This is a genomic window from Calidifontimicrobium sp. SYSU G02091, from assembly GCF_022631395.1.
GTDB lineage: Bacteria > Pseudomonadota > Gammaproteobacteria > Burkholderiales > Burkholderiaceae_C > Calidifontimicrobium > Calidifontimicrobium sediminis.
Map to the genome: position 1 here is coordinate 1 of NZ_JALBGB010000022.1, position 56,435 is coordinate 56,435.

Below are 56,435 nucleotides of genomic sequence, written 5' to 3' on the forward strand. Positions count from 1 at the left end.
AGCGCTCGCAGCGTCCGCGAATCGACTCGCTACTCTTGCACGTCCGGCGCTTCTCGTCGGCGCCGCGAGATGAATTTTGCAGGGCCGACTATATAAGACAACAGACAGCGTCATTGGCCGCGCGCGGCGCTCGGCTGTAAGCCGCCGTGTAAGGCGGATGGGCCTACACTGCGCGCCTCGGCGACGGTCTCGCCCGGCGCCCCTGCGTCCACCCTCTTCCGGAGCCTCCACCATGAGCAAGAAGCCCGTTCGAGTCGCCGTCACCGGCGCCGCTGGCCAAATCGGTTACGCCCTGCTGTTTCGCATCGCCGCGGGCGAGATGCTCGGCAAGGACCAGCCGGTGATCCTGCAGCTGCTCGAGATCCCCGACGAGAAGGCGCAAAAGGCGCTCAAGGGGGTGATGATGGAGCTCGAGGACTGCGCGTTCCCGCTGCTCGCCGGCATGGAAGCGCACAGCGACGCGACCAAGGCATTCAAGGACACCGACTACGCGCTGCTCGTCGGCGCGCGCCCGCGCGGACCGGGCATGGAGCGCGCCGACCTGCTCGCGGCCAACGCACAGATCTTCACCGCGCAGGGCAAGGCGCTCAACGCCAGCGCGAGCCGCCACGTCAAGGTGCTCGTCGTGGGCAACCCGGCCAACACCAATGCGTACATCGCGATGAAGTCGGCACCCGACCTCGACCGCCGCAACTTCACTGCGATGCTGCGCCTCGACCACAACCGCGCGCTCTCGCAGATCGCCGCCAAGACCGGCAAGCCGGTGTCCAGCATCCGCAAGCTGTGCGTGTGGGGCAACCACAGCCCGACGATGTATGCCGACTACCGCTTCGCGACGATCGACGGCGCCTCCGTCAAGGAGATGATCAACGACCCCGTCTGGAACAAGGACGTGTTCCTGCCCACCGTCGGCAAGCGCGGCGCCGCGATCATCGAGGCGCGCGGGCTGTCGTCGGCCGCGTCGGCCGCCAACGCCGCGATCGACCACATGCGCGACTGGGCGCTGGGCACGAACGGCGAGTGGGTCACGATGGGCGTGCCGAGCAACGGCGAGTACGGCATCCCGAAGGACGTGGTGTTCGGCTATCCCGTGACCTGCGCCGGCGGCGACTACCGCATCGTCGAGGGCCTGCCGATCGACGAGTTCAGCCAGGGCTGCATCGACAAGACGCTGGCCGAGCTGCTGTCGGAACAGGACGGCGTCAGGCACCTGCTCTGACCGCGGCATCCCCGCTCCCGGCCCGCGGCCGGCAGGTGCGCAGCCTGCCGGCCGCATTGCTTGGCCCCCCACCCCGCGCCACAGGACACGCCCGCCGATGACCGCCTCGTCCCCTGTCCACCCGCGTGAGGTGCTGTTCGGTGCCCATGAACGGCCGGCGTCGCTGCCGGTGTGCGACCACTACGCCGGCGTGCCCGAGCGCATGCGCAAGAGCCTCGAGCTGCAGGCCGAGCTCGGGCCGGTGTTCGACGTCACGCTCGACGGTGAGGACGGCGCGCCGGTGGGTGGCGAGATCGAGCAGGCGCATCGCATCGCCGAGCTCGTCACTTCGCCGCTGAACGCGCACGGCCGCGTCGGTGCGCGCGTCGTGCCGGTATCGCATCCGGCCTTTCTCGGCATGGTCGAGGTCATCGTGCGGCGCGCCGGCGCGAGGCTCGCGTACCTGATGATCCCCAAGGTCGATGGCCTGGCCGACCTGCAGGCCGCCGCACAGGCGATCGACCACGTCGCGCGCGGCGCCGGCATCGAGCGTCCGATCCCGCTGCACGCACTCGTCGAGACGCACGGCGCGCTGCGCGACGTGCACGCGCTGGCGGCGCACCCGCGCATCGAGTCGCTGTCGTTCGGGCTGATGGACTTCGTCTCGGCACACCGCGGCGCGATCCCGCAGTCGGCGATGAGCGCGCGCGGCCAGTTCGAGCACCCGCTCGTCGTGCGCGCCAAGCTCGAGATCTCCGCCGCCTGCCACGCGGCCGGCAAGACGCCGTCGCACTGCGTCGTCACCGAGTTCAAGCACCCGGCCAAGCTGCAGGAAGCCGCCACCCGCGCCGCGCGCGAGCTGGGCTACACGCGCATGTGGAGCATCCACCCGGCTCAGGTGCGGCCGATCATCGACGCGTTCACACCGAGCGCGGCCGAGGTCGACCAGGCGATCGAGATCATCGCCAAGGCGCAGGCGGCGCACTGGGCGCCGATCAGCCACATGGACACGCTGCACGACCGCGCCAGCTACCGCTACTTCTGGCAGGTGCTCGAGCGCGCGTGGCGCACGTCGTACGCCGGCGGCCCGCAGCTGCCCGCCGAGGTGCGGCGCGCCTACTTCGAGCCCGACGCCTGACGCCTACGCCGCACGCCGCGCCGGTTCCGCCACCGGGCGACCAAAACGAGAAATGTGCCCGCCGCGCAACATCCGGATTCACCTGATCCGGCGCACACGATCACAATGCGCCCATCGCGCCACCGGGAGCCCATCGATGAAGCGTCTCGCCCTGATCGCCGCCGCCGCCCTCGCCCTGCCGGGGCTGGCCTGCGCCCAAAGCGCGGGCAACACCGCGAAGGCGGCTGCGCCGCAGGCCAAGGCCAACCGCATCGCCGTCCAGCCCGCACGCAGCGCCGCGCCGGCGCCCGCCGTGGCGCCGGTGGACCTGCCGCCTGCCGGCGGCGAGCAGATGGCTGCCGCGTCGATGGCGTACTACGGCGAGTACCAGTGCGAATTCAACCAGACGCTCAACGTCGCGATGAACCCGCGCCACGACGGCTACCTCGACGTGTCGTTCCGCAACCGCACCTACACGATGAAGCCGGTGCTGTCGCACACCGGTGCCGTGCGTCTGGAGGACGTGCGCGGGCAGATGCTGATCGTCCAGATCGCGACCAAGTCGATGATGATCGACACCAAGCTCGGGCAGCGCGTCGTCGACGGCTGCATGCACGAAGCGCAGCGCGTCGCAGCCGCCAAGCCGCGCAGCGGCGGCGGCATCGGCATCGAGCAGGCGCCGGATGCCCCGGCGACGACGGCCGCGCGCTGAGCGCCACCGCGCGCCCGAGCCGAAGCCCGCCGCCGGCGGGCTTCGTCGTTTCGAGGACCGCCTCAGAACGTGCCCGGGTACGCGCCGCCGTCGATCAGCAGGTTCTGGCCGGTCAGATAACCGGCGTGCACGCTGCAGACGAAGGCGCACAGCGCGCCGAACTCGTCGGGCGTGCCGAAGCGCCGCGTCGGGTTCAGCGCGCGGCGCTCGTCCATCACGGCCTCGATGCTGCGTCCGCTCTTGGCCGCCGCGCCCTGCATCGTCGCGCGCAGGCGGTCGGTGTCGAACGGGCCGGGCAGCAGGTTGTTGATCGTCACGTTGCGCGACGCGAGCCGCGGCTGGCGCGCGAGGCCGGCGACGAAGCCCGTCAGGCCGCTCCTCGCGCCGTTGGACAGGCCCAGGATGTCGATCGGCGCCTTGACCGCGCCCGAGGTGATGTTGACGACGCGCCCGAAGCCGCGCTCGGCCATCGCATCGACGGTGGCCTTGATCAGCTCGATCGGCGTGAGCATGTTGGCGTCGAGCGCGGCGATCCACGCGTCGCGGTCCCAGTCGCGGAAGTCGCCCGGCGGCGGGCCGCCGGCGTTGTTGACGAGGATGTCGACCTGCGGGCACGCCGCCAGCGCCGCCGCGCGCCCGGCCGGCGTCGTGATGTCGCCGGCCACCGTGCGCACGTCGACGGCCGGGTTCAGCGCGCGCAGCTCGGCCGCCGTGGCCTCGAGCGCCTCGACGCCGCGCGCCGTGATCACCACGTGCACGCCCTCGCGCACCAGCGCCTTCGCGCAGCCCTTGCCCAGCCCCTTGCTCGCGGCGCACACCAGCGCCCACTTGCCCTGCAGTCCCAGATCCATCGTCGTTCTCCGTCGTCTTCGTTGACCGTTCCGTGTCGCCGTCAGCGTGATCGCGTCAGCATCCACATGCCCAGCAACACGAGCGCGGTGCCGGCAGCGACCCAGCCGTTGAACGGCTCGCCGAGGATCAGCACGCCCATCGCGACGGTGCTCATCGGCCCGATCATGCCGGTCTGCGACGCCAGCGTCGCGCCGACGCGCTCGATCGCCATCATCACCATGATCACCGGTGCGAAGGTGCACGCCACCGCGTTGAGCACCGACAGCCACAGCACCTGCGGCGCCACCGTCCACGCCACTTCGAGCGGGCGCAGCAGCGCGAACTGGCCGATGCACAGCAGGCACGCGACCGTCGTCGCCAGCCCCGTCAGCCGCAGCGAACCGAGCCGGCGCACCTCCTCGCCGCTGTAGACGAGGTACACGGCATAGCTCACCGCACTGCCGAACACGAGCGCCGCGCCGAGCGCGACGTTCGGCCCCTCGAGCTTGGCCTCGTGGCCGAACACGAGCGCGACGCCGGCGTAGCTGACGGCCAGCGCCACCAGCTCGCGCGCGCCGACGCGCCGCTTGAACAGCAGCGCACCCAGCAGCAGCACCAGCGTCGGGTTCAGGTACAGGATCAGCCGCTCGAAGCTCGCGCTGATGTACTGCAGGCCGAGGAAGTCGAGGAAGCTCGCGAGGTAGTAGCCGCTGAAGCCCAGCGCGGCGACGACGCGCCAGTCCCGCGCGGTCAGTGCCGGCCTGCCGCGCCCGGCCCACCACGCGAGCAGCACGAACAGCGGCAGCGCGAACAGCATGCGCAGCATGATCAGCGTCACCGCGTCGACGCCGTGGCGGTACGCGAGCTTGACGATGATCGCCTTGCCCGAGAACGCGATCGCGCCGCCGGCGGCCAGCAGCAGCCCCGGCCACAGCGGCGAGGCGACGCCCGGCGTCGGGGCGGCAGCGGCGGGCGGCGTCGGCATGATGGGCGGCGATGGTAGCCGCGCGGCGCCCGCGCCGCCGGCGGGCCCGATCGGCGATCATCGCGCCGCCCGCCTGCCACGAATGCCCGACGAGGAGCTCCCGATGACCGCCTGGCACAGCCGCTACTGGGCCGACCACACCAGCGAGCAGCTCGCGCAGCTGCCGCGCGAGCGGCTGATCGCCGTGCTGCCGATCGCCGCCACCGAGCAGCACGGCCCGCACCTGCCGCTGTCGACCGACTTCGCGATCGCCGACGGCCTCGTCGCGGCGACGATCGCCAAGCTGCCCGAGGCGCTGCCGGTGCTGTTCCTGCCGACGCTGCCGTTCGGCAAGAGCAACGAGCACGCGCGCTACCCCGGCACGCTGACGCTGTCGGCGCACACGCTGATCGAGCTGTGGATGGAGGTGGCCGCCGGCGTCGTGCGCAGCGGCGTGCGCAAGTTCGTGTTCTTCAACACGCATGGCGGATAGATGAACCTGATGGACGTCGTCACGCGCGACCTGCGCGAGAAGCACGGCGTCGTCGTGGTGGCCACCAACTGGACGGCGCTCGGCCTGCCGCCGAGAATGTTCGACGCGCACGAGCTGCGCCACGGCATCCACGGCGGTGACCTCGAGACGTCGGTGATGCTCGCGCTGGCGCCGCAGCACGTGCGCATGGACCGCGCGCAGCACTTCCGCTCGCTGACCGAGCAGCTCGCCGACGACCACCGCTTCCTGTCGATCACGAACACCGGCAAGCTCGGCTGGCAGACGCAGGACCTGAACCCGCTGGGCGCCTGCGGCGACGCGACGCGCGCCAGCGCCGACAAGGGACGCGCCGTGATCGACCACGTCAGCGACCGCTTCGTCGAGCTGCTGCACGAAGTCGACCGCTTCGACCCCGCGCGGCTCGCGCACGACCCGGCCTGGCGCTGAGGCGGGCGCATCAGAACGCAGCGCGAGGTCGACGGCCGCGCTGGCACACGCCGTGCCACCACCGACGGCGGCACGAAGCGCGTCAGCGACGCCCACACGTGCCGCTCGCCGAACCGGTGCTGCGCCGTGACATGGAATCGCTGCGACCCCGAGCAGGGCCAGGTGGCGCTTCGCACGCGTCATCGCGACGTACAGCCGCCGCTGCTCTTCCTCGAGCTCGGCGGCACTGCCGGTCGCGATGTCCGACGGGACGCTGCCGTCGACGGTGTGGGGCACGACCACCGCGCCCCCTCTCCTGGCCCTTGGCAGCACACATCGTCGACAGCACCAGCCCGTCGTCGTCGCGGTGCGGCACGCCCACCTCGTCGCTGGTGGACTGCGGCGGATCGAGGGTCAGTTCGGCGAGGAAGCGCTCGCGGCTCGGGTTGCCCACCGCGAGCCGCGCGAGCTGCCCCAGGTCCGTGCGCTGCACCGCAGCGTCGTCGTGCAGCCGCTCGAGGTGCGCGCGGTACCCTGCAGCGCGCGCAGGGTGTCGGCCAGCGCCAGCTCGTGCGTGTTGACGGCGCGTGAACGAATCGCCAGAGACCTGCCCTTGAGCGGGAACTGCCGCGCGCTGGCCACCAGACCACTGCCCGTGGCGCACGAGGCCATCAGGTCTTCGGCGTCGTCGTCTTGCGATGCCGGGGTACCGCATAGACTGCGTGCCGCATGGACGGCGCCGCCACGATCGACGACGACCGCGCCGCGGTGCTGACGGCATTGCAGGCGCTGGCCCCCGAGGCAAACCTGGCGGCGGTCGATGCCACGCGCGCGCTGCGCGCGCAGGTCGACCTCGACTCGCTGGACTGGCTCAACCTCCTCGACGCGGTCGGCGAGCGGCTCGGCGTGCCGCTGGACGGCGCGCGCATCGCACCCGACGCATCGCTCGACGACCTCGCCGCCGCGGTACGTCGCCAGCGCGCGGCGATTGCACGCCGGCGGCAGCGCGCCTCGCCGGGCAATGCGATACCGAGGCATACGACGCTGGCGGACACCACCGCAGCGAAGCCCCCCCGGCCGGCGGCCCTGCCGATCCCGCGGCGCCCGCTGCGGCTGGGCCAGGGGCGCCGCGTGACGCTGCGGCCGATCACCGCTGCCGACGCGCCGCGCGAGGCGGCCTTCGTGCGCGGCCTGTCGACGGCGTCGCGCTACAAGCGCTTCATGAGCAGCCTGCGCGAACTGACGCCGGCCAAGCTGAAGTACTTCACCGACGTCGACCAGCAGCGCCACCTCGCGCTGGCCGCCACCGCCACCGGCGACCGCAAGCGCGCGTGGGTCGGCGTCGCGCGCTGCGTCGCCGACCCGCAGGGCGACGGCTGCGAATTCGCCGTGACGGTGGCCGACGACTGGCAGGGCAGCGGGCTGGCGGGGCTGCTGATGCGCGTGCTGATGCACGCCGCGAAGCGCCGGGGCTTCAAGACGATGCACGGCGTCGTGCTGGCGAGCAACCGGCGCATGCTGACACTGGCACGCCAGCTCGGCTTCGTCGTGCAGCGCGACCACGACGAGCCCGGCACGGTGAAGGTGCAGCGCGCGCTGTGACCCGCTGCGCTGGCACGCTGCTCACGGGCAAGGCGCGCGCCACCCGCTGCTACCATCCCCGGCCCCGATCGGAGGACGCGACGATGTTCGACCACAACGAGACGCTGGACGAGGCGATCGAGCGCAACGTGCGCGACGCACTCGCCGAGGACATCGGCACCGGCGACTGGACCGCGATGCTGGTGCCGGCCGGACGCCGTGTCACGGGCCGCGTGCACGCGAAAGAGCCGCTCGTGCTGTGCGGCCGCCCGTGGTTCGACCGCTGCGTGCTCACGCTCGACCCGACGGCGACGCTGAGCTGGCGCGCCGACGAGGGCGACGTGCTCGCCGCCGGCAGCGAGGTCGTCGCGATCGAGGCCGACGCGCGCGCGCTGCTCAGCGCCGAGCGTTCGGCGCTGAACTTCCTGCAGATGCTGTCGGCAGTGGCGACGACGACGCGCGAATACGTCGACGCGATCGCCGGCCTGTCGCCGAACCCCAGGGGCTGCAAGGTGCTCGACACGCGCAAGACGCTGCCCGGGCTGCGCCAGGCGCAGAAGTACGCCGTGCGCGTGGGCGGCGGCACGAACCACCGCATGGCGCTGTGGGACGGCATCCTGATCAAGGAGAACCACATCGCCGCGGCCGGCGGCATCGCCGCGGCGCTCGAGCGCGCGCGCGCGCTCGACGCCGGCGTGCCGATCCAGATCGAGGTCGAGAACCTGGCCGAGCTCGAGCAGGCGCTGGCCGCCGGCGCGACTTACGTGCTGCTCGACGACTTCTCGCTCGACGACATGCACCGCGCGTACCGGCTCACCGCCGGCCGCGCCGTGCTCGAGGTCTCGGGCGGCGTGACGCTGGCGTCGATCCGCGAGATCGCCAAGACCGGCGTCGACCGCATCTCCAGCGGCAAGCTGACCAAGGACGTGCGCGCGGTGGACCTGTCGCTGCGCATCGATGGCTGACGCCCCATCCCGTCGATCGGTGAGCAAGGTCGATGCCGTTTTTCGAAGACCGAGTCGGCGCTGGCGGCCCACTGGAACGGCTGGCTGGACTTCAGTGCAGCCCGACACTGCCACAGATCCAGCGGTAGGTGTCATCGCACTCGCACAGCCGGCCGACTTCGCGGGCCGAGCCCGCGCCGCTGCGATCACCCACCGACCGGCTGCGCGCATGCAGCGGCGCCGGATCCGTGAAGCACGCCGTGCCGGACCGCGCCGCGCAACGCCGCGAACTCAACGCTTGAGCGGCGCGCAGGGATCGCGCGGCGGCGTGCCCAGCGCCCGGCGGCCTTGTTCCTTGGCGCGCGCCGCCATCTGCTCGCGACGCTGCGTCATATAGGTCACACACCACACTCGTCGTAGCTTTGCACCGAGCGCAAACGCGCGCGGTGCTCGTTGCGCTCCTGCGGCGTCATCAGCGACCAGCCGGGCGTGTAATCGCTGCCCCAGCGGGCGCGCGGCCCGGCACCGTGTCTCGATGCCAAGGCAGCCGGACCGCTCGCGGCGGCCGCGGGCCCAGCCTGCGGACCGGGCCCCTTGCCGGGTGGCTGGGCGACCACGCCGGTCACCGCCATAGCCGCGAGGGCAGCGAGAACGAAGGATCTGCTGCGACGCATGAGGTGCCCCTCCCAAGTCGATGAGACAACGGGCCAAGGCTAGTGTGGTGCATCCACAGCGGAATTGCCCGATCTCAAAAGGAAAAGGCGGGCAAACGGCGCTGGCGAGATCTGCGGTACGTCGGTGACTGCATCGGCCCGCGCGCCGCCGCACCTGCCGCGCAGCGGCGCCGGCTACACCGTCGCAGTCACCATCCGCTGCAGCCGCGCATACCACAGATGGTCGCCGTCGGCGAGCGCCGTGTGCGTAGCGAAGTGGTCGAGCCCCGCCTCGACGACGAGTTCGCTGGGCGCCGGCTGCAGCCGCAGCAGCGCGGCCATGCGACGGTTCGAGTGACGCACCCGTTCGCTGTCGTGCTCGCCGACCGTCAGCGAGAACGGCACCGCGTTGCCGCGCGTCCAGTGCAGCGGGCTGAGCACCGCGTCGTCGTCGGGGTCGGCGAGCACCGTCGTGTAGACGCGCTCCTCGAGGCTGCCCGGCGGCGGCGCCGGGTGGTGCAGGTCGAGGATCGCGCTGATCGGCAGGCAGCCGCGCACGCCGCCCGCGCGCAGCGCGGTCAGCGCCGCGAGGTGGCCGCCGGCCGAGTGCCCCGACAGGTACAGCCGCTGCGCGTCGGCGCCCCACGCGCCCGCGTGCGCGCGCACGGCGCCGAGCGCCGCGACGCAGTCGTCGCACGCCGCCGGCAGCCGCGCCTGGTGCACGAGCCGGTACGACGGCGCGACGAGCACGAGGCCGCGCCGCACGACGTGCGGCGCCATGAACGCGACCCACTCGCGGTAGCCGTTGGTCCAGCCGCCGCCGTGCCAGAACACGAGCACTGGCGCGGCGCGCGCGCCGCGCGGCGCGTAGACGTCGAGGCGCTGTGCGGTGTGGTCGCCGTAGGCGAGGCCGTGCCAGGCCGTGACGTCGGGCGGCAGCGGCTGCCGGCCCCACTCGGTGACGGTGCGCGCATAGACGCGCGCAGCCTCGAACGGCAGCGGCGGCTGACCGTCGTCGGATGGAGGGTCAACCGACATCGGACGGCTCGCTTCTCGCGGCGACGTGACACCCACGACCGATGAAGAGCAACCCTTCAAGCGACCGCTGCGGATCCGGCTCGGCCGGTCCGCTGGCGGGCCTTGCAGGCCGCGCCGCGCCTTGCGGCCCGGCCGCTCGCCAGGCACGCAAGGTCCACCGGACCTTGCGTGTCCGGGCTTGCCCCCCTCCCTGGGAGAGAGCGCGCGAAGCGCGTAGGGGGTGGCTCACGTCACTCGGCCTGGATGCCGAACTCCTTGATCACCTTGCCGTAGCGCTCGTGGTCGGCCGCGACACGGTTGCGCAGCACCGACGGCTCGCCGCCGACGGGCACCAGCGCGAGCTGCGTCATGCGCGCCTGCACGTCGGGCATCTTCAGGATCTCGTTGAAGTGGCCGTTGAGCTTGGCGACGATGTCGGCTGGCAGGCCCTTCGGGCCCATGAAGCCCTGCCACGCGCCGACCTCGGCGTCGCGGAAGCCCAGCTCGGCCAGCGTCGGCACGTCGGGCGCCAGCGGCGAGCGCTGCGCATCGGCCACCGCGAGGTTGCGCAGCTTGCCAGACGCGATGTGCGGCGCCACCGGGCCCAGCGTCGTGTACATCATGTGGATGTGGCCACCGACGAGGTCGGTGATCGCCGGGCCGCTGCCGCGGTACGGCACCTGCTGGATCTTCGTGCCCGCCGACTTGTTGAACATCTCGCCGAGGATGTGCATCGGCGAGCCGCTGCCCGGGCTGGCGTAGTTCGGCAGCCGGCCCGCCTTCGCGGCCGCGACGAGCTCGGCCATGTTGTGGATGCCGCTGGCGGTAGTGGCGACGACGAACAGCGACTGGCTGCCCATCATGACGATCGGGGTGAAGTCGTTGAGCACGTCGTAGGCCGCGCCGGTGCCCGGCTTGAGCACCAGCGTGGCGGTGGCGATCGTGTTCGGCGTGAACAGCAGCGTGTGGCCGTCGGGTGCGGCCTTCGCGACGTACGCGTTGCCGATCGTGCCGCTGGCACCGGTGCGGTTCTCGACCACCACCTGCTGGCCGATGCGTGCCGCGAGCTTCTCGGCGAACACGCGCGCGAGCGCGTCGGTGTCGCCGCCCGGCGGGAACGAGACGACGATGGTGACGGGCTTGCTCGGCCAGGCCTGCGCGTGCACGGGCGCATGGGCCAGCGCAGCGGCCAGCGCGCCGGTGGCGGCAAGGGCCCACAGAATGCGGCGACGGTTCGTCATCACAGACTCCTGAACGTGGAAGACACAAGAAGCCCCGACGGCTGCTCGGGCCACGGGGTCGAAGAGCCGGTCACGGCGACGCACTTCATCGCGTCCACGTGCACAGGCCGTCGTACGCGCCGTGCCACGCCAGCGCCAGCGGCTCGGGGACTGGCGCCGGCGCCACCGCGCCACACTCGAAACTCAGGTACGCGCCGTGGGCCGCGCCACGCAGCAGCGCGTGGGCCGCTGCGCCACGCGCGAGCGCACTGGCGGCAATCGCTCGCTCGACCGCGGTCGAGACGGGCCCCGTCCAGGCGTGGACCTGCCACGGCCCGTGCACCGCAGCGCCGTCGCCGTATACGGCGCGGTACAGGCGCCAGTACGGTTCGCGCGACGCGATCGCGATGCCGTCACGCCCCCATGACGCCATGCGGTCCCGCGCGGCGGCTTCGAACACGTCGCTGCGGCCGTACGCGTCGAAGGCCTCGGCGGTGCCGAAGTCGTACACGCACAGCATGTGCGGCGCATCGCCGGCGGGGTCAGCGTCGGCCAGACGGTACAGCGCAGCGGCGCGCAGGCCCGGGAAGGCCAGCAACTGGTGCACGTGGTCGGCGTACCAGCGCAGCGCTGCGGCGTGGTCACCATCGACGACGCGCGTGCCGACGACGTTGACGAAACATTCCATCGCGTCGCCGCTGTCGTCAGGACCCGACGGCGGGGGTCGGCGCCCACAGACTTTGATGTTTCATTTTTGAAACACAAGTTCATTAATGATTCACCAGAGATGCTCCGCGAGGCCGCTGGGTCGCACCATCCGGGTCAACCCTCGGTCATGCGCGCGCGGTAACCTCCTTGGCGGGTGGTCGCGGCGAAGCCCCTGCAGGAGAAGGGAGAAAGCATGAAAGTGATCCGGCTGGAGCGCTGGACCGATTTCGTCGACCTCACGTCGGCGCAGGCCGGCTGGGCGTTCCGCGGCGAGACCTCGGCGCAGTGGCCGCTGGTCAGCTCGCTGACGCGCCGGCTGCAGACCTACTGCGACGACAAGTCGCTGTGGCCGCTGCGCGAGGAGCGCGCGCTGCGCATCTTCCGCCGCAAGGCGCACATCCATCTCGCCGACCGCAGCGCGCTCGACGACGACCTGCGCTGCCTCGCGCTGATGCAGCACCACGGCGCGCCGACGCGGCTGCTCGACTTCACGAAGTCGCCGTACGTGGCCGCCTTCTTCGCGCTCGAGGACGCCACCGGCGACGCCGCCGTCTACGCGCTGAACACGCCGGTGCTGTGGACCGCGACGCCGGCGTTCGACCCGACGCTCACACGCGAGCGCATCGACCCGCGCGTGGCTGGCAACTACGCCCGCTACTTCCTCGGCAACCGCTGGCCGGTGCTGTGGTGCGGCGAACCCTCCGAAATGGACCGCCGCCTCGTCGCGCAGTCGGGCCTGTTCGTCGTGCCCGGCGTGCTCGACGAGCCGCTCGAGCGCATCCTGCAGCACTACGGCCGCACCGACGAGCTGATCGTCAAGATCGTGCTGCCCTTCGCGATGCGCGCGCAGGCCATGAGCGCGCTGTACCGCATGAACGTGACCAACGCGTCGCTGTTTCCCGACCTCGAGGGGCTCGCCCGCGCCACCGCGTACGAGCTCGAGGTCGTCTGGGAGCGGCTGATCGACGAGTACCGCGCGCGCCAGGGCGCGCCCGATGCGCCCGCCGCGCCGCAGCGCTGAGCACGACCGCGTGCCGGCGGTGGGCGCGCACCGGCGCCGCGTGACGAATTGCCGCCCGCGCGCCGCGCTGTTCGCGCGATCGCTGCGGCCCGCGCGCCGGGAAGATCGCAACCACCCGCCTTCCGCCGCACTTCAGCCGCACGCCCCGCGCGCCGATAACGCTGCCATGCTTGCCGCCCTGCTCCAGCGCCTCGTGCCCGCCACACCGCGCGCGGCGACGAGCCGCCTGTTCAGCCGCATCGAGGTCTGCCCGCCGGCCGCGCGGCCGGCGTGGTGGACCCGCGCCGGCGCGTGGCTGCATGGCAGCCACGACGCCGCGGTGACGCGACCCGACGCCCGCCTCGCGTCGGTGCGCGCCGAGTTCGCCGACGCGATCGCCGACTGCGTCGACGACGCGATCAGCGTCGTGCCCGGCGACGTGCTGATGCGCATCAACACCGCGCGCTCGCTGCGCGACCTGTGGCACCTGCGCCCGGCGCTGTACCACGTGATCGCGCTGCGCCACAGCCAGTACGAGGCCGAGCAGCGGCTCGCGCGGCTGAACCGCCACTTCCCGACGCGCGCGCCGCGCTCGGGCTTCGCGCCGCTCGACGCCTGACGGCGGCGGCCGCCGCCCCCGCTTCGCCCCGGCGCCCGCGCGACGCTGCGGCGACAATCGGCGCCGGCCATGAACATCATCATCCTCGACGACTACCAGGACGCGGTGCGCAAGCTCAAGTGCGCCGCCAAGCTCGAGCCGTACCACGCCAAGGTCTTCACCAACACGGTCAAGGGCATCGGGCAGCTGTCGGTGCGGCTGCGCGACGCCGAGGTGCTGGTGCTGATCCGCGAGCGCACCCACTTCCCGCGCCAGCTGCTCGAGAAGCTGCCGCGGCTGCGGCTGATCTCGCAGACCGGGCGCGTGGGCCCGCACATCGACGTCGAGGCGTGCACGCGGCTGGGCATCGCGGTGGCCGAGGGCGTCGGCGACCCGACCGCACCGGCCGAGCTGACGTGGGCGCTGATCCTGGCTGCGATGCGCCGGCTGCCGCAGTACATCGGCAACCTCAAGCACGGCGCGTGGCAGCAGTCGGGGCTGAAGTCGGCGTCGATGCCGCCGAACTTCGGCATCGGCATGGTGCTCAAGGGCCGCACGCTGGGCATCTGGGGCTACGGCAGGATCGGCCGGCTGGTGGCCGGCTACGGCCGCGCGTTCGGCATGCAGGTGCAGGTGTGGGGCAGCGAGGCCTCGCGCGCGGCCGCGCGCGCCGACGGCTTCGCCGCCGCCGCGAGCCGCGAGGCCTTCTTCGAGAGCAGCGACGTGCTCACGCTGCACCTGCGGCTGGTCGACGCCACGCGCGGGCTCGTCACGCTCGACGACCTCGCGCGCATGAAGCCCACCGCGCTGTTCGTCAACACGTCGCGCGCCGAGCTCGTCGAGGACGGCGCACTCGTCTCGGCGCTCAACAAGGGGCGCCCCGGCATGGCTGCCGTCGACGTGTTCGAGAGCGAGCCGATCCTGCAGGGCCACCCGCTGCTGCGCCTCGAGAACGCGGTGTGCACGCCGCACATCGGCTACGTCGAGCTCGACAGCTACGAGAAGTACTTCGGCGCCGCGTTCGACAACGTCGTCGCCTTCATCGAGAACCGCCCGACGAACATCGTCAACCCGGATGCGCTGAAGGTGATGCGGTGAGCGCCGCGCCGCCGTCGCCGGCGGCCACGCGCTGGGCCCTGCTGGCGGGCAACTTCGCGATCGGCTGCGGCGTGATGGTCGTGCCCGGCTCGCTCAACGACCTCGTGCGCTCGCTGGGCGTCAGCGTCGCGCTCGGCGGGCAGCTGATCGCCGCGGCCGCCGTCGTGATGGCGGTGGGCGCGCCGCTGATGGCCGCCCTCGTCGGTGGCTGGGACCGCCGCGTGCTGCTCGTGGCCTCGCTCGCGTGGTACGCGCTCGGCCACGCGCTGGCCGCCGTCGCGCCGACCTACGCGGCGCTGCTGCCGCTGCGTGCGGCCACCGTGCTCGCGGCCGCGGTGTTCACGCCGCAGGCGGCCGCGGCGATCGGCGCGATGACGCCGCCGGCCGAGCGCGGGCGCGCGATCACGTTCGTCTTCCTCGGCTGGTCGGTCGCCTCGGTGGTCGGCATGCCGGTGCACGCGTGGATCGGCGAGACCTTCGGCTGGCGCTGGGCGTTCGCGCTCGTCGCGGCGCTGGCCGCCGGCGGCGCGTGGTGGGTGTGGCGCGCGATGCCCGCGGGCGTGAGGCCGCCGGCGCTGAACCTGGGCGACTGGCGCGCCGTCGTCACGCACCCGGTGCTGATGGCGATCGTGCTCGTCACCGCGCTGTCGGGCGCCGGTCAGTTCACGCTGTTCTCGTACTTCGCGCCGTACTACCGGCAGGTGCTCGGCGCGAGCCCGACCGAAGTGAGCCTGCTGTTCTTCTGGTTCGGCGCCTTCGGCCTGCTGGGCAACGTGCTGCTCACGCACCACGTCGACCGCATCGGCGCCGCACGCGCGGTGTTGTGGCTGCTCGCGTGCATCGCCGTGTCGATGGCGGCGTGGCCGCTGGCCGGCGGCGTCGTCGCGATGGCGGTGGTCCTGGTGCCGTGGGCGCTGGGCTGTTTCGCGTCGAACTCGGCACAGCAGGCGCGGCTGGGCATCGCGGCGCCCACCCTCGCGCCGGCGCTGCTCGCGCTGAACACGTCGGCGATCTATGCCGGCCAGGCGATCGGCGCGGCCGGCGGTGGCGCGGCGGTGGCCGCGCGTGAGGCCGCCGGCGCGACGGCGGCCGCCGCCTACGCCACCTTGCCGTGGATCGGACTGGTGTGGCTGGCCGCGGCGATCACCCTCAGCGCGTGGGCGCAGCGCCAGCCCGTGGCGAGCGCGCCGCGATGACAAGCGCATGAGGGCAGCGCCCAGGCGGCCCGAGCGCCCCACCCCCTACACTCAGGCTCCGCTCCACACCGCCTGCGCTGCCCCGCGATGACACGACGGCCCGCCAGCCCCCGTCAGCGGCACGCGCTGCCGCGTCGCCGACGCCCGCGCGCAGGGGCCTGGCGATGACGCTGCGCTGGCGCCACCTCGCAGCGATCACGGTGATCGCCGTGCTCGCCGTCGGCGGCGGCGGCGCGCTGTGGGTGCAGTCCGAGCGTGCCGACGACGAGCTGCGCACGCGGGCGCTGGACGACGCGGCCAAGCGCGGCCTGCAGGTGGGCAGCGCGATGGCCGGGCGCATCGACGCGCTCGTCGGCGGCATGGACGTCGGGCTGCAGCGCGTGCGCGACGCCTGGCTCGCCGCGGGCGGCGCGGCCGATGCAGCCGCGGCGGTCGACGCCGTCGCACGCAGCGTCGTCGACGCGCTGCCGCGCGGTCTGGCGGCGTACCTGTCGGTGGTCGATGCGAACGGACGCGTCGTCTACGCGACGGTCGACGGCGCGCTCGGCGTGGACGTCGGCGACCGCGAGCACTTCCGTGAGCAGCAGCGCGCCAGCGACGACCGGCTGCGCATCGGCGCGCCGATGCGCGCGCGGCTCGTCGAAGGATGGACGTTCATCGTCAACCGGCCGTTGCGCCGCGGGGGACGATTCGCCGGCACCGTCAACCTGTCGGTCGACACCGAGGGCCTCGCGCGCGAGCTCGCCGCGTTGCAGCTGGCGCCGGGCGAGATCGTCGCGCTCGTCGACGGCCATGGCCGGCTGCTCGCGCGCACCCCGAATCAAGCCAGTGCGGTGGGCACCGTGATGCCGGCCGACCGGCCGTTCCTCGCCCCCGGCGCCGCGGCGCAGGGCACGTACCGCGCGGCGAGCCGCGTCGACGACGTGCCGCGCCTGTTCGCCTGGCAGCGGCTCGGGGACCGCGACCTGACGCTCGTCGTCGGCCTGTCGGAAGACGCGATCCTCGCGCCGCTCGATGCGCAGCGCGCGCGCCATCGCACGATCAACGCGACCGTCTGGGCGTTGCTGCTGCTGCTCGGCGCGGTCGCGGCGGCGCTCGTGCGGCGCGAAGCCGGCCGGCAGGCGCAAACGCAGGCCCAGCTCGAGCGCAGTCACGCACGCCAGGCGCTGATCGCCGAGCTCGCGACGCTGCCGGCGGTCGCCGACGGCGACGTCGAGGCCGTCGCCGCCTTCGTCACCGAGCGCACGTCGGCCGCGCTCGGCACGCCGCGCGCCGGCGTGTGGCTGTTCGATGCGGCCGCGCGCACGCTCGTCTGCCGCGACCTGTACACCTCGCACACCGGCGTGCACGAGCACGGCGCGACGCTCGACGCCGACGCCGTCGCCGCCGAATTCGAGTGGCTGCGCCGCTCGAAGGTCCTGGCCGCCGAAGACGCGCTCGCCGACCCGCGTACTGCCGCCTACGCCGACCTGTATCTGCGCCCGCTGGGCATCCGCGCGCTGCTCGACGTCGGTCTGTGGCGCGGTGACGCGCCCGCCGGCATCCTGTGCTTCGAGCGCTTCGACGGGCCCCACCGCTGGCCGGCCGACGACATCGCGTTCGCCTGCCAGGTCGCCGACCAGCTGTCGCTGGCGCTGAGCAACGAGCGGCGCCGGCGCACCGAAGACGAACTGCGCCGCAAGGAGGCACAGCTCGCCGAGGCGCAGCAGATCGCGCGCGTGGGCAGCTGGGACCTCGACCTGTCCAGCGGCCGCGCGTCGTGGTCGGCCGAGGAATTCCGCCTGCTCGGGCACGAGCCCGGTGCCGTCGAGCCCGGCGTCGAGGCCTTCATGGCCGCCGTCCACCCCGACGACCGCGAGCGCGTCGCCGCCGCGATGCAGCGCGCGATGACGCCGGGCAGCGACGGCCGCTACGCCGTCGAGCACCGCGTGCGCACGCCGGCCGGCGAGCGCATCGTCGACGAGCGCGGACAGGTCGTGTTCGCGGCCGACGGCCGCGCCGAGCGCATGATCGGCACGACGACGGACGTCACCGAGCGCAAGCGCACCGAGCGACTGCTCGCCGCGATCAACGAGGCGCAGGCGCGCTTCATCGCCCGCGCGCCCGAGGGCGAGATCTTCGGCGGGCTGCTCGCCGCGACGCTCGCGCTCACCGAGAGTGAATACGGTTTCATCGGCGAGGTGCTGCGCGCACCCGACGGGCGGCTCACGGTCAAGGCGCACGGACTCGACGCCGCCGCCCCGCTGGCCGAGGCGCGACGCCTTCTCGAGCGGCACGCGCCGAGCGACATGGTGTTCGGCAACCTCGACAACCTGTTCGGGCGCGTCGTCACCGAGCGCGCGCTCGTCGTCGCCAACGACGTCGCGCACGACGCGCGCGCGGCGGGCACGCCGCCGGAACACCCGCCGATCCGCCACTTCATGGGCGTGCCGCTGACCGAAGGCGACGAGGTGCGCGGCCTGATCGCGCTGGCCAACCGCCCCGGTGGCTACGACGCCTCGATGCTGCCGGCGCTGCAGCCGCTGATGACGGCGTGCGTCAACATGTTCGGCTTGCTGCAGGTCGAGCGCGAGCGCGCCCAGGCGCAGGCGGCGCTCAACGCGCTGAACGCGACGCTGGAAGCGCGCGTGGCCGAGCGCACCGCCGAGGCCGAGCAGGCGCGGCGTGAAGCCGAGCGCGCGAATGCCGCGAAGAGCGATTTCCTGTCGCAGATGAGCCACGAGCTGCGCACGCCGCTCAACGCGGTGCTCGGTTTCTCGCAGCTGCTCGAGATGTCGCCCCTGCGCGGCGATCAGGCGGCGCACGTGCGCGAGGTGCTGCGCGCCGGGCGCCAGCTGCTCGAGCTGATCGACGAGATCCTCGACCTCGCGCGCGTCGAGGCGGGCAAGGTCAGGCTCGCGCCCGAGCCGGTCGCGCTCGGCGCGCTGGTCGCCGAGTGCGTGCAGATGCTGCGTCCGATGGCGCAGCAGGGCGACGTCGCGGTGCACGTGGCCGTCGACCCGGCCGCGGTCGTGCACGCCGACCGCGCGCGGCTGCGCCAGGTGCTGCTGAACCTGCTGACCAACGCCGTCAAGTACAACCGGCGCGGCGGCGAGGTGACCGTCGACGCCCAGTGCGCGCCCGCGCCAGCGGCGGCAGGGGGCGACGCCGGCGGCTGGGAAGTGCGCGTCACCGACACCGGCGCGGGGCTGACCGAGGCGCAGATCGGGCGCCTGTTCCAGCCGTTCGAGCGGCTCGACGCCGCGCGCTCGCGTGTCGCGGGCACCGGCATCGGCCTGAGCGTGTGCAAGCGGCTGGTCGAGCTGATGGGTGGGCGCATCGGCGTGCGCAGCGAGCCCGGACGCGGCAGCACGTTCTGGTTCTGGATGCCGCGCGCCGACGCCGAGGCCGGCACCGAACCGGCAACTGCCGCTGCGTCCGCCGCCTCGCCGCCGTCTGCGGCGCCGCGCGGAAGGCCGCGACGCGTGCTGTACGTCGAAGACCACCCGGCGAACCAGCGGCTGCTGGCTGACGCGCTGGCGACGCGCGGTGACATCGACCTCGCGATCGCCGGCGACGCCGACGCTGCGCTCGAGGCTGCCGCGAGCGCGCCGCCCGACCTGCTGCTGCTCGACATCCAGCTGCCCGGCTGCGACGGCTACGAGCTGCTGCGGCGCCTGCGCGCGATGGGCTGCGACGCACCGGCGGTGGCGGTCAGCGCCAACGCGATGCCGGCCGACGTCGCGCGCGGGCGCGCCGCCGGCTTCGTCGAATACCTGGCCAAGCCGCTCGACCTGCGGCAGTTGCTCGACGTCGTCGAGGCGCAGCTCGAGGCGCGGCGCGCGGCCACCGCCTGAACGGGGCCGCGCGGCGCGTCGCCGGGGCCCCTCTCAGCGCCGCAGCATCGCGACCAGCGCTGCCGCCGCGACGGCAGCCAGCAGCGCCGGAAAGCCCCAGCCCGGCGCCCACTGCAGCGCCGCCGCGCCGAGCGCCGGCGACAGCATCGCGCCCACCGTGTACGACAGCACGAGCACCGCGGTCGCGTTGACGAGCGCGGTGCCCCGGTGGCGGTGGCCGATCTCGATCATCGCGAGCGTGTACAGGCCCCCGCCCGCACCGCCGCAGACGAACGCGATCACCGCGGCCAGCCACGGCCAGGCACCGACCCACGGCAGCGCGAGCGTCGCGGCGAGCGTCGCCGCCGCGCAGCCGATGGCCACCGCGCGGCGCGGCAGGCGGTCGCTCGCTTCGCCGAGCGGCAGCATCATCAGCGTGCCGCCGAGCCCGCTGGCCGACACCAGCAGCGCCGCGGCCGCGGCGGTGAAGCCCATCGCGAGGCCGTACAGCGGCAGCACGCCGGCCAGCCCGCTTTCGAAGAAGCCGCCGGCCAGTCCGGCGACCATCACCGCCGGCGCCGCACGCAGCGCGTCGGCGACGCCGTGCAGGCCCAGCCGCGTCGCGCCGTCGTGCGCGGCGGGCGCCAGCGGCGGCAGCGCGAGGCTCCACGCGAAGCCGACGGCCACCAGCGCGATCGCCGTCCAGCGCGAGCGCTCGGCCGCGTCGCCGTCGGTACCCACCGCCGCCAGCAGCGCCGGGCCGAGCACGAAGGTGAGCCCGACCATCGTCTCGAACAGCGCGACGACGCGCCCGCGCCGGTGCGGCGGCGCGAGTTCGGCCACCGTCGCCTCGGCGACGATCCAGCGCAGCGCCGCCGCGACGCCGGCGACGAAGTACAGCGCCGCCCACAGCGCGAGCGACGTGCTCAGCGTGATGCCCAGCAGCGTCGCCAGCGGCACCGCGACGCTGGCGATCAGCGCGTGCCGCCGCCCGAGCCAGCGCACCCAGCGCGCCGCGAACGGCGTCGCCGCGCCGATGCCCAGCCACAGCGCGGCGCTGAACAGGCCGGTCGTCGCGGTGTCGAGCCCGCGCGCCTTCAGCGTGAACAGCAGCAGCGGCGCGAACATGAAGAAGCCCGTCAGCTCGAAGAACGTCGAGCCGAACAGCGCGAGCAGGCCGCGCCGGCGCAGCGCCGGCGCGAGGTCGGCGCTCGCCGCCGGGGGCGCGGGCAACGGGTGCACGGGCCGGGTGCGCTCGGCGCGCTCAGGCGTCCTTGGTGCCGAAGATCTTGTCGCCCGCGTCGCCGAGGCCGGGGATGATGTAGCCGTTGGCGTCGAGGTGGCTGTCGACCGCGGCGGTCCAGCAGCGCACGTCGGGGTGCGCGCGCTCGAGCGCGGCGATGCCCTCGGGCGCGGCCACGAGCACGAGCGCGCGCACGTCGCGGCAGCCGCGCGCCTTCAGCAGGTCGACGGTGGCGATCATCGAGCCCGCGGTGGCCAGCATCGGGTCGACGATCAGCGCGGTGCGCTCGTCGAGGTGGCCGACGAACTTCTCGAAGTAGTGCTCGGGCTGCAGCGTGTCGTGGTTGCGCGACAGGCCCACGACGCTGATCTTCGCGTTGGGCACCATCTGCAGCACGCCGTCGAGCATGCCCAGCCCCGCGCGCAGGATCGGCACCACGGTGACCTTGCGCCCGGCGATCTGCTGTACCTCGATCTCGCCGCTCCAGCACTGGATGCGCCGCGGCTCGAGCGGGAAGTCGGCGGTGGCCTCGTAGGCGAGCAGCGCGGCGAGCTCGCCGGTGATCTCGCGGAACTTCTTCGTGCTGACGTCGGCCTCGCGCAGCAGGCCGATCTTGTGCTGGACGAGGGGGTGCCGGACGGCGATGACGGGCATGGCGGGTGTGCAAGAGCGTGGTGGGTACGGCGTCGGCACCGAGGCGCCGACGACGGGGGTGAGCGGCTGCGCGTCCAGCGGACGCCGCGGATGCGGTTTCGCCGGTCCGCCGGCGTCGCCCCCTCGCGGGGCGGCGCCGCAGGCGCTACGAGGGTGGTCGCCCAAGTGTATCGAGCAGCCGCGGCAGCACGCCGGCGGCCGTGCCGCGCAGCACCCAGTGCGCCTGGTCGTCGATCTCGCTCGCGTCAGGGTTGACGATGGCCACCTGCGCACCGGCGCGGCGCGCGACGTGCGCGAGCCCCGCGGCCGGCCACACGGCACCCGACGTGCCGACGACGAGCATCACGTCACACGCGCGCGCGGCGCGCTCGGCCGCGTCGAGCGCGCGCTCGGGCAGCGTCTCGCCGAACCAGACGACCGCCGGGCGCACGAGGTTGCCGCACTCGGTGCAGCGCGGCGGGCGGCCCGCCGACGCAGTGGCCGGGTCGCAGGCCAGGCCGCGTGGGCACGGCTCGAGCCAGCGGTCGGCGAGGATGTCGCCGTGCAGGCGGATCGTCTCGGGCCAGCCGGCGCGCTGGTGCAGGTCGTCGACGTTTTGCGTCACCAGCGTCAGCACGCCGGGGCGACGCCGGCCGAACGCGGCGAGCGCGAGATGGCCGGCGTGGGGCTGCGCGGCGCGCACGCCCGCGCGCCGCTCGGCGTACCAGTCCCACACGCGCTGCGGGTCGGCGCGGAAGCCCTCCTCGCTCGCGAGCTGCGCCGGGTCGAACGTCGACCACAGCCCGGTGGCCGCGTCGCGAAACGTCGGGATGCCGCTTTCGGCGCTCATGCCGGCGCCGGTCAGCACGCACACGCGCCGCGCAGCGTCGAGGTGCGCGCGCACGGCGGCGAGCGTGGCGGGGTCGAGCACATCGCCGGCCATCGCGTCAGCCGCGCTGGCGCACCGCCTCGTACAGGCAGATGCCGGCCGCGACCGAGACGTTCAGGCTCTCGACCGCGCCCTTCATCGGGATGCGCACGAGCAGGTCGCAGGTCTTGCGCGTGAGCTGCCGCATGCCCGGCCCCTCGGCGCCGAGCACGAACGCGAGCGGCCCCGACAGGTCGGCTTCGTACAGCGTCAGCGCGGCGTCGCCGGCGAGGCCGACGACGCGCATCGACCGCTCCTTCAGCTCGGTGAGCGACCGCGCGAGGTTGGTCACCATCAGGTACGGCACCGTCTCGGCGGCGCCGCTGGCGACCTTGGCCACCGTCGCGTTCAGGCCCACCGCGTGGTCCTTCGGCGCGATCACCGCGTGCACGCCGGCGCCGTCGGCCACGCGCAGGCACGCGCCGAGGTTGTGCGGATCGGTCACGCCGTCGAGCGCGAGCACGAGCGGCGGGCCTTGCACCGCATCGAGCAGGTCGTCGAGCGAGTGCACCTGCGGCAGCGGCTTCACGCGCGCGGCCACGCCCTGGTGACGCGGGTTGCCGACGAGCCGCGTGAGCTGCGCGTCGTCGCTGTCGACGACGCCGATGCCGGCGTCGCGCACGCGCTGCACGAACTGGCGCATCCGCGCGTCGCGCCGCGTGGCGTCGACGTGCACCTCGATCACGCTGTCGGGCGCCGTCTTCAGGCGCACGCCGACGGCGTGGAATCCATACAGCACTTTGGCGGCCATGCGGCGATGGTAGCCGCGCGCGCCGCAGGTTCACGACAGGTCCGCCGGACCTTCCGGGTCCGGGCCCGCCCCCTCGAGGGGCGGCGCCGAAGGCACTGCGGGGGTGGTCCCTTTACGCGCGCAGGTGCAGCGGCAACGCCGCTGCGTCGTCGGCCGGCGCGGGTGCGAAGCGCGTGCCGGGCGCGTCGTTGGCGAGCGACCGCATCTCGGCGTAGACGTCGGCGAGCCTCGAGGCGGGCACGCGCATCAGGTGCAGCGACATCGACAGCGGCGTCACCGGCCGCGTCGGCCGCTCGTCGGTGGACAGGGGCCGCGCCGCCGCCACCGGTTCGACCGGCGCGACCGCGGTGACGGCCTTCGACGCCTGCGCGACCGGCGTCAGCGCGAGCCCGGTGGGCGAGGGTGGAGCGATCGAGAAGGTCATGGCGGCACCGTGAGGGGAAACGGCTTGACGAAGCTATCGGCCCACTGAAGCAGGACTTGAGGGGTTTTCACCCCCCATTTCCGTGACGACCGGTGTGACCGACGTCACGACACGTAACGCCAGGCCAGGATCGCGCCGATCAGCACGGGCTGGTGCAGCATGTAGAAGCTGAGCGGCCAGCGGCCCAGCGCCGCCAGCGGCTGCGCGAAACGGGGCACGGCCGCCGCCAGCACGCCGCGCCGGTTTGCCAGCAGCCACTGCCCCGCCGCGAGCCCCCACAGCATCACGCCGAGCCACGGCAGCAGCGGCACGTAGTCCTCGGTGATCGGCTTGCGCGTCACGAGGCCGACCCAGTTCGTCCACCGCGTGTCGAAGAACGGGTGCTGCACGAGGTGCGGCAGCGCGATCGCCACCGCGCCGAGCGGCCACAGCCCGGCGCGCAGCGGCGCCGCGAAGCGCGCGACGACGAGCATCAGCGCGATGCCGTGCAGCACGCCGAAGCTGATCCAGCTCGCCGGGAACATCAGCGCCGAACCGGCCGAGACGAGCACCGCGCAGCCGGCGACCTGCGCCCAGCGCCGCCAGAAGCGCGCGGCCGGCTGGCCGGCGTCGAGCGCGAGCGCCTGCCCGAGCCCGGCGGTGAACAGGAACAGGCTGACGATCGCGGTGCGCTGCAGCGTCCACAGCGGGTCGCGGTAGAAGTCCTGCCGCGGCTCGAGCAGGCCGAAGTGGTTCAGGTCGAACGCGAAGTGGAACGCCGCCATCCACAGCATCGCAGCGCCGCGCAGCGCGTCGACGCGGTCGAAGCGTTCGCGAAGCGGGGCGGCGGCGGGCGCGGTCACGGCGCTGACGATACCGCGCGCCGCGGCGGCCGCGATGCCCGCGGGCGGCGGCTCAGCCGGCCAGCCGCCGCCCTTCCTCGGCCGCCTTGACGACGATCGCCGCCGGCTCGAAGCGCGTGCCGTACAGCGCCGCGAGCTCGCGCGCGCGTTCGACGAAGGCCTTCGGCCCCATCGCGTCGATGAACTGCAGCGCGCCACCGTGGAACGGCGCGAAGCCCCAGCCGAAGATCGAGCCGATGTTGCCGTCGGCCACCGAGCGCAGCACGCCCTCCTGCAGGCAGCGCGCGGCCTCGTTGGCCTGCACGAACATCAGGCGGTCGATCAGCTCCTTCTGCGGCGGCTGCTCGTCGGCGGGCGGGTACATCTCGGCGAGCCCCGGCCACAGGCGCTTGCCGTCGTCACCGTAGTCGTAGAAGCCGCGGCCGGCCTTCTTGCCGATGCGGCCGATCTCGCACAGCTGGCGGATCACCTCCTCGGCCGGGTGCGGGTGGTAGACCTTGTCCTCGGCCGCGAGGTCCTTCTTCGTCTGCTCCATCACGTGCAGCGACAGGCTCAGGCTCACCTCGTCCTGCAGCGCCAGCGGCGGCATCGGCATGCCGGCCTGCAGCCCGGCCTGCTCGACGTGGCGCGGGTGCACGCCCTCCTTGAGCATCGTGATGCCTTCCATCACGTAGGTCGCGAACACGCGCGAGGTGTAGAAGCCGCGGCTGTCGTTGACGACGATCGGCGTCTTGCCGATCTGCAGCACGTAGTCGAAGCCTCGCGCCAGCGTCTCGTCGGACGTCTTCTCGCCGACGATGATCTCCACCAGCGGCATCTTGTCGACCGGGCTGAAGAAGTGCAGCCCGACGAAGTGCGTCGGCCGCGCACTGGCCTTCGCCAGCCCCGTGATCGGCAGCGTCGACGTGTTGCTCGCGAACACCGCGCCCGCACCGATGACGGCCTCGGCCTTCCTCGTCACGTCGGCCTTGACGGCGCGGTCTTCGAAAACGGCTTCGATCACGAGGTCGCAGCCGGCCAGGTCTTCGTACGACGTCGTCGGCCGGATGCGCGCAAGCAGCGCGTCGCGCTGCTCGGCCGTCGTGCGCCCCTTCTTGACCGCCTTGTCGAGCAGCTGCTGCGAGTGCGCCTTGCCCTTCTCGGCCAGTTCGAGCGTGGTGTCGAGCAGCACGACGTCGATGCCGGCCTTGGCCGACACGTAGGCGATGCCGGCGCCCATCATCCCGGCGCCGAGCACGCCGAGCTTCCTGACCTGCGACTTTGCGACTTTCGCCGGCCGCGACGCGCCCTTCTTGATCGCATTGAGCTGGTACCACAGCGTGCCGATCATGTTGCGGCTTTCCTGCGTCATCGCGCAGGCCGCGAAGTAGCGGCTCTCGACGGCGCTGGCCGCGTCGAAGCCGAGCAGGCCGCCCTCGAACACGCTCGACATGATGTGCGTGACCGCCGGGTAGTTGCCGTAACTCTTCGCCGCGGCCACCGACGGCGCGATCGACCACAGCTGTGCCACCGCCGGCGAGCGCGAGTCGCCGCCGGGGAAGCGGAACTTCGGCTCGTCCCACGGCTGCCTGGCCTTCGGGTGCGCGAGGCACCAGGCCTTGGCCTTCGCGAGCAGCTCGTCGCGGTTCTTCGCGAGCTCGGTCACGAGGCCCATCGACAGCGCTTTCGCCGGCGCGATGTCGTCGCCCTCGCCCATGATCTGCAGCGCGGCCTGGATGCCCACCAGCCGCGGCAGCCGCACCGTGCCGCCGCCGCCAGGCAGCAGCCCGAGCTTGACCTCGGGCTGGCCGAGCTTGAGCTTGCGGTCGTCGAGCACGATGCGCGCGTGGCACGCGAGCGCGATCTCGAGCCCGCCGCCGAGCGCGTGGCCGCCGATCGCCGCGACCACCGGCTTGCCGATCGTCTCCATCTTGCGCAGCACCGCCTTCATCGCCATCGAGGCTTCGAAAGGCTCGCGCGGCTCCTGCCACTTCGACATGCGGTCGATGTCGCCGCCGGCGCAGAAGTCGGCCTTGCCCGAGGTCAGTACGAGGCCCTTGATCGCGTCGTCGCTCTCGACGCGCTCGACGACGTGCGCGAGCGCCGTCATCAGCTCGTCACCGACGACGTTCATCGGCCGGCCCGGCAGGTCCATCGTCGCGACGGCGATGCCGTCGCTGCCCACGTCCATCGTGATCGCGTTGCTCATGGTCGACCCTTCAGACCCTTTCGATGATCGTCGCGATGCCCATGCCGCCACCGACGCACAGCGTCGCGCAGCCGGTGGCGAGGTCGCGGCGCTCGAGCTCGTCGAGCAGCGTGCCAAGGATGATGCAGCCGGTGGCGCCCAGCGGATGGCCCATCGCGATCGCGCCGCCGTTGACGTTGACGCGGTCGAGGTCGACGCCAAGGTCGCGCGCCGTCTTCATCGGCACCACCGCGAACGCCTCGTTGATCTCCCACAGGTCGATGTCGCCGACGCCCATCCCGGCTTTCGCGAGCGCCTTGCGCACCGCGGGCGTCGGGCCGGTGAGCATGATCGTCGGCTCGGAGCCGATCACCGCGGCGGCCTTGACGCGGGCACGCGGCTTCAGCCCGGCCTTCGCGCCGCCTTCCTTCGAGCCGACGAGCATCAGCGCCGCACCGTCGACGATGCCCGACGAGTTGCCCGCGTGGTGCACGTGCTCGATGCGCTCGACGGTGGTGTACTTGCGCAGCGCGGTGGCGTCGAAGCCCATTTGCCCGATCGCCGCGAAGCTCGGCTCGAGCTTGGCGAGCGCCTCCATCGTCGTGCCGGGGCGGATCGTCTCGTCTTCGGCGAGCATCAGCAGGCCCGCGATGTCGTGCACCGGCACGATCGAGCGCGCGAAGTGGCCCGCCGCGCGCGCGGCCGCCGCGCGCTGGTGCGAGCGCAGCGCGAACGCGTCGACGTCGCCGCGCGTGAAGCCCTCCATCGTCGCGATCAGGTCGGCGCCGACGCCCTGCGGCACGAAGCCGAGCTTGGCGTTGATGCGCGGGTCCATGAACCACGCACCGCCGTCGCTGCCCATCGCCCAGCGGCTCATGCTCTCGATGCCGCCGGCCACCACGAGGTCTTCCCAGCCGCTCATCACCTTGGCCGCGGCGAGGTTGACCGATTCGAGCCCCGAGGCGCAGAAGCGGCTCTGCGTCACGCCGGCCACCGTCTGCGCCCACTCGGCGTCGAGCACCGCGGTGCGCGCGATGTCGGCGCCCTGCTCGCCCACCGGCGTCACGCAGCCGAGCACGACGTCGTCGACGAGCGCGGTGTCGAGTTCGTGGCGCGCCTGCAGCGCCTTGAGCAGCGTGCGCAGCAGCCACACCGGCGTGGCCTGGTGCAGCGATCCGTCCTTCTTGCCCCTGCCGCGCGGCGTGCGCACGTGGTCGTAGATGTAGGCCTCGCTCATCGGCAGACTCCTGTCACATGAACCGGCTCGCCAGTTCCTTCATGATCTCGTTCGTGCCGCCGTAGATGCGCTGCACGCGCGCGTCGACGTACAGCTCGGCGATCGGGTATTCCATCATGTAGCCGTAGCCGCCGAACAGCTGCAGGCACTCGTCCATCACCTTGCACTGCTGCTCGCTGACCCAGGCTTTCGCGAGCGCCGCGCGCGCCGCGTCGAGCTCGCCCTTCAGGTGCGCGACGATGCACGCGTCGACGAAGGCGCGCGCGGCGAGCACGGTGGCCTGCACCTCGGCGAGCCTGAACTTCGTGTTCTGGAAGTCCCAGATCGGCTTGCCGAAGGCCTTGCGCTCCTTCACGTAGGCCAGCGTCTCGGCGAGCGCGCGCTCCATCGCGCCGATGCCCTGCACCGCGATGATCAGCCGCTCCTGCGGCAGCTGCTCCATCAGATGCACGAAGCCCTGCCCTTCGCGGCCGCCGAGCAGGTTCGCCGCCGGCACGCGCACGCCGTCGAAGAACAGTTCGCTCGTGTCCTGCGCCTTCAGGCCCACCTTGTCGAGCTTGCGCCCGCGCCGGAAGCCCGCCACCGGCCGGCCGTCGGCACCGTCGGTCTCGAGCACGAGCAGCGACGTGCCCTTGGCACCGGCGCCACGGTCGGTCTTCGCGACGACGACGATCAGGTTCGCGTGCTGCCCGTTGGTGATGAAGGTCTTCGCGCCGGTGAGCACGTAGTCGTCGCCGTCGCGCACCGCGTGCGTCGTGATCGCCTGCAGGTCGCTGCCGGTGCCGGGCTCGGTCATCGCGATCGCGCCGACGAGCTCGCCGGTGGCCATCCTCGGCAGCCAGCGGCGCTTCTGCTCGTCGCTGCCGTAGTGCAGGATGTACGGCGCGACGATCGCCGAATGCAGCGCGCCGCCGAAGCCCGACAGGTTCGCGCGGGACTGCTCGATCATGATCGCGGCTTCGTGCGCGAAGTCGCCGCCGCCGCCGCCGAAGGCCTCGGGCGTCGAGACGCACAGCAGCCCCTGCGCGCCGGCCTCGCGCCAGCACGCGCGCGGCACGATGCCGGCCTCGCGCCACGCCGCCGCCTGCGGCACCCAGCGCTCGCGGAAGAAGCGCGCCGCGCTGTCGGCGAGCAGGCGGTGCTCCTCGCGCATCCACGGCGACGCGAAGACCTCGATCGTCACGACGGCCTCACTTGTGGCTCAGCTGTTCGCGCGCGGTGGCGTTGATCACGCGCAGCTCCGCGAGCGTGGCTTCGATGTGCTCGCGCTTGCGCTCGAGGTCGGCGATCGCCTCGTCGGTGCGCGCGATCACGTACTTCAGCTGCTGCACCCGGCCCTCGCCATGCGCGCCGTAGAGGTCCAGGTAGTGTTTGATCTCGGCGAGCGTCGCGCCGATCGCCTTGCTGCGCAGGATCAGCGCCAGCCGCGCGCGGTCGCGCCGCGTGTAGACACGCACGCCGCCGACACGCCGCGGCGCGAGCAGTCCCTTGGCTTCGTAGAAGCGCAGCGCGCGCGGCGAGATGCCGAACTCGGCACACAGCTCGCCGATGCCGAACAGCTCACCGGTGGCTTCGTCGCGGTGCGAGGCGACGACCTGCTGCGCGGTCGGCGCGGTTTTCGACGTCGCCCTCGCCGACGTCGCTGCCGCACCGGCGCGGCGACGCGTCGCTCGCACCGGCGTCGCCGCTTCCGACATCCCGCCCCCGCTTCAGAGGACGCGCTGCAGCTTCAGCGCGACGCTCATGTCGCCTTGCACGCGCAGCTTGCCCGTCATGAACGCGGTGGCCGGCTCGAGCTCGCCGGCGAGCATCGCGGTGAGGTGCTCGAGCGTGACGCCGACCGTGCAGTCGGCGTCGCGGTCCTCGTTGCTGACCGTGTTCGGGATCGACCGGCCGTCGATGAAGACGACGCCGGCGTCGCCGCAGTCGAACTTCAGCGTCGCGCCCAGCCCGCTCGCCTCGCCGACGCGGGCGCGCAGCGTTTCGGTGCAGGCTTGCAGGTCCATGCGGGCTCCAGAGGCATTGCGACGGCGGCGATCGTAGCCGCGCCCGGCTGACGCTTCGATGCGCGTATTCCCCAATGCGACAGCCGGTTGACGTTAACGTCAGCCCCGGGCCTAATCGCGCCGTCACGCCCTTCGCGTCCGCGATGTCCGAACCCGTCGTTCCACCCGCCGCCGGCGGCTACCGCAGCGTGTTCCGCCCCGGCCTGTTCGCCGGCCAGCTGCACTGGGTCACCGGCGGCGGCAGCGGCATCGGCCGCTGCGTCGCGCACGAGCTCGCCTCGCTCGGCGCCACCGTCGTGATCAGCGGCCGTTCGCCCGACAAGCTCGCGCGCGTGGCCGCCGAGATCGCGGCCGACGGCGGGCGCTGCCACACGATCGCGTTCGACATCCGCGACGAGGAGTCGGTCAAGGCGGGCGTGGCGCGCATCGTCGGCGAGCACGGCCCGGTCAGCGGCCTGGTCAACAACGCCGGCGGCCAGTTCCCGGCGCCGCTGGCGGCGATCAGCAAGAAGGGCTTCGACGCCGTCGTCGCCAACAACCTCACCGGCGGCTTCCTGATGATGCGCGAGGTCTTCGTGCAGAGCATGGAAAAGACCGGCGGCGCGATCGTCAACATGACGGCCGACTTCCGCAACGGCATGCCCGGCATGGGCCACAGCGGCGCCGCGCGCGCCGGCATGAGCAACCTGACGATGACGGCGGCCTACGAGTGGGCGCCGGCCGGCGTGCGCGTCAACGCGGTGGCGCCGGGCTGGATCGCCTCCAGCGGGATGGACACCTACGGCGGCGCGATGAAGGCCGTGATCCCACGCCTGAAGGAGCACGTGCCGCTGCGCCGCATGGGGCTCGAGGCCGAGGTCAGCGCCGCGATCGTGTTCCTGCTGTCGCCGGCGGCGGCGTTCATCACCGGCGTGACGCTGCCGATCGACGGCGGCGCGCCGCTGGGCAGCGAGATCTTCCCGCTGCCGGCGCAGTCGCGCTCGGTGCCGTTCGACGGCTTCCACCGCGCCGTCACGCCCGAGGTGCTGAAGTAGCGATGCCGGCCATCGCGACGCGACTCGACACGCGCAGCGAGAGCTTTCGCGCCAACGCCGAGCGCATGCGCGAGCGGCTCGACCAGGTGCGCACGCTCGAGGCCAGGGTCGTCGCCGAGTCGGCGAGCAAGCGCGAGCGCTTCGAGCAGCGCGGCCAGCTGCTGCCGCGCGAGCGCGTCGCGCGCCTGCTCGACCGCGGCAGCGACTTCCTCGAGCTGTCGCCGCTGGCGGGCCTGGGCATGCACGACGACGACGGCAAGAAGAGCGTGCTCGGCGGCGGCGCGATCGTCGGCATCGGCACCGTGGCCGGCAAGCGCGTCGTGATCTCGGCCAGCGACAGCGGCATCAAGGGCGGCACCGTCGCGCCGATGGGGCTGAAGAAGGCGCTGCGCGCGCAGCAGATCGCCGCCGAGAACAAGCTGCCGCTGGTGCACCTGGTCGAGTCGGGCGGCGCGAACCTGATGTACCAGGCCGAGATCTTCGTCGACGGCGGGCGCAGCTTCGCGAACCAGGCGCGGCTGTCGGCGGCGGGCATCCCGCAGGTGGCGGTCGTGCACGGCGCGTCGACCGCCGGCGGCGCGTACCTGCCGGGGCTGTCGGATTACGTCGTGCTCGTGCGCGGGCGCAGCAGCATCTACCTCGCCGGCCCGCCGCTCGTGAAGGCCGCGATCGGCGAGGACGCCGACGAGGAGACGCTGGGCGGCGCCGCGCTGCACGCCGGCGTCACCGGCCTGGGCGAATACCTGGCCGACAACGACGCGCACGCGATCGCAATCGCGCGCGAGCTGCTCGACAAGCTGCACTGGGACACCGTGCCGCCGCCGGCGGCCGCCCCCGAGCCGCTGTATCCGGCCGACGAGCTGATGGGCGTCGTGCCGGCCGACGAGCGCGTGCCCTACGACTGCCGCGAGGTGATCGCGCGCGTCGTCGACGCCTCCGACTTCCTCGAATTCAAGGCGGCCTACGGCAGCGACACCGTGTGCGGCCACGCGCACATCCACGGGCATGCGGTCGGGCTGATCGGCAACAACGGGCCGATCCAGCCCGAAGGCTCGGTCAAGGCGGCGCAGTTCATGCAGCTGTGTGACCAGTCGGGCACGCCGCTGGTGTTCCTGCAGAACACGACCGGCTACATGGTCGGCTCCGAGGCCGAGCGCAAGGGCGCGATCAAGCACGGCAGCAAGATGATCCAGGCGGTGGCCAATGCGCGCGTGCCCAAGTTCACCTTCGTGCTCGGCGGCTCGTACGGCGCCGGCAACTACGGCATGTGCGGCCGCGGCTTCGACCCGCGCTTCATCTTCGCGTGGCCCACGGCGCGCACCGCGGTGATGGGCGGCGCGCAGGCGGCGATGGTGATGGACATCGTCAACCGCGCCAAGCTCGAGCGCATGGGTCTGCCGGTCAACGACGAGGCGCTCGCGGCGATGAGCGAGCAGCTGCGCAGGCGCCTGGACCACGAGTCCACCGCGCTGTTCGGCACCGCGCGGCTGTGGGACGACGGCATCATCGACCCGCGCGACACACGCCGCGTGCTCGGCCTGTGCCTGGCGATCGCCGCCGAGGCCGAGCGGCGCGTGCTGCGGCCCAACGCCTTCGGCGTGGCCCGGATGTAGACGAGGAGACTTCGCGATGCAGTTCACCACCGAACACCGCCAGATCGACGACACCGTCACGCGCTTCGTCGAGCAGGAACTCAACCCCCACGTCGCCGAGTGGGAGGCCGCCGAGGAGTTCCCGAGCCACGAGGTGTTCAAGAAGCTCGGCAACCTCGGCCTGCTCGGGCTGAAGTACCCCGAGGAATACGGCGGCGCCGGGCTCGACTTCAGCTACTCGATGGTGATGGCCGAAGCGCTGGGCGCGTGCCACTGCGGTGGCGTGCCGATGGCCATCGGCGTGCAGACCGACATGGCCACGCCGGCGCTGGCGCGCTTCGGCAGCGACGAACTGCGGCGCGAGTTCCTCGCGCCGACGATCGCCGGCGACTACGTCGCGTGCCTGGGCGTCAGCGAACCCGGCGGCGGCAGCGACGTCGCCGCGATCAAGACGACGGCGCGCAAAGACGGCGGCGACTACGTGATCAACGGCAGCAAGATGTGGATCACCAACGGCCTGAAGGCCGACTGGTGCTGCCTGCTCGCCAACACGAGCGAGGGCCCGGCGCACAAGAACAAGAGCCTGATCGTCGTGCCGATGGACGCACCGGGCATCACGAAGCAGAAGATCAAGAAGATCGGCATGATGAGCTCCGACACGGCGCTGCTGTTCTTCGACAACGTGCGCGTGCCGCAGCGCCACCTGATCGGCCAGGAGGGCCTGGGCTTCACGTTCCAGATGCTGCAGTTCCAGGAGGAGCGGCTGTGGGGCGCGGCGAGCACGCTGCGCAGCATGGACCGTCTGATCGACCTGACGATCGCCTACACGCGCGAGCGCAAGGCCTTCGGCAAGAGCCTGCTCGACAACCAGGCGATCCACTTCCGCCTGGCCGAGCTGCGCACCGAGGTCGAGGCACTGCGCGCGCTGACGTACCGCGCGGTCGAACAGTACGTGGCCGGCAAGGACGTCACCCGGCTCGCGTCGATGGCCAAACTCAAGTGCGGGCGCTTGAGCCGCGAGGTCGCCGACAGCTGCCTGCAGTTCTGGGGCGGCATGGGCTTCACGTGGGACAACCCGATCTCGCAGGCCTACCGCGACAGCCGGCTCGTGTCGATCGGCGGCGGCGCCGACGAGGTGATGCTGGGCATCATCTGCAAGCTCGAAGGCACGCTGCCGGGGAAGGCCGCGTGAGCCCGGGCCCCTACGAGACGCTGGCCGTGCGCGCCGACGGCGCGGTGTGGCACGTGACGCTGAACCGGCCTCAGGCGCGCAACGCGATGACGATGGCGATGGTGCGCGAGCTGCGCGCCGTGCTCGCCGACGCGAAGGCCGCCGGCGACGTGCGCGTGCTCGTGCTGCGCGGCGCCGGCGGGCACTTCTGCGCCGGCGCCGACCTGAAGGACATGGCCGCCGCGCGCGAGCGTGCGTCGCGCGCCGACGACGACAAGCGCCCGCTCGAGCCGGCAGCCGACCCGATCGCCGAGGTCAACGCCCGCTTCGGCGAGCTGTGCGTCGCGTGGGCCGACACGGGGCTGGCGACGGTCGCGGTGCTCGAGGGCACCGTGATGGGCGGCGGCTTCGGGCTCGCGTGCGTCGTCGACGTCGCGATCGCGAGCGACACCGCGGTGTTCCGGCTGCCCGAGACGTCGCTGGGCGTCGTGCCGGCGCAGGTCGGGCCGTTCCTCGTCGAGCGCATCGGCCACGCCGAGACGAAGCGGCTGGCCGTCACCGGCGGCACACTCGACGCCCGCCAGGCGCTCGCGCTGCGCCTCGTGCACGAAGTGCACGCCCCGGATGCCCTCGACGGCGCGCTGCAGCGCGTGCTCGGCGAGATCCTGCGCTGCGCCCCCGGTGCGATCTCGGCGACGAAGGCGCTGCTCGCGCGCGCGCGCTTCGCGCCGCCAGTGGCGCTGGTGCGCGAAGCGGCCGAGGTCTTCTCGCGCGCGGCCAACGGGCCGGAGGGCATTGAAGGGATGGCCGCATTCCTCGCCCGGCGCAAGCCGAGCTGGGCACCGTGACGCGAACGACGGGCACGCCGTGAGCTTCTCGACGATCCTGATCGCCAACCGCGGCGACAGCCGGGGCCCAGCCCCGGCTGCGGCGAAGGCCCGTGTCGGCGCAGCCGACACGAGGCGCAGCCACAGCGCCGGGCACGCGCAGCGTGCGGCGATCGAGCCGCGGGGATGACGTGTTTTCCAAGATCCTGATCGCCAACCGCGGCGAGATCGCCTGCCGCGTGATCCGCACCGCGCACCGCCTCGGCTACCGCACCGTGGCCGTCTACAGCGACGCCGACCGCGACGCGCCGCACGTGCGGCAGGCCGACGAGGCGCTGCGCATCGGCCCGCCGCCGGCAGTGCAGTCGTACCTGTCGGTCGAGGCGCTGCTCGACGCCGCGCGCCGCAGCGGCGCCGACGCGGTGCACCCGGGCTACGGCTTCCTGTCGGAACGCGCCGACTTCGCGCGCGCGTGCGCGGCCGCCGGGCTCGTCTTCATCGGTCCGCCACCCGAGGCGATCGAGGCGATGGGCGACAAGGCCGGCGCGAAGAAACGCATGCTCGGCGCCGGCGTGCCGTGCGCGCCGGGCTACCTCGGCGACGACCAGAGCGACGCGCGCCTCGTCGCCGAGGCGCAGCGGCTGGGCACGCCGCTGCTCGTCAAGGCCGTGGCCGGCGGCGGCGGCCGCGGCATGCGCCTGGTGCGGCATCTCGACGAGCTGCCGGCGGCGCTCGACGGCGCGCGCCGCGAGGCGACGAGCGCGTTCGGCGACGGCCGGCTGATGCTCGAGCGGCTGATCGACGACGCGCGCCACATCGAGATCCAGGTCTTCGCCGACCGGCACGGCCACGCGGTCCACCTCGGCGAGCGCGACTGCACGGTGCAGCGGCGGCGGCAGAAAGTGATCGAGGAGGCGCCCTCGCCCATCGTCGATGCGGCACGGCGCGACGCGATGGGCCGCGACGCGGTGGCCGCGGCGCGCGCGGTCGGCTACGTCGGCGCGGGCACCGTCGAGTTCGTCGTCGACCGCGACGGCCGCCACTACTTCCTCGAAATGAACACGCGGCTGCAGGTCGAACACCCGGTGACCGAGGCCGTCACCGGCTTCGACCTCGTCGAGTGGCAGCTGCGCGTGGCCGCCGGCGAGCCGCTGCCGGTGACGCAGGACGCGGTGCGGCTGAGCGGCCACGCGGTCGAGGTGCGGCTGTACGCCGAGGACCCGTACGCCGGCTTCGCACCGCAGACCGGGCGCATCGTCCACTGGCGCCCGCACGGTGACGCGAACGGTGGCGCGCGCGGCGGCGTGGCGACCAGGGAGGGCGCACGCGGGGGCGTGGGGGCCATCGACGGCGCACGCGGGGGCGTGCGCGTGGACGACGGCATCGCCGAAGGCGGCGAAATCACGCCGTACTACGACGCGATGGTTGCCAAGCTGATCGCGCACGGGCGCGACCGCACCGACGCGCTGCGGCGCCTGCACGCCGCGCTGGAGCACACGCCGCTGCTCGGTGTCATGACCAACGCGGGCCTGCTCGCCGACCTGCTGCGCCACCCCGACGTCGTCGGTGCGCGCATGACGACGACGCGCCTGGACGAGTGGGCGCAGGCCGGCGCGCCGATCCTGCAGCGCCCGCTGCCCGATGACGACGCGTGGGCGCTGGCCGCGGCGGTGCTCGCGCGGCGCGACGGCCCCGCGCACCGCAGCGCCGGCGTGGCCGCCTACGACCTCGTGCTGAGTCACGCCGGCGAGCGGCGCACGCTGCGCGTGCACCTGCACGGCGACGGCGTCGAGGTGCGCGTCGGCGAGCACGCGGTGCGCTTCGATGCGATCGAGCTGCGCGACCACACGCTGCGCTACGCGGTGCACGGCCACTGGCGGCGCGCGACGGCCGTCGTCGACGGCGCGCGGCTGCACCTGGCGCTCGGCGCGCGTGCGTTCGTGTTCGACGAGCCGTCGCCGCTGCCGGCCGCCGATGCCGGCGCCGACCCGCGGCGCGCGCGCGCACCGGTGGCGGGCGTCGTCGCGCACGTCGCGGTGCAGCGCGGCGAGCGCGTGCGCGCCGGCCAGCCGCTGGTGTGCGTCGAGGCGATGAAAATGGAGATGTGGCAGCACGCCGGTACCGACGGTGTCGTCGCCGCGGTGCACGTCGCGGTGCGCGACGCGGTGAGCGCCGGCGCGCTGCTCGTCGAACTCGACACCGAAGGCTGAACGACACGATGGACAAGGCCATCCTCACCTGCGCGCTGACCGGCGTGCTGACCGACCCGAAGCAGCACCCCGTGCCGGTGACGCCCGAGCAGATGGCCGCCGAGGCGCGCGACGCGTTCAACGCCGGCGCGAGCATCATGCACGTGCACCTGCGGCGGCAGGAACCCGGCCAGGGCCACCTGCCGAGCTGGGACCCCGACGTCGCGCAGGCCGTTTGCGACGCGATCCGCGCCGCGTGCCCCGGCGTCGTCATCAACCTGACGACCGGCGTCGTCGGCAAGGACGTCTCGGGGCCGGTGGCGTGCCTGCGGCGCGTGCGCCCCGAGATCGCCGCGTGCAACGCCGGCACGCTGAACTACCTCAAGCTCAAGGCCGACGGCACCTGGGCCTGGCCGCCGATGGTGTTCGACAACCCGGTGGCCAAGGTGCAGCAGATGCTCGACGCGATGGCCGAGTGCGGCACGCACCCCGAGTTCGAGTGCTTCGACGTCGGCATCGTGCGCAGCGTCGAGATGTACCGCCGTGCCGGCATGTTCAGCGGCGTGCCCGAGGTCAACTTCGTGATGGGCGTGGCCAGCGGCATGCCGTGCGACGCCGACCTGCTCGCGCTGCTGCCGCGCTGGGCGCCGCCCGGCGCGGTGTGGCAGACGACGCTGATCGGCCGTGCCGAGGTCTGGCCGGTGCACCAGAAGACGGCCGAGCTCGGCGGCATGCTGCGCACCGGGCTCGAGGACACGTTCTACCTGCCCGACGGCACGCGCGCGAGCGGCAACGGCGCGCTCGTCGAAGCGCTCGCGGCGTGTGCGCGGCGCGCCGGACGCGAAGTCGCGAGCCCCGCCGAGGCGCGTCGCCTGCTCGGCCTGCCCGCAGGAGCCGCGGCATGACGCACGCCGCCGGCCCGCGGCGCAGCGCCGACGAGCAGGCGCGGCTCGACGCCGCGCTGACCGACCTGTTCGAGCGACGCATCAGCTTCAACCAGGTGCTCGGCCTGCGCGTGACGCAGCTGCTGCCGCAGGTGCGGCTCGCGTTCGACATGCGCCCCGAGCTCGTCGGCCACTACCTCTACGGCCGGCTGCATGGCGGCGTGATCTCGGCCACGCTCGACGCCACCGGCGGCTTCGCGCTGATGGTGGCCATCGGCGAAAAGCACGCCGACGAGACGACCGAGCAGATCATGCACCGCTTCGCGCGCATGGGCACGATCGACCTGCGCATCGACTACCTGCGCCCGGGCATCGGCCAGCACTTCGTCGCCAGCGCCGAGGTCACGCGGCTCGGCGGGCGCGTCGGCTCGACGCTGATGCGCCTGGTCAACGAGCAGGGCACGCTGGTGGCCACGGGCGCGGCGGCGTACATGATCTCGTGACGATGCGGTCGCCGCTGGCGCCGTGCGGCGCTAGACTGCGGGCCTGTCCCCGCTGCAGGCGTTTCGCGCGCCTTTAGCATGGCCGATGAGCCGTCCACCGATGCGGCAGTCCAGAACGAGCTGCTTCGGCTGACGTTGCGCAACGCGGCGCGCAGCGTGCCGCTTCTGCTGCTCGCGGTGGCGTGGATCGCGTGGCTGGGCGTGCAGGCCGACCGCAGCACGGTGGCCGCGGTGGTCGGCGTGCTGGGACTCACCGTCGGGCTGTGGCGCTGGTCGACGGCCCGTCGCTACCGGCGCGACGAACCGCTGCCGCCCGAGGCGATGCAGCGCGCGATCGTCGAGGTCGAGGGCAATGCGGCGCTCGCCGGCGCGATGTGGGCCATCGCGACGTTCGGCATCTTCCCGCACCTGCGCGGGCACCTCGAAGCCGCCTACCTCGTGATCGGCTGCGGCTCGGTGGCGATCGCCGCGCTGTTCATGTCGCTGGTGCGGCGCAGCTACCTGATGCTCGCGGTTCCGCTGCTGGGGTCGCTGTTCGCCGCGACGCTGATGCGTGCCGCCGAGGGCGCCGTGCCGCTGGCGGTGCTGATCGTGCTGTTCGGGCTGACGATGCAGCGCGCCGCCACCGAGTTCCGCCGCGTGGCCGGCGACGCGATCCGGCAGCGGCTGCAGGCCGACGCCGCGCAAGCGTCGCTGCGGCGCGCCAAGGAAGCCGCCGAGGCCGCCAACATGGCCAAGTCGCAGTTCCTCGCGACGATGAGCCACGAAATCCGCACGCCGATGAACGGCGTGCTCGGCGCGCTCGACCTGCTGCGGCGCACGACACTCGACCCCGACCAGCGGCGACTGGTCAAGACGGCCGCCTCGTCCGGCGAGACGCTGATGTCGATCATCAACGACGTGCTCGACCACGCCAAGGTCGAGGCGGGCAAGCTCGCGCTGAAACCGGCCCCGGCGTCGCTGCACGCGCTGGCCGGCTCGGTCACCGCGCTGCTGCGCGCCAACGCGCAGTCGAAGGGACTCGCGCTCGAACTCGAGATCGAGCCCGACGTGCCCGACCGCGTGCTCGTCGACGCACAGCGCCTCAAGCAGGTGCTGCTGAACCTGGTCGGCAACGCCATCAAGTTCACGAACCACGGCACCGTGACGCTGCGGCTCGCGCGCAGCGGCGACCGCGTGCGCGTCGAGGTCCGCGACACCGGCATCGGCATCCCGGCCGACCGGCTCGAGCACCTGTTCGAGCCGTTCTATCAGGTCGACAGCTCGAGCCGCCGGCAGCGCGGCGGCACGGGCCTCGGGCTGGCGATCAGCCAGCGCATCGTCGAGGTGATGGGCGGGCGCATCGTCGTGCGCAGCGAGCCGGGCCGCGGCTCCGTGTTCTGGTTCGACCTCGCGCTGCCGCCGGACACGTCGGGCGCCGAGCTGGCGCCGACCGATTCGGCGATGGGCGCGCTGCCCGACGACCACGTGCTGTCGGGCACGGTGCTCGTCGCCGAGGACAACGCGGTCAACCGCCTGCTCGCGCGCGAGATGCTGGTCTCGCTCGGGCTGGACGTCATCGAGGCGGCCGACGGCCGCCAGGCGCTCGACCTGCTCGCGTCGCACGACGTCGACCTGGTGCTGATGGACTGCCAGATGCCGGTGCTCGACGGCTACGCCACCACGCGCGCGCTGCGCGAATGGGAGCGACGCGAACACCGCCGCCGCCTGCCCGTCGTCGCGTTGACGGCCGACGCGTTCGACGCCGATGCCGAGCGCGCGTACGCCGCCGGCATGGACGGCTACCTGGCCAAGCCGTACACGCGCGACGCGCTGCGCAAGGTCATCGCCGAGCACCTCTGATCGCGCCCGGCCAGCGCAGCGCCGACCCCTGCCGTGTCGCGCGCGAGCCGTCGGCGCGCCGCCCGTCGACGGCGGGCCGGCGCGCCGGGCTCTCAGGCCAGCGCGCCCCAGGCGCTCGCCATTTCGCGCTCCTCGCCCCAGGCCGTGTCGAGCTCGATGCGCTTGATCTCCTCGACCGCGCCTTCGTCGGCCCCACCGACCTTGCGCGCCTGCGCGCGCGCGAGCCGCTCCATCAGCCGCAGGTCGCGGTCGGTCAGCGCGAGCGCGGCGTCGGCCCACTGCTCGACGGTGGCCAGCAGCGACTCGCGCGTCACCGGCATCGCATCGCGCTGCGCCCGCAGCGCCGCCACTGTGCCGCGCCAGCGCGGCTCGACGCTGCGTACGATCTGATCGACCGCCGCGTCGCCCTGGCCGTCGTCGACGACGGTGTCGACGAGGCCGCGGCGCTGCAGCTCGTCGGCGCTGTACAGGCGCCCCGACAGGATCATCTCGTTGGCGACGACCATCCCGGCGCGGCGCACCGTGAACTGCCAGGCGCCCATGCCCGGAAACAGGTTGAACAGCACTTCCGGGAAGCCGCCCTGCGCGCTGCGCTCGAAGATGACGTGGTGGAACGGCAGCACCGACTCGAGCCCCCCGCCGAGCGTGTCGCCCTGCACCAGCGCGATCGTGTGCAGGCCGTGCGCCGCGGCGCGCTCCATGCCCCACACGAGGTCGACGCAGCGGCGCCCGTACATGCACAGCGACTCGCGGTCGCGCGCGCGCACGAGCAGCACGAACAGCGCGAGGTCGCCGCCGAAATTGAACACGCCGCTGACGTCGGAGCTGAACACGAGGTGACGCGCGAGGCCGGGGTGGGCCAGCAGCTGGTCGAGCACGCTCTGCATCTCGGCCAGGCCCGCGAGGCTGTAGCACTGGATCGGACGCACACTCATGCGCACCCGCAGCAGCGCGAGCTCCGAGGTCCATTCGAGCCGCAGGTAGCGGTAGGGCTTGCCGAGCAGTGCCGGCAGCGCGCCGGCTGGAGCCGCCTGGCTCATAGCTGCCCCACCAGCCCGGTGAAGTGATGGAAATTGACCTGCGTCGACTCGACGATCGCCTCGCGCGCCGCCTCGTCGCGCACCGCGTTGAGCACCTCGCGCAGCTCGGCCATGTGCTGCGCGTCCATCGTCGCGTGCGACGCGACGAACGACACGCCGCGCTGGCCGTCGAGCAGCAGCGACTCCTGGATCGCCGACGCGAACGGCCCGCCGTAGACCGACGCGATGACCTCGAGCGCGTAGAGCATGCCCAGGGCGGAGGCCGGGTGTCGCCGCTCGGCGGCCCAGTAGTTGTAGCCGACGAGCCCGAGCGTCCACGGCGACGGCGCGTGCGCGCGCGCCTGCGCCTCGGGCACGCCGACCGCGTCGAGGTCGTTGAGCACCCACTGCTCGTGGCCCTGCTCCTCGTGCATGTGGTCGTAGAGGAAGTAGCGCACGTCGCGCAGGCCGTCGTCGAGCCGGCTCGCGGCGGCGGCGCACACCGGGTTGAAGTGCCACACGACGTGGTACAGCTCGAGCAGGAACTGGCGGTAGCGCTCGACGCTCATGCCGCGCGCGACGGCGTCCATCACGTTCGGGTGCGTCTCGAAGGCGCGCCGCGCCTCGTCGGTGCGCATCACCAACTGCCCAAAGAAGGCGTTCATCGATCCTCCAACGACTTAGTGAGAGCCCCGCGGCGTGCATCGCGCCGTCGGTGGCCGGGATTCGTGCCGGTGTGCTTCAGCCATTCTGCGGTGCCGCGCGCGGCGCCGACACTGTCAGTTCTGACGTCTGGCGCGACGCCTCGGGGGGCGCCACGACGGTGTACGACGGTGCGAGCCGCTGCAGCCAGCGCTGCGCGAGCGCCGCGTCGCCGGCGCCGGGATGGAAGTCGGCGCGCAGGTACGCGCGCCACGGCCCGAAGCCGCGCCGCACCAGCCCGTCGCGTCCGAACAGGAACGACGCGGCGCTGCGCCACGTCGACGCGCGCCACCACGTGCCGTCGCGCCAGAGGTTGGCCAGCGTCTGGCGCAGCAGGTCGGTGACGAAGTAGGCCGACACGACGCGGAACCAGCGCCGCCGCCAGCGCAGGTTGCCGCCGAGCGCGACGTAGACGTCGAACGCCGTGCTGCGGTGTTCCGACTCCTCGGCGCAGTGCCACAGCCACAGCGTGCGCAGCCGCGGCTCGGTGCCGTCGAGCCAGCGCGGGTGCGCGAGCAGGTGGTCGGCGAAGAGGGCCGTGAAGTGCTCGGTGGCCGCCGTGATCGCGACGCGGTGGCGCACGTCGGCGCCGGCCAGCGCGCGAACGCGCTCGCCGATGCGCGCCTCCCAGCGGTTCGCCAGCCCCTGCTGCTGCAGGTGCGCGTTGAAGCGCGCGTGCAGGTGGCGGTGCGTGGCCTCCTGGCCGACGAAGCCGCGGACCTCGTCGGCGAAGCGGGCGCGTGCCGGCGGCGGCAGCGCCTTGACGCCGTCGCGCACGGCGTCGATGAAGAACTGCTCGCCGAGGGGAAAGCTCATCGACAGCGCGTTGAAGAACGCGGTGCGGAACGCGTCGCCGCCCGCCCAGTGCCGCGCGGGAGGCGCGTCGAGGTCGATCAGCAGCCGCCTGACGACGAGTTCATTCATGGGATGGACACGAGCGCGCGCGAATCCTCTCACACGGACCGCGTTTGTCCATCGGGGCCGGCACCCGCGGGCTGCGTCGGGGCCGTTTTGACCCCGCTCAAGCCCGCCGCCGTTGGACGGACCCAACATCGCCGCGATGAACGCCCCGCCCTCGCCGCGCCGCATCGCGCTGATCCTGGGTCACCCCGACGCGACGCAGCCCCACTTCGCGCACGCGCTGGCCGCGGCCTACGCCGACGGCGCGCGCGCCGCAGGCCACGCGGTGCGCGAGGTCGACGTCGCGCGACTCGACTTCCCACTGCTGCGCAGCGCGCGCGACTGGGAGCAGGGCCTGCTGCCCGCGTCGCTGGCCGACGCGCAGGCCGCGATCGGCTGGGCCGATCACCTCGTGCTCGTGTTCCCGCTGTGGCTCGGCGACATGCCGGCGCTGCTGAAAGGCTTCCTCGAGCAGATCGCGCGCCCGGGCTTCGCGTTCGGCGGCGAGGGCAGCAACCCGTTCGCGAAGAAGGCGCTGCGCGGCCGTTCGGCACGCGTCGTCGTCACGATGGGCATGCCGGCCGCGGTCTACCGCTACTGGTACCGCGCGCACAGCGTCAAGTCGCTCGAGCGCAACATCCTCGGCTTCGTCGGCATCGCGCCGGTGCGCGAGACGCTGATCGGCGGCGTCGGCGCACTGTCGCCCGACGACGCGCGCGGCTGGCTCGAGCGCCTGCGCCGGCTCGGCCGGCGCGCCGAGTGACCGGCTGCCGGGCTACACGCGCTCGACGACGAGCGCGATGCCCTGCCCGACGCCGATGCACATCGTGCACAGCGCGTAGCGCCCGCCGATGCGGTGCAGCTGGTTGACGGCCGTCGTCACGAGCCGCGCACCGCTCGCGCCCAGCGGGTGGCCGAGCGCGATCGCGCCGCCGTTGGGGTTGACGCGCGGGTCGTCGTCGGCCAGCCCGAGCTGGCGCAGCACCGCCAGCCCCTGCGCCGCGAACGCCTCGTTGAGCTCGATGACGTCGATCTGCGCGAGCGCGAGCCCCGCCTTCTCGAGCACCTTGCGCGACGCCGGCGCCGGCCCGATACCCATGATGCGCGGCGGCACCCCGGCGGTGGCCATCGCGACGACGCGCGCGCGCGGCACGAGGCCGTGGCGCGCGGCGGCGGCCTCGCTGGCCAGGATCAGCGCGCACGAGCCGTCGTTGACGCCGCTGGCGTTGCCGGCCGTGACGGTGCCGTCGGGGCGCACGACGCCCTTGAGCTTCGCGAGCGCCTCGAGACTCGTGTCGCGCGGGTGCTCGTCCTTGGTCACGACGACCGGCTCGCCCTTCTTCGCGGGAATCGTCACCGGCGTGATCTCGGCGTCGAAGAAGCCCGCCTGCTGCGCCTTCACGGCGTTGAGCTGCGAGCGCAGCGCCATGCGGTCCTGTGCCTCGCGCTCGATGCCGAACTCCTGCGCGACGTTCTCGGCCGTCTCGGGCATCGAGTCGACGCCGTACATCTGCTTCATCAGCGGGTTGACGAAGCGCCAGCCGATCGTCGTGTCGTAGACGGCGTTGGCGCGGCTGAACGCGGTCTCGGCCTTCGGCATCACGAACGGCGCGCGGCTCATGCTCTCGACGCCGCCGGCGATCACGAGGCTCGCCTCGCCGCTCCTGATCGCGCGCGCGGCGGTGCCCACCGCGTCCATCCCCGAGCCGCACAGGCGGTTGATCGTCGCGCCCGGCACCTCCTGCGGCAGGCCGGCGAGCAGCGCGGCCATGCGCGCGACGTTGCGGTTGTCCTCGCCGGCCTGGTTCGCACAGCCGTAGATCACGTCGTCGACCGCCCCCCAGTCGAGCTTCGGGTGGCGGGCAATCAGTGCCTTGAGCGGGATCGCGGCGAGGTCGTCGGTGCGCACGCTGCTCAAGGCGCCGCCGTAGCGGCCGATCGGGGTGCGCAGCGCGTCGCAGATGAAGGCTTCGGTCATGGAGGTTTCGTCTCGGGTTCAGCCAAGTGCCCGCCGGCGCAGCCAGGGGCTCACACGATAGCGCTCGCCGCGGTAGGTCGCATCGAGCGCGTCGATCAGCGCGACGACGCCGCGCACGTCCCAGCGGGCGAGCCACTCGAACGGACCGGCAGGATAGTTGACGCCGAGCTTCATCGCCGCGTCGGCGCCGTCGGGCGTGCACACGCCCTGCAGCACGGCGTCGGCGGCCTCGTTGATCAGCATCGCGACCGTGCGCGCGACGACGAGCCCCGGCGTGTCGGCGACCGGCAGCGGCGAAAAGCCCAGCGCCGCGAGCCAGGCCGCCGCCTGTGCGCGCCAGCCGGCGCTCGCGCGGTCGGCAACGCTGTACGCGAGCGCGGCGCCGGCAGGCGCGGGCAGCACGAGCGGGCGGTCGAACAGCGCGACGTCGGCGATGCCGGTGGCGGCGGCCACCTCGGCCGCGGTGCGGCCGTCGGTCAGCATCAGCCGTGCACCGTCGACGGCCAACCCGATCCAGCCGCTGTCGCGCTCGCGCGCCGGCCCCCAGCCCTGCGCGGCGAGCGCCTTCGTCGCGGCGGCTTCGAGCGTATCGGCGATCGGCCCGTCGCCGTGGACGACGACTTCGCGCGTGTCCTTGAACGAGTCGGCGGGCGCCTCGTGCGCCGCCACCGGCAGCGCCGGCGCACCGTCGGGGTACACGTAGAAGCCCCGCCCGCTCTTGCGCCCGAGCAGGCCGCCCGCGACCATTTCGGCCTGCACCAGCGACGGCACGTAGCGCTTGTCGTAGAAGTTGGCCTCGTAGACCGAGCGCGTGACGGCGAAGTTGGTGTCGTGGCCGATCAGGTCCATCAGCTCGCACGGGCCCATGCGAAAGCCCGCCGCGCGCAGGCACGCGTCGAGCACCTGCGGCGTGGCCGCGCGCTCGTGCAGCAGCGCGAGGGTCTCGGCGTAGTACGGTCGCGCGATGCGGTTGACGATGAAGCCCGGCGTCGACGTCGCGTGCACCGGCACCTTGCCCCACAGCTTCGCCAGCTCGAAGACTGCGTCGGCCACCGCGGCGTCGGTCTGCAGGCCGCTGACGACCTCGACGAGCTTCATCAGCGGCACCGGGTTGAAGAAGTGCATGCCGACGACGCGGCCCGGGTGCGCGAGGCCGCCCGCGATCGCGGTCACCGAGATCGACGACGTGTTCGTCGCGAGCACCGCGTCGGGCGCGACGAGGGCCTCGAGCTGGCGGAACAGCGCGCGCTTGGCCTCGAGGTCCTCGACGATCGCCTCGACGACGAGCTTCGCGTCGGCCGCCGCGTCGAGCGACGCGACCGGCTCGATGCGCGCGAGCGCGGCCTGCGCCGCGTCGGCGGCGAGCTTGCCCTTGGCGACCAGCCCGTCGAGTGTGGCCGCGAGCTTGCGCCTGGCGTCGGCAGCGGCGCCGTCGCGCACGTCGAACAGGCGCACCGGGTGGCCGCACTGCGCGGCCACCTGGGCGATGCCGGCGCCCATGATGCCGGCGCCCACCACCAGCAGCGGCGCGCCACGAAGGTCGATGCCCATCAGCAGGTCTCCCGGGGATTCATCAGTAAGTTTCCAGATGCAGCCGCCCGTGCTGCTTCATCGCCGCACCGACCGCGTCCCAGTCCAGCCCCGCGTTGCGCGCGATGTCGCGCAGCGCGAGCACGACGCCCTCCTCCATCGCCTTGAGCCCGCAGACGTAGAAGTACGCGTTGGGGTCGGCGAGCAGCGGTGCGAGGTCGGCGGCGGCGTCGCGCATCGCGTCCTGCACGTAGCGCTTGGGCTGTCCAGGCGTGCGTGAGAACGCGAAGTGGATGTCGATGAAGTCCTTCGGCAGGTTCTGCAGCGGGCCGAAGTACGGCAGCTCCTCCTTCGTGCGCGCGCCGAAGAACAGCATCAGCTTGCCGCCCTCGAACTTTCCGCTCTTGCGCAGCCGGCGGCGCCACTCCGTCATCGCGCGCATCGGCGCGCTGCCGGTGCCGGTGCAGATCATCACGATGTGGCTCTTCGGGTGGTTCGGCATCAGGAACGTGGTGCCGAACGGGCCGATGACCTGCACCTTGTCGCCGACCTGCAGGTCGCACATGTAGTTGCTCGCCACGCCGCGCACCGGGCGGCCCTGGTGGTCCTCGAGCACGCGCTTGATCGTCAGCGACACGTTGTTGTAGCCCGGGCGCTCGCCGTTGCGCGGGCTCGCGACGCTGTACTGGCGCGCGTGGTGCGGGCGGCCGTTGGCGTCGACGCCGGGCGGCACGATGCCGATCGACTGGCCCTCGAGCACCGGGAACGGCATCGCGCCGAAGTCGAGCACGATGTGGTGCGTGTCGTACTCGGTGCCCACTTCGGTGACGCGCACGTTGCCGACCACCGTCGCGGTGACGGACTTCTCGGCGGCCTTCGGGCCGTAGAGGTTCGTGTACGGGTGCGCCGCCGACCACGGCGGCACGGTGGCGTTGTACTGCGCGCTGTGGAACGCCTCCTCGCCGCTCGCGGCCGCGGGCAGGCTCACCGGCGCCGGCTCGAGCGCCGGCGTCGCGTCGGCCGCCACACCGGCTTCGGCGAGCTCGTCGGCGCTGAGCTCGGGCGGCAGCACGTCCCACGTGAACTGCTCGGCGACACTGTAGGCGCGCGCGCGCGGCATCGTGCGCCAGTTGTCGATGCTGCCGGTCGGGCACGGCGGGATGCACGCCATGCAGAAGTTGCACTTGTCGGCGTCGACGACGTAGTTGCGTGCGTCGTGCGTGATCGCGCCGACCGGGCACGTCGCCTCGCAGGTGTTGCAGCGGATGCAGATCTCGGGGTCGATCAAGTGCTGCTTGATGACGCCGGTGTCGGCCATGTCCATGCGATGTCTCCTGCAGCGCGCAGTGTCTCACTGAGCAGACGCCCGCAGAAGCGGGCGTCGCGAGCTTTCAAGCGCACGCCGCGGGTCCGGCTTTGCCGGCCCGCTGGCGTGGCCCCCTTGAGGGGGAGCGGCGAAGCCGCTGCGGGGGTGGTTCAGTTAAAGCGGACGTACTCGAAGTTCACCGGCTGGCGGTTGATGCCGAGTGCCGGCGGCGCGATCCAGTTCGCGAACTTGCCCGGCTCGACGACGCGGCCCATCAGGCTCGCGACGAAGGCGCGGTCCTCGTCGGTGGGCAGCCACTCCTCGACGTGCTGGTTCCACTCGTGGTCGCTGATGTGGCGACCGTCGGGGCTGACCTTGACGCCGGCCAGCGAGCCGATGTTGCGGTGGAACGCCTTGTGCGGCACCGTCAGCCGGAACGGGATGCCCGCCTTCTCGATGACCTTGTTCCAGCGCTCGACGCCGCCGACGCTGTCCTTGATGTAGTCGTCGCGCAGCACCTCGTTGAGCGCGTTGAGCATCGGCACCTCCTTCTCGACGAGCATGCCGTTGCTGACCTCGAGCACCTTGTAGGTCTGGCCCTTGAGCAGGTGGTCGTCGTTGCGCTTGCCCTCCTCGAAGCGGCCCTTCAGCCCCGACGAGTAGAACGTGGCGGCGTTGCTCGACTGGTCGGCGCCGAACAGGTCGATCGTGACGCTGAAGTGGAAGTTCAGGTAGCGCTGGATCGTCGGCAGGTCGATCACGCCGGCGGCGCGCAGCTTGGCCGGGTCGTCGGTCTTGAGCTCGTTCATGACCTGGCAGGTGCGCTGGATCACGCGCGAGACGCCGCTCTCACCGACGAACATGTGGTGCGCCTCTTCGGTCAGCATGAACTTCGTCGTGCGCGCGAGCGGGTCGAAGCCGCTCTCCGCGAGCGCGCACAGCTGGAACTTGCCGTCGCGGTCGGTGAAGTAGGTGAACATGAAGAACGACAGCCAGTCGGGCGTCTTCTCGTTGAAGGCGCCGAGGATGCGCGGGTTGTCGGCATCGCCCGAGCGGCGCTCGAGCAGCGCCTCGGCCTCCTCGCGGCCGTCGCGGCCGAAGTACTTGTGCAGCAGGTAGACCATCGCCCACAGGTGGCGACCCTCCTCGACGTTGACCTGGAAGAGGTTGCGCAGGTCGTACTGGCTCGGGCAGGTCAGGCCCAGGTGGCGCTGCTGCTCAACGCTGGCGGGCTCGGTGTCGCCCTGCGTGACGATGATGCGGCGCAGGTTCGCGCGGTGCTCGCCGGGCACTTCCTGCCACGCGTCCTCGCCCTTGTGGTCGCCGAAGTGGATCTTGCGCCCGGGCTCGGCCGGGTTCAGGAAGATGCCCCAGCGGTACTCGGGCATCTTGACGTAGCCGAACTGCGCCCAGCCCTGCGGGTCGACGCTGACGGCGGTGCGCAGGTAGACGTCGAAGTTCTGCGAGCCCTCGGGGCCCATGTCCTGCCACCAGCTCAGGTAGTTGGGCTGCCAGTGCTCGAGCGCGCGCTGGAGGGTGCGGTCTTCGCTCAGGTTGACGTTGTTGGGGATCTTCTCGCTGTAGTTGATGGCGGACATCGGGGTCTCCGTGAAGGTGCAACTGCGGTGGAGCGGGTGCGGTTGCGGCGCGCCACCCGGCCCGCGCCGCACAACGAGGATTCAGGTCAGACGCGGTTCCAGTCGAACTGGGCCTTGTCGCCCTTGCCGTAGACCTTCAGCGCGCCCTTGTCGCCGACGGCGTTCGGGCGCTGGAAGATCCAGTTCTGCCACGCCGACAGGCGCCCGAAGATGCGCGTGAGCATCGTCTCGGAGCCGTTGAAGCGCAGATTGGCCTCCATGCCGGTCAGCGCGTCGGGGCTCATCGAGACGCGCTCCTCGATCGCGATGCGCGTCTCGTCGGCCCAGTCGATGTCGTCGGGCGCACTCGTCACCAGCCCGAGCGCGAACGCGGCGTCGGCGTCGAGCGGCTCGCCGAGCTTCGCGCGCACGGCGTCGAGCGCCGGCGCCTCGTCGTAGAAGCGGCGGCCGAGCCGGTGCTGGCCGGTGGCCATCGGGTACAGGCCGAAGTTCGCCTCGCCCGCCGCGATCTTCGGCGCGCGCGCCGCGTCGTCGGGCAGTGCCAGCATGTAGCTGCGGTCGCACGCCAGCGCGAGCTCGAGCAGGGTGCCCGCGAAGCACGAGCCGGGCTCGATCAGCGCGAACAGGCTGCGGCTCGAGACGTCCAGGCGGCTGAACGTGCGGCGCAGCAGCCCGATCGTCTCGCGCACGAACCAGTGGTCGCGGTGCTTGAGCAGCACGGCGTCCATCGCCTGCACGGCCGCGACGTCGCCGTCGGTCTTGATCAGCCAGGTGCCGATCTCGGGCTCGTTGGTGCGCATCTCGAGGATCGCGTCGTCGAGCTCGCGCGCGAGCGCGAGCGGGTACCACGCGGCACCGGCCGCCTCGATCCCGGCGATGTCGGCGGGCTGCGCGCCGGTCGGGCCCTTGACGGTCCAGGTCGCGGTGCGCCGGGTGCGGTCGATCTCGACCGTCACGTGCGGGTAGCGCAGCGCGTCGGCCTCGATCGTGCGCGCGAGCGGCACGAGCGCGACGCCCTTGGCGCTCGCCGGCCGGTCGCTGCCCTTGGCGAGCTCGAGCGCGCGCTCCTGCACCTTGGCCGCGAACTGCGCGGGCTTGGCAATGTCGTCCACGAGACGCCAGTCCTTGGCCTTCTGGCCGCGCACGCCTTCGGTCGTCGTGCAGAAGATGTCGGCCAGGTCGTGGCGGACCTTGCGCTTGTCGGTCACGCGCGTGAGCCCCCCGGTGCCGGGCAGCACGCCCAGCAGCGGCACCTCGGGCAGGCTCACGGCGCTCGAGCGGTCGTCGACGAGGATGATCTCGTCGCACGCGAGCGCGAGCTCGTAGCCGCCGCCGGCGCACGCGCCGTTGACCGCGGCGAGGAACTTCAGGCCCGAGTGCTTCGACGAGTCTTCGATGCCGTTGCGCGTCTCGTTGGTGAACTTGCAGAAGTTCACCTTCCACGCGTGGCTCGACAGGCCGAGCATGAAGATGTTGGCGCCCGAGCAGAACACCTTGTCCTTCGCGCTCGTGACGACGACCGTGCGCACCTCGGGGTGCTCGAAGCGGATGCGGTTGAGCGCGTCGTGCAGCTCGATGTCGACGCCGAGGTCGTAGCTGTTGAGCTTGAGCTTGTAGCCCGGGCGCAGGCCGCCGTTCTCGTCGAAGTCGGCGACCAGCGTCGCCACCGGCCCCTCGAACTTGAGCTTCCAGTGCTTGTACTGCGAGGGATCGGTCTGGTAATCGACGCGGGGGATGGTGCTCACGGGCGGCTCCTCGGGTGAAACGAAGTGCAGGTCGGGATCGGGATCAGGCGATAGGCATCATAGTGCGTGCCGCAACGGTGTAAAGCAATTTAGTGCATTCCCGACCGATTCACTCAGACGGGCAGACCGAGCGCCCCGCGCACCGTGCGCCGAAGGACCTCGAACGTCGCGTCGAGCGGCTGCGCGCTCGTGTCGACGTGGAACTGCGCCTTCGAGTAGAACGCGGCGCGCCCGGCGAGGATGCCCTTGAGGTCGTCCATCGCCTCGCGGCTCGCGGCCATCGGGCGCAGATCGCCCTGCGCGACGACGCGCCGCATGTGGTCCTCGGGGCTGGCTTGCAGCCACACGGTCGTGCAGTGCGCGAGCAGCAGGTTGAACGTCGCCGCGTCCGAGACGATGCCGCCCGGCGTCGCGATCACGGCCTCCGGGTAGATCTGGATCGCCTCCTCGAGCGCCCGGCGCTCGTAGCGGCGGTACGCGTTCTGCCCGTACAGCGCCTGGATCTCGGCGACGCTGCAGCCGGCGAACTTTTCGATCTCGCGGCTGAGTTCGACGAACGGGAAACCCAGGTCGTCGGCCAGGCGCTGCCCGAGCGTGGACTTGCCCGCCCCGCGCAACCCGATGAGCGCCACACGCGGGCTGTGCACCGCCGCGCCGCCGGTGCCGAGCATCTCGCCGATGGCCACCCGCACGCGGTGCAGCGTCGCCTCGTCGCGGCCCTCGAGCAGTTCGCGGATCAGCAGCCACTCGGGCGACGACGTCGTCACGTCGCCGATCAGTTCGGCCAGCGAGCACTGCAGCGCCTGCGCGACCTGCAGCAGGATCAGGATCGACGCGTTGCCGACGCCGTACTCGAGGTTCGCCAGATGCCGCTCCGAGACGTCGGCGGCCAGCGCCACCTGCTTGCGCGTCATGCCGCGGCGCGCACGCAGCGCGCGCACGCGCTCGCCGAGCGCGACCAGGAACGGGTTCTTCTCGTCGGCCGGCGACGCGGCGTCGCCGGCCGCCACAGGCGTTTCGGCGGCAGCGTCGCCGACAGAATGCAATATAGTGCTTGACACGCGTCGCCTCGCGTCCTAGAGTTCAGATATGCACCATACTGCATCCGCGCACGCATCGCAAGGATGCCGATCCACCGCAGGCCCGACGATGACACCGACCGAGTTCCGCGCCCGCATCGCCACGCTGACGGCCCAACTGGCCGGCCGCGCGCTCGATGCCGACCTCGACGCCTGGCTCAACCGCGAGCACGGCGCCGAAAGCCCGACCTACCGCGAGCTGAAGGCCGCCTGCGAGGCCGGCGTGGCCGCCGGCTGGCTGTGCGACCGCGAAGGTGGCGGCATCCGCTACGGCCGCATCTTCAAGCCCGCCGACGACCTGCACGGCTTCTCGGTCGACGTCGTCGACATGGCCGACATCGCCGGGCCGCACCACGTGCACCCGAACGGCGAGATCGACCTCATCATGCCGATCGACGGCGACGCGACGTTCGACGGGCGCCCCGCCGGCTGGCTCGTGTGCCCGCCCGGCAGCGCCCACCGCCCGACCGTGGCCGGCGGTCGCGCGCTCGTGCTGTACCTGCTGCCGCAGGGGCGCATCGAGTTCACGCGCGACTGACCGGCGCACCCCACGACCACGAGGAGAGGAGACACCCCGATGAGCCCGATGCCGCTCCACCCGCCCGCCGGCGTGACGCCGCCCCCCGAGGCGTTCAACTTTGCGCAGCACCTGCTCGCGCTGAACGCGCCGCGCGCGGCCAAGGCCGCGTTCGTCGATGACCTGGGTACGCTGACCTACGGCGCGCTCGACGAGCGTGTGAAGCGCCTGGCCGCCGGGCTGCGCGCGCTGGGCATCCGGCGCGAGGAGCGCGTGCTGCTGCTGATGCACGACGTCACCGACTGGCCGGTGGCCTTCCTCGGCGCGCTGTACGCCGGCGTCGTGCCGGTGGCCGTCAACACGCTGTTAACCGCCGACGATTACGCCTACATGCTCGAGCACTCGCGCGCGCAGGCGGTGCTGGTCTCCGGGGCGCTGCTGCCGGTGCTCGAAGGCGCGCTCGTCAAGAGCGACCACGAGGTGGGCAAGGTGATCGTCTCGCGACCCCTTGCGCCGCTGAAGGCGGCGCCCGCCGAGTCCTCGCCGCTGCTACCCGGCCAGGTCGACTTCGACGCGTTCGTCGCCGACCACGCGCCGCTGCCCAAACCCGCCGCCACCGGCGCCGACGACCCCGCGTTCTGGCTCTATTCGTCGGGCTCGACGGGCCGCCCCAAGGGCACCGTGCATTCGCACGCGAACCCGTACTGGACCGCCGAGCTGTACGGCAAGGGCGTGCTCGGTCTGCGCGAGGACGACGTGTGCTTCTCGGCCGCGAAGCTGTTCTTCGCCTACGGGCTGGGCAACGCACTGACGTTCCCGCTGGCGGTCGGCGCGACGACGCTGCTGATGGCCGAGCGCCCGACGCCCGACGCCGTCTTCAAGCGCTGGACGGGCGGCGTCGCCGGGCTCAAGCCCACCGTGTTCTACGGCGCGCCGACCGGCTATGCGGGCATGCTCGCGTCGCCGGCGCTGCCCGCGCGCGGCGACGTCGCGCTGCGGCTGGCGTCGTCGGCCGGCGAGGCACTGCCGGCCGAGCTCGGCGAGCGCTTCCGCCACCACTTCGGCGTCGACATCGTCGACGGCATCGGCTCGACCGAGATGCTGCACATCTTCATGTCGAACCGCCCGGGCCAGGTGCGCTACGGCACGACCGGCTGGCCGGTGCCGGGCTACGAGATCGAGCTGCGCGGCGAGGACGGCCGCCCCGTGCCCGACGGTGAACCGGGCGACCTCTACATCCACGGCCCGTCGGCCGCGCTGATGTACTGGGGCAACCGCGCGAAGACGCGCGAGACCTTCCAGGGCGGCTGGACCAAGAGCGGCGACAAGTACGTGCGCAACGCCGACGGCACCTACACCTACGCCGGGCGCAGCGACGACATGCTCAAGGTCAGCGGCATCTACGTCAGCCCGTTCGAGGTCGAGGCCACGCTGGTGCAGCACCCGGCGGTGCTCGAAGCCGCCGTCATCGGCGTGCCCGACGCCGAAGGGCTGACGAAGACCAAGGCCTTCGTCGTGCTCAAGCCGGGCGGCACCGCCACCGCCGACGAGCTGAAGGCCTTCGTCAAGGACAAGCTCGCGCCGTACAAGTACCCGCGGCAGATCGAGTTCATCGACGAATTGCCGAAGACCGCCACCGGCAAGATCCAGCGCTTCAAGCTGCGCGAGCGCGAACGCGCCGCGCCGTGAGCCCCCAACCGTGAGCGGCCTCGAGTTCGTCGACATCGACTGGTGCGGCCTGCGCGTCAGCGTCGAGCACCGCTGGCTCGCGCGCGAGCGCGCCGGCACGCCGCTCGTCGTGTTCCTGCACGAGGGGCTCGGTTCGGTCGCGATGTGGAAGGACTTCCCGCAGCGCCTCGTCGACGCGCTCGGCTGCCGCGGCCTCGTCTACTCGCGCCCCGGCTACGGCGGCTCGAAGCTGCTCGGCCCCGAGCAGGCCTGGGGCCTGGACTTCATGCACCGCCAGGCGCACGAGGTGCTGCCGGCGCTGCTGACCGCGCTGCGCATCGACCCCGACGTGCAGCCGCTGTGGCTGTTCGGGCACAGCGACGGCGGCTCGATCGCACTGCTGTACGCGGCGCGTTATCCCGAGCGCGTGACCGGCTGCATCGTGCTCGCGCCGCACATCATGGTCGAGGACCTGTCGGTGGCGAGCATCGCAAAGGCGCGCCGGGCGTACCTCGACACCGACCTGCGCGAGCGGCTGGCGAAGTACCACGACGACCCCGACCGCGCGTTCTGGCGCTGGAACGACATCTGGCTGCACCCGCCGTTTCGCGACTGGTCGATCAAGGCCGAGATCGCGTCGATCACCTGCCCGCTGCTCGCGGTGCAGGGCGTCGACGACGAGTACGGCACGCTCGAGCAGATCCGCGGCATCCGGCGGCGCGTGCCGCACGCCGAGCTGCTCGAGCTGCCCGACTGCGGCCACTCGCCGCACCGCGACCAGCCCGGCGCGCTGATCGCGGCCGTCAGCGATTTCGTGCGGCACACCCGCGGCGTCGGTCGGTGACGCGCACGGCGGCCCTGCGCGGCTGACCCCGCCCCGCGCTGCGGGCGCGACGGCGTGGCGCGGATCCTTGCTTCGCCCACAATCGCGCGGATCAGGCCGTACCGTCCAGCCCTTGGCGCGTCGACGCCTCGCGCCGCCCCGGGAGATCCGCGATGCCCCCGTCCCGCCCCGACCCCGCCTGGCTCGACGCGCAGTACAACAACCGCGCGCGCATCCCCGAGCACCCGCAGATCTTCGCGCGCTGGCAGCGCGACTCACTGGCCGCACGGCAGTCGCTGCGCTGCGCGCTCGACGAGCGCTACGGCGACGGCGCCGGCGAGACGCTCGACGTGTTCGAGCCGAAGCGCGCCGGCGCGCCGGTGCTGGTGTTCATCCACGGCGGCTACTGGCGCGCGCTCGACAAGGCCGACCAGTCGTTCGTCGCGCCGGCCTACGTCGACGCCGGCGCGATGGTCGTCGTGCCGAACTACGCGCTTGCGCCGGCCGTCACAGTCGCGCACATCACGCTGCAGATGGTGCGGGCGCTGGCGTGGGTGTGGCGCGAGGCGCCGCACTTCGGTGGCGACCCGCGCCGGCTCGTCGTCGCTGGCCATTCGGCGGGCGGGCACCTCGCCGCGATGCTGATGCTCACCCGCTGGCGCGACGTTGCCCCGGACCTGCCAGCCGACCTCGTGACGCGCGCCGTCGCGATCTCGGGCCTGTTCGACCTCGAGCCGCTGCGCCATGCGCCGTTCATCGCCGCGGACCTGCAGCTCAGCGCCGCCGACGTGCGACGCCTCAGCCCGGCGCGGCTTCCGGCGCCCGCCGCGGGCGAACTCGTCGCGCTCGTCGGTGGCGACGAGAGCGAGGAGTTCCGCCGCCAGAACCGGCTGATCCGCCGGCGCTGGGGCGAGCGCGCGGTGCCGGTGTGCGAAGAGGTGCCGGGCCGTCACCACCTCGACGTGCTCGATGCGTGGGCCGACCCGCACCAGCGGGCCCATGGCCTGACGCTCGAGCGGCTCGGCCTCGCCTGAGGCGCCGCTACTCGTCGTCGCCGCCGAGCACGCCGCCGAGCAGCCCGCCGGCGGCAAAGCCCGGCAGGATCGAGCCCTCCTCGCGCCGCCCGCCCATCTGCGGCGCGGCGGCGAACACGCGCGAGGCCAGGCGCGAGAACGGCAGGCTCTGCAGCCACAGGTGGCCGGGGCCGGTGAGCTTCGCGAAGAACAGGCCCTCGCCGCCGAACAGCGCCGTCTTGATCTTGCCGACGAATTGCACCTCGAAGCTCACGTTCGGCGTGAACGCGACGACGCAGCCGGTGTCGACGAACAGCGTCTCGCCGGGCTGCAGCTCGCGCTCGACGATGGTGCCGCCGGCGTGCACGAAGGCCAGACCGTCGCCCTCGAGCTTCTGCATGATGAAGCCCTCGCCGCCGAAGAACCCCGCCGACAGCCGCTGCTGGAAGTACACGCCCAGGCTGACGCCGCGCGCCGCGCACAGGAACGCGTCCTTCTGGCAGATCAGCGTGCCGCCGAGCGCGCCCAGCGACATCGGGATGATCTTGCCCGGGTACGGCGCGGCGAACGCGACACGCTGCTTGACGCGCGCCTGGTTCGTGTAGACGGTCGTGAACAGCGACTCGCCGGTGACCAGCCGCTTGCCCGCGCCGAGCAGCTTGCCCAGCAGCCCGCCCTGCTGCTGGCGGCCGTCGCCGAACACGGTGTCCATC

General features: G+C 72.6%; 50 protein-coding genes and 2 pseudogenes (1 of these 52 running past the window's edge). 24 read left to right on the top strand and 28 right to left on the bottom strand.

Annotation, left to right across the window (positions count from 1 at the left end; translation table 11 throughout):
* Positions 1–232 precede the first annotated feature (232 nt).
* The 3 genes from MOJ79_RS13250 (at position 233) to MOJ79_RS13260 (ending at position 3,027) form a co-directional block, all read left to right on the top strand.
* Positions 233–1,219, top strand: a complete 987-nt coding sequence (locus tag MOJ79_RS13250) for a malate dehydrogenase (protein ID WP_119286819.1) — start codon at positions 233–235, stop codon at positions 1,217–1,219.
* A gap of 97 nt (positions 1,220–1,316) precedes the next feature.
* The gene (locus MOJ79_RS13255; RefSeq protein ID WP_241924586.1) at positions 1,317–2,336 is read left to right on the top strand and encodes an HpcH/HpaI aldolase/citrate lyase family protein; all 1,020 of its coding nucleotides are present in this window, start codon (positions 1,317–1,319) and stop codon (positions 2,334–2,336) included.
* 136 nt (positions 2,337–2,472) lie between these two features.
* Entirely contained in the window at positions 2,473–3,027 is a 555-nt protein-coding gene (locus tag MOJ79_RS13260; RefSeq protein ID WP_241924587.1) for a hypothetical protein, read from the top strand.
* A gap of 62 nt (positions 3,028–3,089) precedes the next feature.
* Here MOJ79_RS13260 and MOJ79_RS13265 read toward each other — a convergent pair whose 3' ends face one another.
* Together MOJ79_RS13265 and MOJ79_RS13270 are read right to left on the bottom strand one after the other, a co-directional pair.
* Positions 3,090–3,878 (bottom strand): SDR family oxidoreductase, encoded by a 789-nt coding sequence (locus MOJ79_RS13265; protein ID WP_119353410.1) that lies wholly within the window; start codon positions 3,876–3,878, stop codon positions 3,090–3,092.
* A 41-nt stretch (positions 3,879–3,919) separates the two neighbouring features.
* Complete coding sequence (locus tag MOJ79_RS13270; protein ID WP_241924588.1) at positions 3,920–4,843, bottom strand: DMT family transporter; 924 nt, start codon at positions 4,841–4,843, stop codon at positions 3,920–3,922.
* Between the two features lie 103 nt (positions 4,844–4,946).
* Between MOJ79_RS13270 and MOJ79_RS13275 the strand changes: the two are divergent.
* Positions 4,947–5,762, top strand: a pseudogene (locus tag MOJ79_RS13275) (creatininase family protein).
* 213 nt (positions 5,763–5,975) lie between these two features.
* Here the strand turns inward: MOJ79_RS13275 and MOJ79_RS13280 are convergent.
* Together MOJ79_RS13280 and MOJ79_RS13285 are read right to left on the bottom strand one after the other, a co-directional pair.
* A pseudogene (locus tag MOJ79_RS13280) lies at positions 5,976–6,074 on the bottom strand (hypothetical protein); the annotation flags it as partial.
* Positions 6,075–6,155: 81 nt separating this feature from the next.
* Entirely contained in the window at positions 6,156–6,413 is a 258-nt protein-coding gene (locus MOJ79_RS13285) for a hypothetical protein (protein ID WP_241924589.1), read from the bottom strand.
* 57 nt (positions 6,414–6,470) lie between these two features.
* Between MOJ79_RS13285 and MOJ79_RS13290 the strand changes: the two genes are divergently transcribed.
* Positions 6,471–7,343, top strand: coding sequence for a GNAT family N-acetyltransferase (locus tag MOJ79_RS13290; protein WP_241924590.1), 873 nt, complete (start codon positions 6,471–6,473; stop codon positions 7,341–7,343).
* A gap of 83 nt (positions 7,344–7,426) precedes the next feature.
* Complete coding sequence (nadC, locus tag MOJ79_RS13295) at positions 7,427–8,287, top strand: carboxylating nicotinate-nucleotide diphosphorylase (protein WP_241924591.1); 861 nt, start codon at positions 7,427–7,429, stop codon at positions 8,285–8,287.
* Between the two features lie 827 nt (positions 8,288–9,114).
* Here the strand turns inward: nadC and MOJ79_RS13305 are convergent.
* From MOJ79_RS13305 to MOJ79_RS13315, 3 genes are all read right to left on the bottom strand, one after another.
* Complete coding sequence (locus MOJ79_RS13305; protein ID WP_241924592.1) at positions 9,115–9,957, bottom strand: alpha/beta hydrolase; 843 nt, start codon at positions 9,955–9,957, stop codon at positions 9,115–9,117.
* Between the two features lie 230 nt (positions 9,958–10,187).
* Positions 10,188–11,180, bottom strand: coding sequence for a Bug family tripartite tricarboxylate transporter substrate binding protein (locus MOJ79_RS13310; RefSeq protein WP_241924593.1), 993 nt, complete (start codon positions 11,178–11,180; stop codon positions 10,188–10,190).
* A gap of 82 nt (positions 11,181–11,262) precedes the next feature.
* Entirely contained in the window at positions 11,263–11,844 is a 582-nt protein-coding gene (locus MOJ79_RS13315) for a hypothetical protein (RefSeq protein WP_241924594.1), read from the bottom strand.
* 213 nt (positions 11,845–12,057) lie between these two features.
* On the opposite strand from MOJ79_RS13315, the gene MOJ79_RS13320 reads away from it, so the two are divergent.
* The 5 genes from MOJ79_RS13320 (at position 12,058) to MOJ79_RS13340 (ending at position 19,592) form a co-directional block, all read left to right on the top strand.
* A complete protein-coding gene (locus MOJ79_RS13320; RefSeq protein ID WP_241924595.1) occupies positions 12,058–12,885 on the top strand; it encodes an FRG domain-containing protein in 828 nt (275 codons plus the stop codon).
* Positions 12,886–13,051: 166 nt separating this feature from the next.
* Positions 13,052–13,483, top strand: coding sequence for a hypothetical protein (locus tag MOJ79_RS13325; protein WP_241924596.1), 432 nt, complete (start codon positions 13,052–13,054; stop codon positions 13,481–13,483).
* A gap of 69 nt (positions 13,484–13,552) precedes the next feature.
* A complete protein-coding gene (locus MOJ79_RS13330; RefSeq protein ID WP_241924597.1) occupies positions 13,553–14,560 on the top strand; it encodes a D-2-hydroxyacid dehydrogenase family protein in 1,008 nt (335 codons plus the stop codon).
* Positions 14,557–15,756: an MFS transporter gene (locus MOJ79_RS13335; protein WP_241924598.1), complete on the top strand. Its 1,200-nt coding sequence runs from the start codon at positions 14,557–14,559 to the stop codon at positions 15,754–15,756. Before MOJ79_RS13330 ends, MOJ79_RS13335 begins: the two co-directional genes overlap by 4 nt.
* A gap of 164 nt (positions 15,757–15,920) precedes the next feature.
* Complete coding sequence (locus MOJ79_RS13340; RefSeq protein ID WP_241924599.1) at positions 15,921–19,592, top strand: ATP-binding protein; 3,672 nt, start codon at positions 15,921–15,923, stop codon at positions 19,590–19,592.
* A 33-nt stretch (positions 19,593–19,625) separates the two neighbouring features.
* Here the strand turns inward: MOJ79_RS13340 and MOJ79_RS13345 are convergent, their stop codons facing one another.
* The 11 genes from MOJ79_RS13345 to MOJ79_RS13395 all read right to left on the bottom strand — a co-directional run bounded on the left by MOJ79_RS13345 (position 19,626) and on the right by MOJ79_RS13395 (position 29,802).
* Positions 19,626–20,804 (bottom strand): MFS transporter, encoded by a 1,179-nt coding sequence (locus MOJ79_RS13345; protein ID WP_241924600.1) that lies wholly within the window; start codon positions 20,802–20,804, stop codon positions 19,626–19,628.
* A gap of 31 nt (positions 20,805–20,835) precedes the next feature.
* Complete coding sequence (gene upp, locus MOJ79_RS13350; protein WP_241924601.1) at positions 20,836–21,468, bottom strand: uracil phosphoribosyltransferase; 633 nt, start codon at positions 21,466–21,468, stop codon at positions 20,836–20,838.
* 145 nt (positions 21,469–21,613) lie between these two features.
* The gene (locus MOJ79_RS13355) at positions 21,614–22,390 is read right to left on the bottom strand and encodes an SIR2 family NAD-dependent protein deacylase (RefSeq protein ID WP_241924602.1); all 777 of its coding nucleotides are present in this window, start codon (positions 22,388–22,390) and stop codon (positions 21,614–21,616) included.
* Positions 22,391–22,394: 4 nt separating this feature from the next.
* The gene (gene rlmB, locus MOJ79_RS13360; RefSeq protein WP_241924603.1) at positions 22,395–23,126 is read right to left on the bottom strand and encodes a 23S rRNA (guanosine(2251)-2'-O)-methyltransferase RlmB; all 732 of its coding nucleotides are present in this window, start codon (positions 23,124–23,126) and stop codon (positions 22,395–22,397) included.
* Positions 23,127–23,238: 112 nt separating this feature from the next.
* Complete coding sequence (locus MOJ79_RS13365) at positions 23,239–23,550, bottom strand: hypothetical protein (RefSeq protein ID WP_241924604.1); 312 nt, start codon at positions 23,548–23,550, stop codon at positions 23,239–23,241.
* Positions 23,551–23,654: 104 nt separating this feature from the next.
* Positions 23,655–24,392, bottom strand: coding sequence for a DUF1624 domain-containing protein (locus tag MOJ79_RS13370; protein WP_336606327.1), 738 nt, complete (start codon positions 24,390–24,392; stop codon positions 23,655–23,657).
* 52 nt (positions 24,393–24,444) lie between these two features.
* The gene (locus tag MOJ79_RS13375; RefSeq protein ID WP_241924605.1) at positions 24,445–26,580 is read right to left on the bottom strand and encodes a 3-hydroxyacyl-CoA dehydrogenase NAD-binding domain-containing protein; all 2,136 of its coding nucleotides are present in this window, start codon (positions 26,578–26,580) and stop codon (positions 24,445–24,447) included.
* A 10-nt stretch (positions 26,581–26,590) separates the two neighbouring features.
* A complete protein-coding gene (locus MOJ79_RS13380) occupies positions 26,591–27,796 on the bottom strand; it encodes an acetyl-CoA C-acetyltransferase (protein ID WP_119354523.1) in 1,206 nt (401 codons plus the stop codon).
* 13 nt (positions 27,797–27,809) lie between these two features.
* Positions 27,810–28,949 (bottom strand): acyl-CoA dehydrogenase family protein, encoded by a 1,140-nt coding sequence (locus MOJ79_RS13385; protein WP_259374486.1) that lies wholly within the window; start codon positions 28,947–28,949, stop codon positions 27,810–27,812.
* 37 nt (positions 28,950–28,986) lie between these two features.
* Entirely contained in the window at positions 28,987–29,472 is a 486-nt protein-coding gene (locus MOJ79_RS13390; RefSeq protein WP_241924607.1) for a MerR family transcriptional regulator, read from the bottom strand.
* Positions 29,473–29,505: 33 nt separating this feature from the next.
* The gene (locus MOJ79_RS13395) at positions 29,506–29,802 is read right to left on the bottom strand and encodes an SCP2 sterol-binding domain-containing protein (RefSeq protein WP_241924608.1); all 297 of its coding nucleotides are present in this window, start codon (positions 29,800–29,802) and stop codon (positions 29,506–29,508) included.
* Between the two features lie 143 nt (positions 29,803–29,945).
* Here MOJ79_RS13395 and MOJ79_RS13400 point away from each other — a divergent pair, with 143 nt between their 5' ends.
* The 8 genes from MOJ79_RS13400 to MOJ79_RS13435 all read left to right on the top strand — a co-directional run bounded on the left by MOJ79_RS13400 (position 29,946) and on the right by MOJ79_RS13435 (position 39,844).
* Entirely contained in the window at positions 29,946–30,836 is an 891-nt protein-coding gene (locus tag MOJ79_RS13400) for an SDR family oxidoreductase (protein ID WP_241924609.1), read from the top strand.
* A gap of 2 nt (positions 30,837–30,838) precedes the next feature.
* Complete coding sequence (locus MOJ79_RS13405; protein ID WP_241924610.1) at positions 30,839–32,449, top strand: acyl-CoA carboxylase subunit beta; 1,611 nt, start codon at positions 30,839–30,841, stop codon at positions 32,447–32,449.
* 16 nt (positions 32,450–32,465) lie between these two features.
* A complete protein-coding gene (locus MOJ79_RS13410) occupies positions 32,466–33,620 on the top strand; it encodes an acyl-CoA dehydrogenase family protein (protein WP_241924611.1) in 1,155 nt (384 codons plus the stop codon).
* On the top strand, positions 33,617–34,447 hold the full coding sequence (locus tag MOJ79_RS13415) for an enoyl-CoA hydratase/isomerase family protein (protein ID WP_241924612.1): 831 nt from the start codon (positions 33,617–33,619) through the stop codon (positions 34,445–34,447). Before MOJ79_RS13410 ends, MOJ79_RS13415 begins: the two co-directional genes overlap by 4 nt.
* A 170-nt stretch (positions 34,448–34,617) precedes the next feature.
* Positions 34,618–36,636, top strand: coding sequence for an ATP-binding protein (locus tag MOJ79_RS13420; RefSeq protein ID WP_241924613.1), 2,019 nt, complete (start codon positions 34,618–34,620; stop codon positions 36,634–36,636).
* Positions 36,637–36,644: 8 nt separating this feature from the next.
* Positions 36,645–37,520 carry a 3-keto-5-aminohexanoate cleavage protein gene (locus tag MOJ79_RS13425; protein WP_119292892.1) on the top strand — a complete coding sequence of 292 codons (876 nt, stop codon included), beginning with the start codon at positions 36,645–36,647 and terminating at the stop codon, positions 37,518–37,520.
* Positions 37,517–38,002, top strand: coding sequence for a thioesterase family protein (locus MOJ79_RS13430; RefSeq protein WP_241924614.1), 486 nt, complete (start codon positions 37,517–37,519; stop codon positions 38,000–38,002). The genes MOJ79_RS13425 and MOJ79_RS13430 overlap by 4 nt, the downstream gene beginning before the upstream one ends.
* Positions 38,003–38,080: 78 nt before the next feature.
* Positions 38,081–39,844, top strand: a complete 1,764-nt coding sequence (locus tag MOJ79_RS13435; RefSeq protein WP_241924615.1) for an ATP-binding protein — start codon at positions 38,081–38,083, stop codon at positions 39,842–39,844.
* Positions 39,845–39,936: 92 nt separating this feature from the next.
* Here the strand turns inward: MOJ79_RS13435 and MOJ79_RS13440 are convergent, their stop codons facing one another.
* The 3 genes from MOJ79_RS13440 to MOJ79_RS13450 form a co-directional block, all read right to left on the bottom strand.
* A complete protein-coding gene (locus MOJ79_RS13440; protein WP_241924616.1) occupies positions 39,937–40,884 on the bottom strand; it encodes a crotonase/enoyl-CoA hydratase family protein in 948 nt (315 codons plus the stop codon).
* A complete protein-coding gene (locus MOJ79_RS13445; RefSeq protein ID WP_241924617.1) occupies positions 40,881–41,528 on the bottom strand; it encodes a TenA family transcriptional regulator in 648 nt (215 codons plus the stop codon). Before MOJ79_RS13445 ends, MOJ79_RS13440 begins: the two co-directional genes overlap by 4 nt.
* 76 nt (positions 41,529–41,604) lie before the next feature.
* Positions 41,605–42,489 (bottom strand): metal-dependent hydrolase, encoded by an 885-nt coding sequence (locus MOJ79_RS13450; RefSeq protein ID WP_241924618.1) that lies wholly within the window; start codon positions 42,487–42,489, stop codon positions 41,605–41,607.
* Positions 42,490–42,625: 136 nt separating this feature from the next.
* Between MOJ79_RS13450 and MOJ79_RS13455 the strand changes: the two genes are divergently transcribed.
* Positions 42,626–43,228 carry an NAD(P)H-dependent oxidoreductase gene (locus MOJ79_RS13455; protein ID WP_241924619.1) on the top strand — a complete coding sequence of 201 codons (603 nt, stop codon included), beginning with the start codon at positions 42,626–42,628 and terminating at the stop codon, positions 43,226–43,228.
* Between the two features lie 12 nt (positions 43,229–43,240).
* Here the strand turns inward: MOJ79_RS13455 and pcaF are convergent, their stop codons facing one another.
* From pcaF to MOJ79_RS13485, 6 genes are all read right to left on the bottom strand, one after another.
* A complete protein-coding gene (pcaF, locus tag MOJ79_RS13460) occupies positions 43,241–44,443 on the bottom strand; it encodes a 3-oxoadipyl-CoA thiolase (protein ID WP_241924620.1) in 1,203 nt (400 codons plus the stop codon).
* An 18-nt stretch (positions 44,444–44,461) separates the two neighbouring features.
* Entirely contained in the window at positions 44,462–45,994 is a 1,533-nt protein-coding gene (locus tag MOJ79_RS13465; protein ID WP_241924621.1) for a 3-hydroxyacyl-CoA dehydrogenase, read from the bottom strand.
* 22 nt (positions 45,995–46,016) lie between these two features.
* Positions 46,017–47,297: a benzoyl-CoA 2,3-epoxidase subunit BoxA gene (boxA, locus tag MOJ79_RS13470; protein ID WP_241924622.1), complete on the bottom strand. Its 1,281-nt coding sequence runs from the start codon at positions 47,295–47,297 to the stop codon at positions 46,017–46,019.
* Between the two features lie 152 nt (positions 47,298–47,449).
* Positions 47,450–48,877: a benzoyl-CoA 2,3-epoxidase subunit BoxB gene (gene boxB / locus MOJ79_RS13475; protein WP_119292874.1), complete on the bottom strand. Its 1,428-nt coding sequence runs from the start codon at positions 48,875–48,877 to the stop codon at positions 47,450–47,452.
* 86 nt (positions 48,878–48,963) lie between these two features.
* Positions 48,964–50,622 carry a 2,3-epoxybenzoyl-CoA dihydrolase gene (gene boxC / locus MOJ79_RS13480; protein ID WP_241924623.1) on the bottom strand — a complete coding sequence of 553 codons (1,659 nt, stop codon included), beginning with the start codon at positions 50,620–50,622 and terminating at the stop codon, positions 48,964–48,966.
* A 113-nt stretch (positions 50,623–50,735) separates the two neighbouring features.
* A complete protein-coding gene (locus tag MOJ79_RS13485; protein ID WP_442863124.1) occupies positions 50,736–51,683 on the bottom strand; it encodes a helix-turn-helix transcriptional regulator in 948 nt (315 codons plus the stop codon).
* An 88-nt stretch (positions 51,684–51,771) separates the two neighbouring features.
* Between MOJ79_RS13485 and MOJ79_RS13490 the strand changes: the two genes are divergently transcribed.
* From MOJ79_RS13490 to MOJ79_RS13505, 4 genes are all read left to right on the top strand, one after another.
* Positions 51,772–52,239, top strand: coding sequence for a DUF4863 family protein (locus tag MOJ79_RS13490; protein ID WP_241924625.1), 468 nt, complete (start codon positions 51,772–51,774; stop codon positions 52,237–52,239).
* A 48-nt stretch (positions 52,240–52,287) separates the two neighbouring features.
* On the top strand, positions 52,288–53,907 hold the full coding sequence (locus MOJ79_RS13495; protein ID WP_241924643.1) for a benzoate-CoA ligase family protein: 1,620 nt from the start codon (positions 52,288–52,290) through the stop codon (positions 53,905–53,907).
* 10 nt (positions 53,908–53,917) lie between these two features.
* Positions 53,918–54,730, top strand: a complete 813-nt coding sequence (locus tag MOJ79_RS13500; protein ID WP_241924626.1) for an alpha/beta fold hydrolase — start codon at positions 53,918–53,920, stop codon at positions 54,728–54,730.
* Positions 54,731–54,882: 152 nt separating this feature from the next.
* Positions 54,883–55,743, top strand: coding sequence for an alpha/beta hydrolase (locus MOJ79_RS13505; RefSeq protein WP_241924627.1), 861 nt, complete (start codon positions 54,883–54,885; stop codon positions 55,741–55,743).
* A gap of 7 nt (positions 55,744–55,750) precedes the next feature.
* On the opposite strand, the gene MOJ79_RS13510 is transcribed toward MOJ79_RS13505, so the two are convergent.
* On the bottom strand, positions 55,751–56,435 hold the 3' portion of the coding sequence (locus tag MOJ79_RS13510) for a TIGR00266 family protein (RefSeq protein ID WP_241924628.1). The gene runs 128 nt beyond the window's last position; only the last 685 of its 813 coding nucleotides appear in the window; its start codon lies beyond the right edge, outside the window; the stop codon is at positions 55,751–55,753.

Coding starts and splice junctions, on each gene's coding strand:
- MOJ79_RS13250 (WP_119286819.1), top strand. CDS start 233: ATGAGCAAGAAGCCCGTTCGAGTCGCCGTCACCGGCGCCGCTGGCCAA.
- MOJ79_RS13255 (WP_241924586.1), top strand. CDS start 1,317: ATGACCGCCTCGTCCCCTGTCCACCCGCGTGAGGTGCTGTTCGGTGCC.
- MOJ79_RS13260 (WP_241924587.1), top strand. CDS start 2,473: ATGAAGCGTCTCGCCCTGATCGCCGCCGCCGCCCTCGCCCTGCCGGGG.
- MOJ79_RS13265 (WP_119353410.1), bottom strand. CDS start 3,878: ATGGATCTGGGACTGCAGGGCAAGTGGGCGCTGGTGTGCGCCGCGAGC.
- MOJ79_RS13270 (WP_241924588.1), bottom strand. CDS start 4,843: ATGCCGACGCCGCCCGCCGCTGCCGCCCCGACGCCGGGCGTCGCCTCG.
- MOJ79_RS13285 (WP_241924589.1), bottom strand. CDS start 6,413: ATGGCCTCGTGCGCCACGGGCAGTGGTCTGGTGGCCAGCGCGCGGCAG.
- MOJ79_RS13290 (WP_241924590.1), top strand. CDS start 6,471: ATGGACGGCGCCGCCACGATCGACGACGACCGCGCCGCGGTGCTGACG.
- nadC (WP_241924591.1), top strand. CDS start 7,427: ATGTTCGACCACAACGAGACGCTGGACGAGGCGATCGAGCGCAACGTG.
- MOJ79_RS13305 (WP_241924592.1), bottom strand. CDS start 9,957: ATGTCGGTTGACCCTCCATCCGACGACGGTCAGCCGCCGCTGCCGTTC.
- MOJ79_RS13315 (WP_241924594.1), bottom strand. CDS start 11,844: ATGGAATGTTTCGTCAACGTCGTCGGCACGCGCGTCGTCGATGGTGAC.
- MOJ79_RS13320 (WP_241924595.1), top strand. CDS start 12,058: ATGAAAGTGATCCGGCTGGAGCGCTGGACCGATTTCGTCGACCTCACG.
- MOJ79_RS13325 (WP_241924596.1), top strand. CDS start 13,052: ATGCTTGCCGCCCTGCTCCAGCGCCTCGTGCCCGCCACACCGCGCGCG.
- MOJ79_RS13330 (WP_241924597.1), top strand. CDS start 13,553: ATGAACATCATCATCCTCGACGACTACCAGGACGCGGTGCGCAAGCTC.
- MOJ79_RS13340 (WP_241924599.1), top strand. CDS start 15,921: ATGACGCTGCGCTGGCGCCACCTCGCAGCGATCACGGTGATCGCCGTG.
- upp (WP_241924601.1), bottom strand. CDS start 21,468: ATGCCCGTCATCGCCGTCCGGCACCCCCTCGTCCAGCACAAGATCGGC.
- MOJ79_RS13355 (WP_241924602.1), bottom strand. CDS start 22,390: ATGGCCGGCGATGTGCTCGACCCCGCCACGCTCGCCGCCGTGCGCGCG.
- rlmB (WP_241924603.1), bottom strand. CDS start 23,126: ATGGCCGCCAAAGTGCTGTATGGATTCCACGCCGTCGGCGTGCGCCTG.
- MOJ79_RS13365 (WP_241924604.1), bottom strand. CDS start 23,550: ATGACCTTCTCGATCGCTCCACCCTCGCCCACCGGGCTCGCGCTGACG.
- MOJ79_RS13375 (WP_241924605.1), bottom strand. CDS start 26,580: ATGAGCAACGCGATCACGATGGACGTGGGCAGCGACGGCATCGCCGTC.
- MOJ79_RS13380 (WP_119354523.1), bottom strand. CDS start 27,796: ATGAGCGAGGCCTACATCTACGACCACGTGCGCACGCCGCGCGGCAGG.
- MOJ79_RS13385 (WP_259374486.1), bottom strand. CDS start 28,949: ATGCGCGAGGAGCACCGCCTGCTCGCCGACAGCGCGGCGCGCTTCTTC.
- MOJ79_RS13395 (WP_241924608.1), bottom strand. CDS start 29,802: ATGGACCTGCAAGCCTGCACCGAAACGCTGCGCGCCCGCGTCGGCGAG.
- MOJ79_RS13400 (WP_241924609.1), top strand. CDS start 29,946: ATGTCCGAACCCGTCGTTCCACCCGCCGCCGGCGGCTACCGCAGCGTG.
- MOJ79_RS13405 (WP_241924610.1), top strand. CDS start 30,839: ATGCCGGCCATCGCGACGCGACTCGACACGCGCAGCGAGAGCTTTCGC.
- MOJ79_RS13410 (WP_241924611.1), top strand. CDS start 32,466: ATGCAGTTCACCACCGAACACCGCCAGATCGACGACACCGTCACGCGC.
- MOJ79_RS13425 (WP_119292892.1), top strand. CDS start 36,645: ATGGACAAGGCCATCCTCACCTGCGCGCTGACCGGCGTGCTGACCGAC.
- MOJ79_RS13430 (WP_241924614.1), top strand. CDS start 37,517: ATGACGCACGCCGCCGGCCCGCGGCGCAGCGCCGACGAGCAGGCGCGG.
- MOJ79_RS13435 (WP_241924615.1), top strand. CDS start 38,081: ATGGCCGATGAGCCGTCCACCGATGCGGCAGTCCAGAACGAGCTGCTT.
- MOJ79_RS13440 (WP_241924616.1), bottom strand. CDS start 40,884: ATGAGCCAGGCGGCTCCAGCCGGCGCGCTGCCGGCACTGCTCGGCAAG.
- MOJ79_RS13445 (WP_241924617.1), bottom strand. CDS start 41,528: ATGAACGCCTTCTTTGGGCAGTTGGTGATGCGCACCGACGAGGCGCGG.
- MOJ79_RS13450 (WP_241924618.1), bottom strand. CDS start 42,489: ATGAATGAACTCGTCGTCAGGCGGCTGCTGATCGACCTCGACGCGCCT.
- MOJ79_RS13455 (WP_241924619.1), top strand. CDS start 42,626: ATGAACGCCCCGCCCTCGCCGCGCCGCATCGCGCTGATCCTGGGTCAC.
- pcaF (WP_241924620.1), bottom strand. CDS start 44,443: ATGACCGAAGCCTTCATCTGCGACGCGCTGCGCACCCCGATCGGCCGC.
- MOJ79_RS13465 (WP_241924621.1), bottom strand. CDS start 45,994: ATGGGCATCGACCTTCGTGGCGCGCCGCTGCTGGTGGTGGGCGCCGGC.
- boxA (WP_241924622.1), bottom strand. CDS start 47,297: ATGGACATGGCCGACACCGGCGTCATCAAGCAGCACTTGATCGACCCC.
- boxB (WP_119292874.1), bottom strand. CDS start 48,877: ATGTCCGCCATCAACTACAGCGAGAAGATCCCCAACAACGTCAACCTG.
- MOJ79_RS13490 (WP_241924625.1), top strand. CDS start 51,772: ATGACACCGACCGAGTTCCGCGCCCGCATCGCCACGCTGACGGCCCAA.
- MOJ79_RS13495 (WP_241924643.1), top strand. CDS start 52,288: ATGCCGCTCCACCCGCCCGCCGGCGTGACGCCGCCCCCCGAGGCGTTC.
- MOJ79_RS13505 (WP_241924627.1), top strand. CDS start 54,883: ATGCCCCCGTCCCGCCCCGACCCCGCCTGGCTCGACGCGCAGTACAAC.